Genomic DNA, 57,671 nt, shown 5'->3' with positions numbered 1-57,671 from the left:
ATATTCAATCGTGATCTTATTGCTGCAGGTATATCAAAGTGTGATGATCGCGGCAGAACGCTTGATATTCACGCCCTGCGTCACACATTTGGCACACATCTGAGCAAAGCAGGCGTAGCCCCCCGTGTTGCCCATGCCGCAATGAGACATTCATCAATTGATTTAACGATGAATATTTACACCGACCCGACCCTTCTTGATGTTGCAGGTGCTATCAACTCCCTGCCAAAGTTTACAGTTTCTCAATCAAACAGTGCCAAGATAGCGTAAGCAAACATCTACCCGGAACTGTTTCAATCCACGCTCCCGTGAAGGGAGCGACATATCTGTTACGCCTGCCAAAATGGCCGTGGTGACGTTTCAATCCACGCTCCCGTGAAGGGAGCGACAGTCGCGTTAGTTGTTAGTGTAATCTGATTCGGAGTTTCAATCCACGCTCCCGTGAAGGGAGCGACCCACGGAGTAGCTATGTTTGTCGGGTCGGCGCTTGTTTCAATCCACGCTCCCGTGAAGGGAGCGACATTGGTTTTAATCTGCACAAACGGTTAATCGAAGTTTCAATCCACGCTCCCGTGAAGGGAGCGACATAAAGCGTGTTATTAAAAATATTATTATTGATTGTTTCAATCCACGCTCCCGTGAAGGGAGCGACATGGTGATTGGTAATGTTTTGGATGCTGACAAAAGTTTCAATCCACGCTCCCGTGAAGGGAGCGACTCGGGCGACGCCGCGTTCCTTGCTTCGCTGGCCAAAGTTTCAATCCACGCTCCCGTGAAGGGAGCGACCTAAGAGCCGTATTTATGGCTCTTGAGGGCAAAGGTTTCAATCCACGCTCCCGTGAAGGGAGCGACGCTCGAAGGGTGGGCGGCTTTAAAGTAAATCGGAGTTTCAATCCACGCTCCCGTGAAGGGAGCGACGATTCTATGACAACCGCGATAGACACAACCAGAACGTTTCAATCCACGCTCCCGTGAAGGGAGCGACGTCGCAGTTGAATCTTTGTCGCAGGCTTCATATTGTTTCAATCCACGCTCCCGTGAAGGGAGCGACCTAAGACCCTCGGCGATGATTACAAGGACATCGGGTTTCAATCCACGCTCCCGTGAAGGGAGCGACGTAGCAATTTTAGGAGTGCCGTTATAATTGATTAATGTTTCAATCCACGCTCCCGTGAAGGGAGCGACACAGGAACCGGCAGTCATTTAGCGATTATAAACGGTTTCAATCCACGCTCCCGTGAAGGGAGCGACGTACTTGGCGACAGATTTCAAGAATGTTTATAAAGTTTCAATCCACGCTCCCGTGAAGGGAGCGACCCACGGAGTGGCGATATTTGTAGGCGTAGCACTTGTTTCAATCCACGCTCCCGTGAAGGGAGCGACACTTTTTTTAAAGGAGAAAGATTATGCCTCTATTGTTTCAATCCACGCTCCCGTGAAGGGAGCGACCCCACGGAGTGGCGATATTTGTAGGTGTAGAACTTGTTTCAATCCACGCTCCCGTGAAGGGAGCGACATAGTGTTATAACATCTTATGGCAGAATAGCCCGTTTCAATCCACGCTCCCGTGAAGGGAGCGACACCCGCTCGAACCCGTTACTTCTTCGCCAACCTGTTTCAATCCACGCTCCCGTGAAGGGAGCGACATAACGACCCCGCTGTGCCGGTAATTATATTATCGTGTTTCAATCCACGCTCCCGTGAAGGGAGCGACCAGGACTGCTCGGTGCTTCTTCTACGTTATTAAGGTTTCAATCCACGCTCCCGTGAAGGGAGCGACTTCCACGGAGTGGTGATATTTGTAGGCGTAGAACTTGTTTCAATCCACGCTCCCGTGAAGGGAGCGACCTTCTTCTACGTTATTAAGAAAATGGCATAACCAGTTTCAATCCACGCTCCCGTGAAGGGAGCGACCGAGGACAACAAACAAAAATCGATTCCGCTACCGGTTTCAATCCACGCTCCCGTGAAGGGAGCGACCCTTTTTCTGGCAATCTAAAAGGTATTGATTCGGGTTTCAATCCACGCTCCCGTGAAGGGAGCGACACTATTAACGTCCGAGGTCAAGTCTGCCGGTCTTGTTTCAATCCACGCTCCCGTGAAGGGAGCGACATGGGTTACAAATGGTTTATACAGGACTATCGAGTTTCAATCCACGCTCCCGTGAAGGGAGCGACAGCGGTGATGATGGTAAGTTTGCAAATATGCCGAGTTTCAATCCACGCTCCCGTGAAGGGAGCGACGTACAGGCTTGTCGTGCACGTCGGGCGGAGTTGGTTTCAATCCACGCTCCCGTGAAGGGAGCGACGGTGATATTTATATACACGATAATATAATTACCGGTTTCAATCCACGCTCCCGTGAAGGGAGCGACTTTGTGCCTCGGTTGCGATTTTCTTGCATAAGCGGTTTCAATCCACGCTCCCGTGAAGGGAGCGACCCAACTAAACCTGCCGGGGCTGCCGCGGTAAAACAGTTTCAATCCACGCTCCCGTGAAGGGAGCGACAATCTTGATTTGTATGTTATTCGGTACAAAGACGAGTTTCAATCCACGCTCCCGTGAAGGGAGCGACTCTGGGCCATTTAATTATTTCCGTACCATTGATTGTTTCAATCCACGCTCCCGTGAAGGGAGCGACGTTAGTATTTTAACATTATATAATTAAAGAACTTAAAAAGCAATATCCGCCAACCTGTTGTTTTTGCAATCAAAATCGAACTTTAAATTAAGTGGATAGTTCATAATTAACTTGTAAAGGAGCAGTTATAAAAATCGCGAACCATCTACAAAAAGTGACATCACTTTAGGTTCGCGAATCAATTTTTAGACTATTAACTCCCCTTGAGGATCATATGCCTGCTTGGCCCCAACATGCTCTATGCGTCGTTTCCAGTTACTGCCGAGAAAATAAAAACGCAAACTGTCGGTCTCAGGGTCAATAATATCAACCAGTTTTGTTCTTAGCTCGACCCATTGTGCTGGATCAACGAGACATTCAAATACAGAGTTTTGAACACGTTGGCCTCGATTTTTACAAGTTTTTGCTACGTGTCTAAGCCGTTTCCTTGAAATAGCCGTTTCGGTATTAACATCATAGGTTATAAGCACCATCATATTAGTAAATCTCCATCATCGCCATAAAAATGGCGGATAGCCTTCAAGTTCGCCTCTAAGAAATCGAGCCATTAACATTGCCTGTACATGAGGTAATAATCCAATATCTATTTTTTCCTGAAGAAATGGGTGCGTGATCTCATCTCGTTTTCGTTGCTGCCAGGCAACAAGAACCGTCTTTCGAGTTTCATCATCCATCATAACTGCTCCGGATTCCGTCTTTGTAAATCCCTTTGCCTGAACCTGCTGACGATTTATCAAGGAAAGCACAAGTCTATCTGCTAAATATCCTCTGAATTCTTCCATAAGGTCAAGGGCTAGGCTTGGCCTGCCGGGTCGATCACGATGTAAAAATCCTGCTGCCGGGTCAAGCCCCACCGCTTCCAATGCGCTTTGGCAATCGTGAACAAGTAATGTATAAATAAATGAAAGCAAAGCATTTACATTATCCAAAGGCGGCCGACGATTCCTGCTGCAAAAACTAAAATCATTTTTGTTAGTTGTTATCAAATGGTCGAAACAACTGAAATAAATATCCGCAGCCTGTCCTTCGATCCCGCGAATCTCATCAAGGTCCATACATTTACTTGCCTGTTCAATGCTTCCGCCCAGATGACCGACGGCAATATTAACATCTGCATGAAAATCATGGTCGGGTTTATCTCGCAAAACACGCTGCAAAACAACTCGGCTGTTAGCAATTTTAGCGGTAACAACAGCAGATGCAATTCGAGCGCTGGATTTCAAACAATCCGACCTGCGAAACTGCTCTTTACGCAAAAGTATATTACCATTTACGCGTCCATGAACCCTGGCAAGAAATTTGCCATTCTCCGTCAGAAATGAAACCGTAACATTATTATCCCCGCACAGCCCCATCAAAAACGGACTCGCCGTAACATTCCCGAAGCACACAATCCCGCCCAGCGTATGAATCGGAACGCGCAAAAGGCTTTGATGCTCAGCAAAGACTTCAACTGTATCGCCATTTTTTGAAAGATATGCCCCTTGAGTGGTAACAAACAAAGTATTAAGCAAGCGTTTCATTCAATCAATCCCTCATCATTTCCTGCTTTCGATAAATAATAGTCAATTTTTTTATCTACCCCTGTTGTTTTCGGCATACAAACACCCGCCAAGGAACAATTCTTACATTTCTGTTCATAATCACCCCTCGGCGTAATCCCACCATCAATCATCTCATGCACACTTTGCGAAATATCTTCCACCAGCCCGTGCAGCTGCGTCGTAAATTCCACTTCCGTCCTTCGCCTCGGCCGTTGATAATAAAATGCACCAAAGGTAATTTCTGTATTGAGCATTTCTTCAAGACACATCGCCTGCGCACAAAGCTGTACGCAGTCGCTATTATTTTTCTTCGGCTTGCCGCGTTTATACTCGACCGGAAAAGGCTGCCAGAGATTATCACTTCCCGGCAGCACAATTCCCTTATCGCTTTTATGAAATTCAACTACATCAGCCTGCCCTACCAAGCCCAGCTGAAATGAAACCAATCGAAGCCCGCGAACAATTCGCGCATCGCCTGCAAACTCGGCATTAGCCTGATGCACCTTTTCGTGAAGAACCCTTCCTTCAGCAGTCAACTGATTTTCTATCCAGATTTGTTCAAGATGAATAAGCCCACACTGCCGGTGGCAAAACAGCCAATGCTGCAATGCAGAGATAGAAATTAACTGATCTTCGAAAAACATCAAAAGCCATCAATAACTTCTGGGGACAAACCATCCAGATTGTCAAAGTCAATATTTCCATCTTTGCTCACTTTCAGACTTCTGTGTACTTTTACAGAAGCATACTGACCGCAGGGGCTGTTATGCTTCCACCAGATTACCTTCACCACTTCCATGCTTCCTTCCGGGCGGGCGGAAGAGGCGTCATTCACAAACAAGGTTTGTAGGGCCTTTTTTAGTTTTTCTGCATCAGAATCCGAAAAAATTGGTTTCTTGGCCAATTGAGTGTTGATGGCACCGTACGTTACGTAAATTCCCTTATCGACACGGTGCTTCATTCCCATCGTATCAGATGCTTTTTTATCTGGATTCTGTTCGGTTTCGAGATTAACGCTCTTGATGATTTGCAGACTTTCCGGCGTAATGGGATCAACACTGAATGCGCTCTGAATGGTTACTGGGCCTCGTATCCCAATGGATACCGCATCCGAATTTTCTCCCGTACTCTCATCAGCATCGTTTTCTATCTCTTTTGTTTTCTTGTCTTTTTTTCCTGCCTTTTTCTCCTTGAATGCAAAAACCTGGCCAAAAGCCCGAACGTCAAACCACTCTTTTGGAGCATTGCTTCTTGTATCTGTTGATTCCCGTTTTTTATCTTTTACTTCTTTTTCCCATTTCTCTAGAGCATCTTTGAAGCGAGCATTAAGAGAACGGTGTTCATCGACCCTGTTATCGTCTGATTGAACGAAGATTGACTCCCCCATATCCTGTAGGCGATTACGTATCTTACGTTTGAGACAAACGTCGGATATTTCACCATAACCATCGTAGGTTTGGCGAGGTCGGTTTCCGTTTAGTGGATCACCGTTTGGGTTTGCCCTGTTTACAGATATAATCACTGCAAAATCAATTTTGTTCGTAAGTGCTTTGTTATTAGTCATTGTCATTCTCCTTTTCGTTTATGTTGGATGATTGTTTTTTGTTACAAGCAGCCGCAACAAGGCTGTCTATATACGCTCGTTCGTGATAATACCCTATCAGATATGAACCGTTTAGCGGTAAGTCTTTTTCGTAATCGCCAGATACGAACTGTTCATTTATCGCTTGAATTTCTTGAAATTCAAATCCTCCTTTCACTTTCTGGATATATGGATTAAGACAACCATGTATCGTTTGCCACGTCCTGAATGGTCGCTGGGCAAAGGCTTGCATATACCGAATCGCTGAAGTAGGACGTTCTTTTTCTTTGTCCTTTTTGTAGAGGGCATATTCCTCCAGTTTGTCCGCAGCGCCAAGTAACCTGCCGTAAAGGTAATCGCGATCTTTTCTGTCTTTTTCAATACTCATTTTGTAGTCCTTTTTCTCAATTTGTTGATAATATATGCGTACCAACGCGCATGTTGTTGATACAACCTGTTCGAAACTATTACGGTCGAATTTCCTATTTTTTGTAATTCCCAAAGGATTGGAAGCCCGTCGAACTGCCGACACCACGTAATCCATTGGCAGGAAGGCACCATCGAAAATACAGCGAAGCAACCGTTCCCGAGCTGCTTTCTTTATTTTTGTATAGCTCTCGTCCTTCCTGCCCCGGGCTTTGCCGTGAACGGCTTCAATGATTTTGTCAACGGACGGAGCGCCGGTATAAGTGATATACTTTTCGTTTTCCTTGTCCCAAAATTTTTGATGCCATTTACACCGGTCATGCCAGTCAGCTATTTTTTCGAGATATTCGCTTCTATCCAGTTCGCGATAAAATGTAATGGACAATCGTCCTGATTTATCACTAACTGCATCTAATGCAAACACTGCCGTTTTTGAATGTTGTTCCATTGCCTTGCCGTAACCGTAACCGGCTAGTGATTTCCTAAGAGCATCCGCATAGTCAAAGCCTGTTTCAGCGTGAAGACGAATCTGCATATCGTTCTCTGTTTGTGGGATAGATTTCTGTAATATACTCCAAATACTCTTTTCTTCTATGGGAGGCGGCAACACTTTTTTCATTGAACCAATCGTAAAAGATACAATGATTTGTTCGCCACAGTAAATTTTCCGATCATTGATGAGATACCGTAAAAACTGATGCGCTTTTTGTGTGGTTTCATAGCCAATTGAAACGGCCTCAAAGGGTTCGGTGAATTTGCCGCGAAACGTGTAATTCGTTTTATCGTTACCGGAGATAAGCTTTGCATTTGCTGAAGCATTGGAAATCTTTTTCGGATGGAATGTGGCTGTTGGCTGATTAGTGCCTGTAATATAGTCCAAAGATTGAGTATCATTTTTGATGGACAAATAGTATTGGTGCCACGCATTGAAAAGAGTCTCGTCTTCCCAAACCTTCGCTTGTGGATGTTCAGGTATTTCAACCTGAAAAAGGATGTTAGTGTTATCCTTTGGTTTCATTTTTGCCAAATTTTTAGCGATTGTCCCTTCCCTAACATATTGATAAATCGCTTTGACATGTTCAGTGCTGAATTTGGATTCAGCAAAGCTTTTTAGTTGTCGAACATAAGCATCATATTTCTTACCCTCTCCTTTCAAATATCCAAATTGGTCAAAAACCGGGTATGGCAGGATAGCAGTACTGGTTCGTTTCAGGCTTTCCTCCGATGCTGGAATCGTGATAGTAACGAGTGGATTGCCTGCCTTTTTCTTGGTTGTTTTTGATTTTTTATCTATTTGATAGACATCGACAAACTTGCCATTGCTATTTATCACAATGACGACGATAGCATTGCTATTATTGGATATGGATGTAGTTGAAAGCGGATACGTCTTCTTCAACGCATCGGCGTTTCGATCATAGCTTTCTGCTAGATGCTGCCAGAATCCCATTTTAATCCTCCTTTACCAAATCCACCATGCTGAGGTCGTTTTCGACAAGCGTAAAGTTTCGATTGTTCTCAAACTCTTTTGCCGTCATTTTACGAATAAACCGTCGTAATGAAGGCTCGCAATCTTTTGGTTCCGGAAATTCGATGATGCCATCCGTCATCTTGGCCCGCCACAGGCGGACGACAAGCTCATCCTCTCCCGTTTCATCGGGATAGTCATAGCCGTGAAACATGACGCCAAAGTCCAGTTCTCCGTATTGGTCGTAAAAACCTTCTCCTTCGCCAAAAATACATTCTTCGACATATCCCTGACATTCCCTAGTACCGAGGAAGATATCCCGCCGCCCACCTTTTTTAATACTGCGTCTGGCAATATTGTGATGCTTATGTTCTTTACGATCCTCGATAAGCTTTTCGCGATGTTCATTCCATTCAAAATGGGCAAGAACCTGATATTCTAAATATTGGTCTCCACGCAAGTAGGTGTAGTACGACAATTCGTTCTTCTTTGCATTATCCATTCTTAATGGTTTGATTCCCTTGGATTCAGTTTGAATCTTTTTCATCACTCGAACAGCGTCGATATACCAAATAAACGTTGGTTTCCAGTAAACGCTTTCAAGAATGCCTTTGAGGGCCTGATAGGTCGGGACCTGATAGGAGAATTTTTCACCGCCCACCCGTGTAACGGGATCCGAAAATAAGGCATATCGGCCCGTAAGCTTGAATTCAACTGAGTTTCTTTTTCTGTCCATTTTGACACCTGCCTTTAATCATATATTCAAAAGTGAAAACATTGCCTCACGTCTCAATCCATATTCTTCTGCATCATAGTAATCCGGACTCAGTAAGTAAAATGTGTTATCAATTCTTTCGACTGCTCGTTCAATATATTCGAGTTTGCCCAACACGTCGGAATAAACGGATACTGTATATTTTTGTAATTGCTTCAAAATCCGTAATCTCTCTTTCGGACTATAATTATTCTCAAACTTGTTAATGAGTTTCAGAGCATCCCCATAGGGAACCACAACCCCGATTTGGGCACCGTCAATGACAGAAAAAGCTTCCGCCGCTGTTTGAAAGGCACACGGCAAACCTGTATAGTTCTCATTGTTCCTGTTTTGGTAAGCCGCCGTCCCTAATGGGTTGTCATTGAGCAGACTGTATACAGTGGAAGGTCCGCCGTTTATGCTATAATCCATTTTTTTCTTTTGATCGTAAAAATAATATTTATAAAACTGGTCAATCACCTTTTCGCTTAACAAGTTGCTATCCTGATTTTCATGAAATACCCTTGTCGTAATAGCTTTTCCATCTTTAATTTCCGGCAGGTACGTAAGTTTTTCATCCTTAACATTGACAACAAATACCGATTGAGGTGTTGCGTTTTCCCTATTGCGATTACAGCGTCCCGCCGCCTGTATAATGCTATCCATACCCGCCTGTGCGCGAATTACACAGTCAAACGATACGTCCACGCCAGCCTCGATAAGTTGTGTGCTTACACACAAGGTCAACTTTCTCGTTTCTGTTTTGAGATTATCCCGCAAACGCTTAAGGATACTCAGACGGTGTGCCGGACAAAGGTCCGTCGTTAAAAAAATCTTCTCACATTCAACCCCCTTGCACTGCTCATAAACCTGACGGGCGTCACCTTTGGTGTTCAGAATGACCAGCGTGTTTTTGCCCTGTTCGATTTGCTTTTTAACCAACTCCGCGATTTGCTCATGATCCATAGCAACCTGAGTTTTATCTTCAATACATACCCGCTCAAACACTTTCAGTTCGTCCGACGTAATGTTGACGATATCCGGATTTTCAGACAACCGGACCGGACGCTCCGTCTTGTGAAGATGCGGCTGAGTAGCAGTGCAAAGCAAAATAGTTGACTTGCTAAAGGTGTGCAAAAAATTGGCCACCTCATTGAACAGGTGGACACATTTTATCGGTAAAGCCTGAATTTCATCAAAAATCAGAACAGCCTCCGACATATTGTGAAATTTTCTGAGTTTTGATGCTCGATTACTGTAAACCGTTTCAAGAAACTGCACCATTGTGGTCAAGACAACCGGGCTGTCCCAACGGGAAGTCAACAGTCGATACTTATCCTCGTTATCGTCGTTGTCCGGCAATTCAATATTGGAGTGATGCTCCAATATTAATTCACCGCTATTGTCACCAAAAACATCATGCATCTTGGATGCGGTTTGGTCCAGAATGGACAGATAAGGAATAACGTAAATAATACGTTTCAGGTTGTGCTTTTGAGCATGCGCCAAGGCAAATCTCAAGCTCGACAACGTCTTTCCTCCACCCGTGGGAACGGATAGCGTATAAATTCCCTGCTGCCAGCTACCCCCTTCCTGGCATTGTTCGGAAATACTCTTTCGAACTCTGTTAATGTCGCTGTCCTCAGTAAAGATGGTCAGATAAGCATCCAACTGTTGAATCAACTTCGCCCAGTCCGGCCTCGTATCGTTGATTTCCAAACCTGCACTGTTGCATCTATCTGCATCTACTACACAGGAATAAATGGCCTTTGTCAGGAAGTGCAGCATAAAGAGTGGGTTTAAATCTTTGGACTGGCTTGTGTTGCAGAAATTCAAAATTTCTGTTTTTAGTTCCGCTTCATTGATGCTAGGGTTGAATTCCTTTCTTGCCTCCTCGTAATGGAGTTTGTTTTCGCTTTTGTCTGTTTTGCGAATCAATGTTCTTTGGCCATCGGTAATGCTATCGAACAAGCCTCCGTGATGTGTCGCGATTATATTGCAAATGATGTCAGTAATTACAGAATCATTGATCGCCTCATTTGCAAACTTTGCGCCCTGCAAGGCATGAATAACTTCACCACGAGTCACTCTTTCGCCAACCATACTTCGCTTTAGATAGTCTTGGAATGCACGCGTATATTTCCCCAAATCATGTAAAAGTCCTGCAATATATCCCCAATCCCCTGCATCGAAAGCCGAAGCAAATTCCTTTGCCAATTTCGCGGTCTCCAATAAGTGATCTTTTAATAATTGCCAGTGTCCACCTTCTTCAAGTAATTTACCATTGGGGTCACTATGAGCGTAATAAATCTTACATGCCACAGCTTTCCCCCTCTGCGCGGATATTTGAAATGAATATCCTGTAGAATTTCTGCCTCATCCTTTTGAAAATCCACTCGTAACTCATAATATAGCTTAATTCCTTTCTAAATAAATGGATACTTATCAAGAAAGGGCTTAGGAGGGAGATGGCAAAACCAGAGCTCGGTTCCACCCTTTAATTAAAATTAATATAATACTATCTATATATTGTCAAGTATTATCTAAAGCTTTATGAAATTAATATTTTGCCTACTTTTGGAATTCGTTTGCGGCTACCCAACCTTCACAACCGCCCCCACCGCCTTCTGCTGTATTTTGCCAGAACAGACGGCAATATTAATCCATCTGTTCTTCCATCCAATCAAGTGCTTCTGGAGTCGACTCCCATGCACTTTGCAATATCGCCGCACAATTAATTCCCTCTTCTTCAGTACCAAGACCATAGCTTTCCGGCAATGGAGGCAATGGTTCATCATCAAGCAGATATTTCGCTGCATATGGATTTACTTTAAGAGCATTTTTTAATTGTTTGCGAGCTGTTGCACTATCCCCTTTTTGTATAAATGTCAATAATGCTTTGCTGTAATTCCACATTGCCATGCGCGATTCTTTGTATTTCTTAAGCAATGCTTCTGCTTCTTCGATACGTTTTGTTTCCAGTAAACAAACCAGTAATAATTCACGCACCCCCTGATTATCATTCGGATTTAGGCGCAGCATTTCCTGATAATGCTCAATGGCGTTATCAAGATGTCCTGTTTCTTCGAATGTCTGTGCCAATCCCAGCCGGGCACGCATATAAGGACGTGTCTGTAGGATTCCCCAAAAGTGGCCGGCTTCTTCATTAAAAAATTGTTTTCCTAAAAGTTTCTCACCAGCAGCAACTCCTTTAGCATATAACTCACCCGCTTCTTTAGGGTCTGAACACGCCTCGGCTAAAATCACATACGCATCAACACAATCCGGACAGATTTCCAACGCTTTTTTTACGAGCTGAATTTGCTTGCGGCCCATGGCCTCAAATGCCTCATAACAGATTTCCTGCGCAAGCTCTAACGCTGTAACCGGATGCTGTGGAGGGATGAGTTTACCAACCAAATTTGTATTGAGAAATTCCTGCATTTGTTCGGGGCTTGAGAAATCTCGGCCTTCAATTATGCGCTGAATATCAATTTGTATCTTTTCCATTGCCCGACGGGCAGGAATTCCGCCTGTTTCGCTTTTGGGTTTCTGAACAGGTTCAAGCAAACCAGGTAACGCCAAAGTAAAAGTCTCATCGCCTCTGAAAGTGCTGACTTTTTTTTGCCATTTACCGCTATCCAGTTCAGATTCGGAAGTTATAGCAAAAGCCCTCAGTAAACCTTCCATAAACGCCAATATGTCTGGCTGAGGGCGATAATGTTTGCCATTGGGTTCAAAACGCATTGCAAGCGGATACGCTTGCGTGGATGCTACAGGCAAATTATAATCTTCCCAGAGATCGGCATCCCCAAATGGTAGTTCTTCGATGCCTCCGAAAAATAGTGTCCAGTACAATCTGTTTTTTATTAAATCCATTCCCTTGCCTTCGGTGAACTGCTCAAAAAGCTTGGCCGAATCGTAAAAAGCTATACCATAAGTCATACCGCCATTGCCCAAGATGCTTGCATATCGCAACAGCGGATCAACAAATGGCGACTCAATCATCACAAGATCAGCATCACATAAATATCGCCATGGTTTAGCAGCATAAAACTGAGCCGCTGCATCTGCAAAGCTCCGCATCATATCCATGGTAACACGCTTTGCAGACAGCGCATCCGGTAGGAGAACACCGCCGTGCATATGTTTAGCAAGATCGGCGAATATTTTATCAAACCCGAGAAGGCAGTCGCTACACACAATAGTAATACCTGTGTCTGCCAGTTGCTCCTGCAAATATTCTGCAAGAGCAGCATCTTTAACCTCGATTTTACCCGGACGATATCCTGCTAATTCTTTATCACATGCAAATTTTATAAGGCTATCCAAGGCAATTGTAACGTTCTTATGCTCAAATGGTTCTATGCCCGGCTTACTAATTTTATGTGTCGAAATATTCGCCCAAAGTGAAGTCCAAGGTCGATAGAGTTTTTGTTCTTCATTAGGCACCCATGCTGGCATACGAAAAATACCGCCTTGCCATCGCATCTGAGATTGCAGTGGCAACTTTTTTAATCGTTCAACCTGAAAAATCATCTTGCATACTCCTGTGCTGTATTTGCAAAAAATTTAAGCATATTAGATAACAAAATACAACCTAAAGATATGTCTAACAAACTCTCCATTATTTTGAACCAGTTTAACTGTCACATTTAGATTGCGGTTCATCTGACTTATTGTTCCTTTGTCCAATCAATCAACTTTTGCTTTAGTTCGACTTTTGATGGCAAATAAAGTTGATACTCTGAAGCACGGATATTGGCATTTTTGGGAAGGGTTATTTCAACCAACGCATCTTTTTTCTTTCTACAAAGAATAATTCCGACGGTTGCATTCTCATGGGGCTGTTTGACGTAGCGGTCAAAATAATTGACATACATCTGCATTTGACCAATATCCTGATGTGTAAGCTTGCCGATCTTCAAATCAAATAGGACGTAACAACGCAATATCCGATTGTAAAAAACCAGGTCTACAAAAAAGTGTTCTTCATCAAAAGTAAAACGTTTCTGACGTGATTCAAAAAGAAACCCCTTGCCCAACTCCAAAAGAAAATGCTCCAATTTGTCGATTATGGCGTTTTCGAGATCTGTTTCAGAATATTGCGACTTTTCATCAAGTCCCAAAAACTCAAGCACATAAGGATTCTTCAGCAAATCCTGTGGTTTTTCAATCACTTGGCCTTTACGGGAAAGCTTCCTTATGCCTTTCTTGTCTCGGCTTAATGCCAGCCTCTCATAAAGGCCAGAACTAAATTGCCTTTTCAGCTCACGCAATGACCAGCCCATCTCTAAGGATTCTATTTCATAGAAACGGCGCTCATCAACGTTATGTATATTCATTAAAAAAATATAGTGTGACCAGCTTAGTGTAAATTGCACAGGCACTGTCTGCATATTTTGATGCATGGTTAATTTCCGAGACACTGTTTCGGAAATCTGTAATTTACCAGATACCGCAATGTTTTCCCCAGGTGAAGTCAATTTCCGAGATGCCGTTTCGGAAATTTGCTTTTGGTTGCGGTACACCAGATAGAATTTACGCATATTAGAAAGATTATCTTCGGAAAATCCCCGACCAAACTCAACGGTCAGCTTTTTCGATAACTCCTTTAAAATTGCTTTACCGTATGCCGCCCGTTTAGTTCCGTGTTGTTCGTGCTCAACAATTCGATGTCCGATTTCATAATTGGTCAAAACCTGAACAGTATCTATACTTTTGGCCGCGAATTTTCGTGCCGATAAAATTATTTGTCTAATTTCATGTATAAGGTCGACAGTAGAGCCAGCTTTAGAAGTTTTATTTTTTTGTGTTCGCATCTTTATTTCCAGTCATTTATGAGAGAAGTATGACAGTTTCTTACACCAACATTCTGATATTACTTCCAATCTTATCAATTGCGGCTATCAATTTACAGCAACTGAAAATGCCATTATAATAATCCAAATGACATAAATAGCAAGCTCAGTTCACGGGCGTTATCCTGCTCCACTTTTAATTGAGAATGCTGTTTCCTTATTATCCCACCCTCACAATCGCCTCCAGCGGTTTCTACTGATCCAATTCCGCATAATACCTCCGTAATTGCCACTATCCGAAAAATCTTTTTTTGTGAAAATGCCCACCCTCACCATTTTCATAACTCCTACTAAGTACATTATTTTCAAGATGTTGTATACTTATGAACTTATTGATTTTGTAAGAAAAAACACCTAATTTTTCTTACAAGTGCAGTTGAAATTTTGAGCTTGATTTTATCCCACCCTCACAATCGCTTCCATAGCCTTCGCTTGATCCATCTCGCATAAACTTCGGTAATCGCCGCCCGACCTGTGCCCCAATATTATCCTAGCCGTATGGAAACGTGATATCACAGAATTGCACACGTCGCCGCACGTTGAAAAGAAAATCCAGGAACCAAGAATGTCCCAACTCAGCACAGCAATCGAACGTTGCCAAACGTGGCGGCCAAACTGCGCTTGCAGTGGCGCTTGCAGTTAAAACATACCGCTTTAGACTTTTGCTGTCATTTGCAGTCAATCTGGGGAAACAAGATATACCTAAGACGTTCAGTCTCACTCGTCGTAAGCCTTTGAACGTGGCAAGCTTAGACAACCATTGGCAGGTGTTGTCACTGCCAGTCAAAAAGCGGGCGAAGAGATTCGAACTCTCGACTTTCAGCTTGGGAAGCTGACATTCTACCGCTGAATTACGCCCGCATTCTTCGTATCTCGCCTTTCGTGAAGTGTGAAGCGAAATAAACTTCACGAGATATACTCCAGATTATATCCCTATCGGCCTGTTTGGCAAGGCGATATTTTTACTTGCAATAGAGCTGTTGAGTCTGTAAATTATCGTTTTTCCGTCCGGATTGGCCGGATGGGCTGACGGGTAGGTAGCTCAGTTGGTAGAGCAACGGACTGAAAATCCGTGTGTCGGCGGTTCAACTCCGCCCCTGCCCATTGCAAATAGTACTTTCCGGCAGAACCAGCATGCGTGCTAAAATAATCATATCCATCTGCATTGTCGTCACAATATTTATCGCTTACGAGCCTTTGCGCCACAACGGCTTTGTCATATACGACGACCAAAATTACATTACCGAAAATCCTCACATTACAGGCGGCATAACACAAGATTCGATCATTTGGGCATTTACAAAATCGCACGCGGCCAACTGGCATCCCCTTACATGGCTGGGCCATATTATCGACTACCAGATTTTCGGCCTTAATCCGCTCGGATACCACCTTGTCAGTTTGCTTCTGCACATAGCCAATTCGCTGCTCGTTTTTTGGCTCTTTAGCCGGATGACAGGTGCAGTATGGGCAAGTACCTTCATAGCCGCGGTATTTGCGCTGCATCCGCTTCAGGTCGAATCGGTTGCATGGGCGGCTGAGCAAAAGACCGTACTTAGCGGGCTATTGTGGTCTTTGACTATCGCCGCGTATTTCCGATACACAAAATCCCCGGGATTTGGGCGATATGTCCCCGTGTTTCTGGTATATTGTCTTTGTATCTTAACCAAACCAATCGTCGTAACAGTTCCTCTGACCCTGCTTCTGCTGGATTACTGGCCCCTGGGCCGGGTCAACTTTCAGCAAAAGGAATCGACCGTAAAATTAATAATTGAGAAAATCCCCCTGTTCATTTTGTCGGCATTTCTAAGCGTGATGACCCTCGCCGCACAAAAACAAGGAGGAGCAGTCGCCACTTTAGAGAACATTCCGCTGAACGACAGAATCGGCAATATGTTTATTTCCTATATGAGATACATCGGCAAGCTCGTATGGCCGAGCAAGCTGGCTGTTTTTTATCCGCCTCTGCCTGAAAACCTTCCAAAAATCATCGCGATAACCTGTGCGTTATCGTTCGTTATTATCCTCGTACTTTGTATTTATATCATCCCCCGCAGAAAATACATAACGACGGGCTGGTTATGGTACATTGGAACTCTTTTCCCGACGATAGGACTTGTTCAGGCCGGCGCCCAATCGATGGCGAATCGTTATATGTATATTCCAATGCTGGGTCTTCTGATTATTTTTGTATGGACCGTCAAAGATTTTGCCGCCAAACGACCCCGATTATCCGCGGTATTGGCTATGGCCGTGCTGCTGCCGATGATTTTACTTACCCAGGCGCAGGTAAAATACTGGCAGAATGGAACAACGCTGTTCGATTACACATTGAAAGTAACTGAAAATAATCCGATAGCGGAGAACTGCTATGGAATCGCACTGTTCGATGCAGGCCGAGGCGATGAAGCTGTACAACGACTAAGCAGGCTGGTGAATGAGTTTCCGTTATATTCCGATGCACGTAACAATCTCAGTCAGTTTCTTTTAAAGCAGGGAAAACCTGACCGGGCCATCGAGTGCTTCAATGAACTTATAAAGCAAAAACAGGATTCCGCACAAGTGTACTATAATCTGGCGGCGGCATTGAGTATGCAAAAAAAATACGACGATGCCGTTAACAATCTTGCCAAATCGTTAAAGCTTGAACCTGAATATCCGGGCGTTCAAAGGCAAATGGGCTTTGCCCTTCTTGCGTCAGGAAAAGCTGACCAGGCCGTTTCACATCTTAACCAGGCACTGCGGACGGAACCGAACAATCCGGATATATATGTAAATCTCGGCACTGCATATACGCAGCTCGGCCAATACAGGCCGGCAGTTCAAAACTGGTCCCGGGCACTCGAAATCCAGCCCGACAGCAGCGATGTTCTCAATAATCTGGCCTGGGTTTTGGCGGTCTCAGGGGACAGCTCAATCAGGAACGGCGGCAAGGCTGTCGAATTGGCTGAACGTGCCTGTGAGCTTACAAAATACAATAATGCCGGGTTCCTGGATACCCTTGCAGTCGCTTATGCCGCAGCGGGCAGGTTTAGCGATGCAATAACAACAGCTCAAAGAGCAATCAACCTCGCCAAAACGCACGGTCAGGACAATATGGCTGGTGAAATTCAGACGAGATTGGAACTATACAAGGCAAATCAGGCATATATCCAAAAATAATAATACGGAGTGTGCTTTTTTACCCCACTAATGTTAATTAGCAGGTTCGCATATCCACAGAACATCCAGGCCATAAGGGCCGACTATGCGGTGAATGGGATTTGCAAGGTTGAATTCGCCCGGCCGGACGATAAAAAGAGCCCTGCCCGGTGGAGTTCTCTGCCGCAGGCTCATTAAAGCGGGCATAAACGAATCGTTGTACATAAAGTACATTTTTCCATAATGGGTATAATGCTCCCATTCTCCATCGGAGTAAAAATCACGTTTGTCTTCAAACCACTGTTTCGGGTCGTAGCCGAGCGTTACTAAAGAAATAGCGTAAGGCATATTCAGTGAGCTTGTCGTAAAGAATACTCCGTCATAATCCTTAAGACGGGGCTTGAGCCATTGGCAGGCCTCGACCAGGTCGGTATGGTAAGCGTGGTAAATATCAGGGTCGCGGTTATATTTTACATAAAAATTGTTAAAAAATACGGCATTTAATATAACCGCAGCGACAGCAAAGATCGAGACAGTTGTCACTGCCGATTGGCGGTTCTGCTTCCAAAGCCACCGGCCGCTGAAAACGGCACCGACTGCACCTAACAAAATAAGGCTGCACATTCCCGGTGCGCTGCGAAGCGAATGTATGCCGGCTGTGCTGTATATTATATCGCCAACAGGATAGGCGATGATAAAAGCAAGCAGTGTCCGAACTGAAGGTGAGGATTTAAAGTATCGCAAAATGTAAACCAATCCGAGAATCATAAGCGGAAGCATATACCCGTGAAACTGACCGAAGCCCGGCGGCGACTGAATAATATAATGGTCGCCGTGAATAAAAAGAAAGTCCGGACCAAAGTGATGAATGTATCTATTCAAAACATTCTTGATGGTAATCCAGATTGATTCATCACTTAGTGAAAATCCAACTTTTTCAAGCGCCATACTGCGTTGGGAAATACCTTCAGGATGGAAAATATGCTGCCACGCAAGAGGGCCGAAAGTAATTAGAAAACCGAAGACAAATGCCGCAATAGACACAATACCTTTGCGCGTTTTTATAAATCGCCACCATCCCGGAAGTGTTAATAATACCATTAGCGACAGAAAAACAGGTATGAATATGCGCACAGCCTGATAGCCATAGCAGCAAATGCCAGCTGCTATACCTGCAAATACCGCCAGGAACGGTCTGGAGGAATTGTTTTTATCATTATAAATCGGCATACGAGCCCAAAGCAGCATGGCAAGCGGTGTAATACCGAGCAAAGCGCATAAAGTCGCCTCGTGCCCCCAGCGGCCTTGCTGAATCTGCCAGGGATTTAACGCCAATAAAAAAGCGGCCATAAGACCGACCTGCCGGTCGAATAAGCGTTTGCCTGCCAAATAAATAACAAAAACAGTAAATATCCCGGCCGCAGCCCCGGGAAGACGAGTTGTAAATATATTCAGCCCTCCAATGGCTTGAAACGGTATCATAAAGTAAATAAAAAGGGTGCTGCTGTTACCGCCAAGACATCGCATATAAAAAACAGGCCAGGACACGCCAGTCTGGTCCGTGCCGGTCTTGAGCAGACAATAAGCGTTCCAGGCATTGGTTGCCTCGTCCTGATTCAGGCCGGGAGGAGACTTGCCTAAATTGTATAGCCGTAAAAACCCCGCTAACATTAATATAAAAATTAAAAGTACTGTTGTACTTCGCCAGAATGGTGCCTTCTGTGTATCCTGTATTGAAGCTTGAGCAGATTGAGTCATATAGCAAATAAGGTAACTTCAACACCATATTTGCGTCAAGAACAAAAGAAAGGGATTATTTACAAAAAAATCATTAAATATCTATTGACAAGAAAAAATTTGCGTGTATTGAGATAATAAGTATAAAAACGTTGGGATATGTGGATTATCCCGACAGCTTAACCCGCGCAAGGCGGGTATCCTTTTTTATGAGAAAGAAGAATATGTTTGATACAGATGAGTCGTCAACTCCCTCAGTCGAGAGTCAGGATTCAGAACCTCCGAGTAGGCTTCGGCCTGCATGTCCCCCCCATAATTTCAACAATTCAAACCTGCCGGACTTTGCTGACCCCGGCGACTGGAAATGGCAGATAAAAAACCGCATCCGGAGTCTCGATCAGTTCGAAAAATACTTTCCCGGCTCCAATTCTCAGCAAATGAATGAGGTTAGCCGGAAATTTCCAATGGCGATAACGCCATACTACGCCTCTTTGATTCGCCGGCCTGACATTAGCGACCCCGTTTTCGCAATGGCCGTGCCCCAGCCTCGCGAGCTTATCGACCCGTTGTTCCTAAGCGACGACCCCCTGTCCGAGGACGAGGACATGCCTGTACCGGGGATGGTACACCGCTACCGCGACAGGGTGCTGCTTATCGCGACGACAATGTGCTCGATGTACTGCCGACACTGCACCCGCAAACGAATAGCCGGGGCACGTGAAAGCTCAATTTCCGCTCAACGGATAAGGCAGGTAACAGAATACCTCATGGCCCATCCGGAAGTCAGCGATGTAATCGTGTCCGGCGGAGACCCCCTGACAATGAACGACGGCTCAATCGAAATGGTGCTCTCGTCTCTGCGTTCGGTGCCGAGCGTACAGGTCATTCGTATCGGAACCCGTGTTCCGGTGGTGCTGCCGATGAGAATCACGGACGGACTGGTAAATATACTTAAAAAGTATCATCCATTGTGGATTAATACACACTTTAATCACCCCAACGAAATTACGCCGCAGGCTAAAGAGGCCTGTGCGAAACTGGCCGATGCCGGAATCCCGCTCGGCAACCAGACGGTACTGCTGGCGGGCGTAAATGACGATGCCAAGATTATAGAGCAGCTTTGCCGAGGGCTGATTCAGACGCGGGTAAGGCCGTATTATCTTTATCAGTGCGACCTTGTTCGAGGCGTGGAGCATTTCCGAACATCTATCCGCAAAGGTATGGAGATTATGGAATACCTTCGCGGCAGAGTCGGCGGAATCGCAATTCCTACATTCGTAGTCGATGCCCCTCACGGTGGCGGCAAAATCCCCGTTCTGCCAAATTATATCGTCTCGATGAGCCCTTCACATACGGTACTGCGAAATTACGAAGGCCTCTTTGTCAATTATCCCGAACCGTCGGCAAAGCCGGCAGTTGATAACACAACATCAACCGGCAAAATAGGCGTGTGGGAACTGGCCAGCGGAAAAACATCCGTAATAGCTCCGGCGAAAAACCATCATATCAAACGACGTGAAAGGTACGCCGGCCAAAATAAAACCGCCTACCTGTTCGAGCCTTAAAGTATTATGGCAAAGCCGCTGGTAGGATTTGTTTACGATTTACGCAAGGATTATCTTGCCGAGGGTTACTCCGAACAGGATGTTGCAGAATTTGACTCTGAAGAGACGATAAACGCTATTCAGAAAACGATAGAATCACTCGGATATCGTGTTGAGCGAATCGGCAGCGGCAAGTCTTTATGCAAAATGTTGGCCGCCGGCAAACGCTGGGATATGGTTTTCAATATTGCCGAGGGAATCGGCGGACGATGCAGAGAATCATACGTGCCGGCAATTCTCGAAATGCATAAAATACCATATACTTTTTCCGACCCGCTGGTCTGCGCGACGACACTCGACAAGGCTATAGCCAAACAACTCGTCGCTCAAGGCGGATTTGCGACAGCGGCCTTTGCAGTCGTTGAAAAAGCGGAAGATTTGAACGACATAAAACTCAATTATCCCCTCTTCGCAAAACCGCTGGCAGAAGGAACAGGCAAGGGAATCGATGGTAATTCGCATATCGAAAATCCAAAACAACTAAAAAAGATATGCCTGCAGTTACTTTCCGAGTATCGCCAGCCGGTGCTTGTGGAAGAATATCTGCCGGGCAGAGAGTTTACTACCGCCATTCTCGGCACAGGCACTGACTCGGCCGTTCTGGGAACAATGGAAATTGAGATGCGAAGCAAAGATGCCCCGGCGATATATTCTTATGTAAACAAGGAAGAATGCGAGTCCCGTATTTTCTATCATCCAATTTTAGACGACCCCGTGATAAAAAGGAGAGTTGAAAGTTTAGCTCTTGACTGTTATAAGGTTTTACAGTGCCGCGACGCCGGCCGGGTTGATGTTCGCCTCGATAAGACGGGCAAAGCCTGTTTTCTGGAGGTCAATCCCCTGCCGGGTCTGCATCCGAAGCATTCCGACCTGCCGATGATTGCGACGCAGGAAGGAATGAGTTACGAAAAGCTAATCGGCACAATCCTTGATAACGCCTTTAAAAGAGCAAAGAATGGATGACATACTGATTCTGCACAATACTTTCGGCCCACCGGACGACCCGCTGTACGAAAGCAGAGCGTCAGTGATGGACCAGGTCGTTATGGTCGAACAGTCCTGCCGGAAACTTGGAATAAAATATACCGTACTCGGCGTTGAAAATTTAATGCACCTGATAAGCATTCTTAAAGACCGAAAAGAAAAAATCATATTCAATCTCGTTGAGGAATTTCTCGAATCCCTTGAGCAGGCCAGTTTTGTGCCGGTAATTTGTCAGGCCTTCGGCAAAAGCTGTACGGGCAACAGCACACCCGCAAACATATTGGCACAGAATAAATGCCAGACGAAATCCGTGCTTGCCGGATGCGGAATCGCCTGCCCGCAGGGAACTGTTGTTTTGCCGGGAATGAAATTCGAAGCGGATTCACTGAAACAGGGAGCATATATTATCAAGCCGGCGTTTTGCGACGGCAGCGAAGGCATTACCGCCGATTCCGTCGTCCAATTGCCCGCTGAAACGGAAAAAACCCAAACTCTTGTCGAACAATTGCACGGCCAGTTCGGCCATCCCGTTATCGTGGAACAATTTATCGCGGCAAGGGAACTGAATATTTCTATGCTTGAGAGAAACGGCAAGGCCGATGTCCTGCCGATAGCGGAGATTGACTTCGCGGCGTTTGCAGACGGACAGCCGCGAGTTGTCGATTACAGCGCAAAATGGAAAAAGGATTCATTCGTTTATAATAATACACCCCGAAAAATTCCCGCGGATTTAAGCGATGACTTGTACGTCCGGATTGAAAAGCTGTCTATCGCCGCATGGGACGCAATAGGCTGCCGTGATTACGCCCGCGTGGAATTTCGTCTCGATGAAGATGACGAACCTTATATTCTCGAAGTGAACCCGAACCCGGATATTTCGGCCGATGCGGGCTTTGCCGCGGCATTGGCGGCCGCCGGCATCCCGTATGAACAGTTTATTCTAACATTACTCGATAACGCAAACCACCGTCTCAAAGGATTTTCATATGAAAATAAATATTCGAAAAGCCTGCCCTGCTGACCAGACCGTTGCAATGGACATTATAGTAAGGACCGGTTTCTTCCGGCCAGTCGAAGAAATAATCGCCCGTGAAGTATTCGAGGATGCGGCACTGGAAAAGGCCGGCTGCAATTATCAGTCTTATGTCGCAACGATGGAAAACAAGGTTGCCGGCTGGGTATGCTTCGGCGAAACGCCCTGCACGCTCGGTACATACGATATTTACTGGATTGCCGTCGACCCTGATTTTCAGAAACAGCATATCGGTTCGCAATTATTGGCCTTCGCCGAAAAAGAAATCTCATCTCAAAAAGGAAGACTGGCCGTAATCGAGACTTCCGGCTCTGAAAAATATAAATCGACGCAAAATTTTTATATAAAAAACGGCTATCGTCAGGCGGCCTGTGTGGACGATTTTTACGCCCCCGGCGACCCGAAATTAATCTTCACAAAGGCCCTCGGCTAACATTTCTACTTGACAAGCCTTGCGTTTTAACATAATTTAAGCGTTTTCGGGCGGTTAGCTCAGTTGGCTAGAGCGCCTGCCTTACAAGCAGGATGTCGTAGGTTCGAGTCCTATACTGCCCATTTTTCAGCCAGGGGAATTTTTTGCTATGGAAATAATTGATTTAATCAAAACCCGGCGTAGTATCAGGCGATTCAGTCAGGAAAAACTGGAAAGAAATTTTCTGATTGAGCTTGTCGAAGCCGCCCGGTCCGCACCTGCCGGCGGAAACATCCAGGCCCTCGAATATGTTATTGTCGATGAGCCGCAAACCTGCCAAAAACTTTTTGAGTGTCTGTCATGGGCCGGTCACGTCAGGCCGAAAAGAAACCCCCTGCTGAATCAAAGGCCTGTTGCTTACATTGTTGTTCTCGTCGATATCGAAGTTAAGTCCAATTCGGCTGTCGATGCGGCCGCGGCGATAGAAAATATTTTACTTGCCGCCTGGGGCAAAGGCGTCGGCTCATGCTGGCTCGGCGCGATTGACAGGATGAAAATTCTGGAAATTCTTAATGTTGACGAAAAATATCAGATTGATTCTGTCATTGCGCTCGGCAAACCCGCCGAAACCCCGATGCAGGAAGACGCCTCAGAGGATACGAAATATTATCTCGACGAAAAAGATGTTCTGCACGTCCCGAAAAGACCGCTTGAAAAAATCCTCCACATCAATAAATTTATCCGCCATAGCTTTTAGCGACGGCGGATTCCGCGGCGAATAAACAGCCTTTTTAATTTCAGCTTTCATTTTTCCCCTTTCGCCAAATTTAAAATTTATCAATAGGTGGACAATTTTCCTTTGTCCACTGACGCAACAAATCCACTCTCCGCAAATGCGCTTTGCCGAGTTTGATAGACGGTGGAGTTAAGCCTTGCGACATTAAGGCATACCAGATTGAAACAGCAAGCCCGCATAAGGCTGCCGCCTGCTCTGTGCGAAGTAAAAGCGGTTCAAATAGGAAGTGGTGAGGGGTTAGCTTTCATCGCTGTCCCCTATACTTGTACGTTTAAAGAGGACTTTTTCTACGGCTGGGTAATTAAAGTAAAATTCTTCCCCAACTTTTATAGCAGGTATTTTTTTGGCAATTGCCAGTTGGCAACTGGCTGTAATCTCCTAATTTTCAGCCTCGTAATCAGAAAAGAAACAGCTAATAGCCGGCTTTTATGCAGCTTATATAAGAGATCGAACGTATCTGGATATACTGCTATTTGATTGGAAGATACTATTGACATTTATAGACATACGTCGTAATATGTCCACAAATGTCCATAGAACGGAAATACTTTTAATGCAATTGACAGTACGAGATGTAGCCGAGTTATTTGCGGTTAGTGAAAAGACGGTATATCGCTGGCTTGACCAGCAATCTCTGCCCGGCTATCGTGTTAACAGTCAGTACCGCTTTAATCGTACAGAATTGCTCGAATGGGCGATGGCCAACCGGATTAATGTTTCGACGGAGCTATTCAAAGAGCCTGAGTCGGTAAACGCCCAGCTCGGAAGTCTAGGCGAAGCCCTCAAAATGGGAGGTATCCACTATCGCATAAGCGGGGAAGATAAAACTTCTGCCCTGCGGTCGGTAGTTGATATGATGCAGCTTCCGCCGGAAGTTGACAGAGAATTTCTGTTCAATGTGCTTCTTGCCCGCGAGGAAATCGGCTCGACCGGCATAGGCGACGGCATTGCGATTCCGCACGTTAGAAATCCAATAGTGCTGCATGTACCACAGCCAACTATCTCGCTGTGTTTTCTGGAAAAACCTATCGATTTCAAAGCAATTGATCTTCAGCCTGTGTATTGCCTTTTTACCATTGTAAGTCCAACTGCCCGGGCACATCTTCATTTGCTGTCACGCCTGTGTTTTGCATTGCGTGATGAGGAACTAAAGAATGCAATTAAAACGCGAGCTTTGCGTGAAGAAATCTTTTCCCATATCGCCCGTATCGAAGCCGAACTTGATAAACTAAAATCAGCGATGCCGGAGCACCAGGAGAAAAAATAAATGTCAGTCATATTGACTGGTATCGGTCTTATCATATTGACGGGTCTTATTTCTCTGTTTATCAGAGATGCAAAGAGCAGCACACGGTTCGGTGCTGTCGGGGTCATACTCGGTTCAGTCATAAGTATCGTTCCTGCCATAAAAGTATTATGCAGCGGCAATGCTATTTCATTAAAAGTTCCCTGGCAGGTACCTTACGGTTCATTTTATGTCGAACTTGACAGTATTTCGGCCCTGTTTCTAATTCCTGTTCTCCTGATATGCTCGATTGCCGCGGTTTACGGCTGCGGGTATATGCTTGCGTATAAAAATCGCCGGCTGGGCATACCGACATTTTTCTTTAATATTCTCGCTGCGAGTATGGCAATGGTTGTAATGGCTCGCAACAGCATATTATTCCTCGCAGCATGGGAAGTTATGTCTTTGACGTCATATTTTCTCGTAACCTTCGACGATGAGCATGAATCCGTTCGACAGGCAGGCTGGATTTATCTTGTCGCTACCCATATCGGCACAGCGTTTCTTCTGGCATTTTTCATCGTACTTGGCAAATACAGCGGCTCGCTGGATTTCGACAGTTCGAGCATGCTCAAAACCATCGCTCCGGCGGCATCATCTGGATTGTTCCTGCTGGCCCTGGTCGGATTCGGAACAAAGGCCGGCATTATGCCTCTGCATGTCTGGCTGCCGGAAGCGCATCCTGCTGCGCCGAGCCATGTTTCAGCAGTGATGTCGGGCGTGATGATAAAGATGGGCATTTACGGCATTATTCGTACGCTTTCCATTCTGCCCAATATCGAGCTCTGGTGGGGATGGCTCTTAATCGGCCTGGGCATTGTGTCAGGGTTGTTGGGAATTCTATTCGCTCTTGCGCAGCACGACATCAAACGAATGCTCGCTTATTCGAGCGTGGAAAATATCGGAATTATTTTAATCGGACTTGGCCAGGGCCTGGTCGGTATTGCCAGCGGCTTAGAGATACTCGTAGTTTTCGGTTTCGCCGGGGCTTTATTGCATATAATCAACCATTCGATTTTTAAAAGTCTGTTGTTTATGGGTGCAGGCTCAATCCTGCATTCAACAGGTACACGATATATGGATTTATTGGGCGGTCTCATCAAACGTATGCCTCAAACCGCCGCGGCATTTGTCATAGGCGCAATCGCAATATGCGGGCTGCCGCCGCTTAACGGATTTATCGGCGAGTTCCTTTTATATTACGGCTCATTCAGTGCGGCTCTTTCCGACGGTGTGCGGCTGGTCGTGCCGACCGCAGGTGCTATTGCGGCTCTTGCTGTAATCGGCGGTTTTGCACTGGCTGCCTTTACAAAAGTTTTCGGTATTGTTTTCCTCGGTCAGCCGCGTACATCACAGGCGGCAAACGCACACAAGGCAAACGCGGAAATGCAAATCGCGATGTGGATAGCGGCGGGACTTTGCGTCATTATCGGCCTGGCAGCTCCGCTGATACTTCCGGCAATTATCCCGGTTATTTCTCAAATTGCGCCTGTGGTATCTGAAACAACTGCGGCATATATCAGTCAAGCCAATAAGATGCTTTTAACCATCGTGGCAGCTTCAATAGTATTTATGATTCTCGCCGCGGTTCTTGTAATGTTTCGATACAGACTTTTGCGTAATAAAACTGCTGCACAGTCTCCGACGTGGGACTGCGGTTATGCCGCCCCGACGCCTCGTATGCAATATACTTCGTCCTCGTTCTCACAGCCGATAGTGGATATGTTTAAGAGTGTGCTGTACAGCCGCAGCAAAACTGTGAAAATAAAAGAACTGTTTCCGGAGCAGGCACAATTCGAATCTCATACGCCCGATGTAAGCAGCGAATATCTTTATCGCCCGATATTCGAGCGGGTCGATTGGGTAATAAGTAAAATGCGGTGGGTACAGTATGGCGTCGTGCAAATGTACGTACTCTATATTGCCATTACACTGATAATTCTTCTCGTATGGAAACTCAAATGACGAACATAGCAATAATGATAATCCAACCTGTTATTGCGATGCTGCTTGCACCAATGCTTTTGGGTGTAATCAATAGGGTCAAGGCATTTTTCGCAGGCAGACGCGGCCAGCCATTGCTTCAGCCGTACTACGACCTTTGGCGTCTGCTTCACAAAGGCGTCGTTTACAGCACGACAACATCGTGGGTATTCAAAATAGCCCCGGTTATCTGTCTTACGGCAATTATACTGACAGCATTTATCGTTCCTCTCGGCGGTGGCCGCAGTTTGTTAAGCTTTAACGGCGATTTAATTTTCGCGGCTTATTTACTTGGACTGATGAGATTTTTCATTGTCATCGGTGCGCTGGATACCGGCTCAAGTTTCGAGGGAATGGGTGCAAGCCGTGAAGTGCAGTTTTCCGCACTGGCAGAACCGGCTTTATTTATCGCATTGGCGGCTATGGCAAGGCAGACTTCAAGCGTTTCTCTTTCCGGTATTTTCTCTGCTGTTACACCGCAGATGTGGACGAGCAATTGCGCGACACCGCTGCTGACGGCAGCGGCGATGATTATTGTTCTTCTTACGGAGAACGCACGCATTCCGGTAGACGACCCGAATACTCATCTTGAGCTGACAATGATTCACGAGGTGATGGTACTCGATAACAGCGGGCCTGATTTTGCATTTATTTTATACGGTTCCGCACTGAAGCTGTGGATATTTGCCGCGATATTAGTAGGAATGCTTTTGCCGATGAATCAAATGCCGTTATGGATTTCGATACCGGCTGCCGTCGCGGCGGTATTTGCCGTATCGGTTTTCATAGGAATTGTTGAATCATGTATGGCACGGTTTAGGCTGATAAGTGTGCCAAACCTGCTGTTTACGTCTATCTCACTTGCGATACTGTCGCTTGTTTTTGCCTTAAGGAATTAAGCTGTGCGGACAGATATTATAATGGTATTGCTGATACTTACGAACATGGTTGTTCTGGGAAGCAGCAGACTTCGCGCCTGTATTCATGTTGTGGCCGCTCAGGGAGTAGCTCTCGGCATACTGCCGCTGATTATCCACAGTTTTGAGCCGCAACTGCTTATATTTGCCGTACTAAGTGTCCTTCTTAAAGGCGTCATCTTTCCATTGATGCTCTGGCGGACGCTTAGGCAGCTAAATGTCTGGCGTGAAGACGACCCGTATGTCGGATATGGTCTGTCGCTCCTGATGGGACCGATTGCACTTGCGTTTTCGTATTGGATAAGCACGCGACTGCCTATGCCGTTTAGTGTTCATTCACCAATGCTTATTCCAGTAGCGATGTTTACGCTGATTGTTGGATTGTTTATTATCATCAGCCGCAAAAAGGCGCTAACGCAGGTATTGGGATACCTGGTGCTTGAAAATGGTATTTACGCCTTTGGTATGGCTATTGCCAGTCAGCAGCCTATGCTAATCGAACTGGGAATTCTGCTCGATGTATTCGTAGGCGTATTTGTAATGGGCATCGCAATTTTCCATATCAGCAGACAATTCGACCATATCAATACCGACCAATTGAGTACGCTAAAGGACTAAAATGATTTGGGCATTATTATTGATACCATTTACTGCCGCTCTGCTGAGCCTGCTTATCCGCAGCGATAAGCTGCGGCGGAGTATTCTTGTTGTCGCGGCCTTTAGCCACGCTGCGATTATGGCGGCAAGCTGGATTCATACGCCTGCTCCGATATTAAACGGCTGGTTTGAAATAGACCCTATAGCGCAATTGTTTATGAGTATTACCGATGTTTTATTCCTTATGGCTTCGCTGTACGCCATAGGCTATCTCAAGGCTGAGCGACGCAGCCAAAAGAAGGATTTCGAGGAAGGCGAATTCTTTGCCAATGCCCCTGAAACCATTTTTACCGGCTGCCTCCTGATGTTCCTGACGACAATGACAATAGTTATTACCAGTCAAAACTTCGGAATGCTCTGGGTTGCTATGGAAGCAACGACACTGGTAACGGCACCACTGATTTATTTTCACCGTCATCACCGTTCGCTCGAAGCAACGTGGAAATATCTTTTAATTTGCTCGGTAGGTATCGCGGTATCTCTGTTGGGCAATTTCTTTCTTGCCATTGCCGCATCGGCGCATAACGGAGTATCAATACCTCTGATGCGCAGTGACCTTATCGCCAATGCTTCGCAATTATGGGAACCATGGGTTAAGGCGGCCTTTATATTTTTTCTGGTAGGCTACGGCACAAAAATGGGTCTTGCCCCTCTTCATACATGGCTGCCGGATGCGCATTCTGAAGCGCCATCGCTTGTATCGGCACTTCTTTCAGGTGCGCTGCTTAACTGTGCGTTTGTCGGCATTTTAAGGGCGTTTGAAGTAACCACTGCCGCAGGACATATAGCCTTTGCGCAGGACCTTCTGATGTTTTTCGGGCTTGTCTCGATGACATTCGCGGCCGTGTTCGTTATCGGCCAGGCAGATTATAAACGTATGCTTGCTTATTCGAGCGTCGAGCATATCGGCATCCTCGCTATGGGTGTCGGACTGGGCGGCGCGGCCGTATTCGGTTCGATGCTGCACGCAGTCAACCATTCGCTCACTAAGGCGGCTCTGTTTTTGGTTGCTGGAAATATCCTTGCCGCATATAAAACCAAAACCGCAGGCGATGTACGGGGCGTGCTCTCGGCAATACCGGCATCGGGACTATTGTGGACAGCGGGAATACTGGCGATTACAGGCTTTCCGCCTTTTGGAATATTTCTAAGTGAATTTTTGATTCTTAAAGCGAGTATCGACCAGGGACGCTATGCCGTCGCCGTAACGTATCTGGTGCTTCTGGCGATTATTTTCATCGGCATATCCGCTATCGCATTGCGAATGACGCAGGGCCGAAACGTGAAACCTGTCAGTGTAGAGGGTGAGCGAACTCTTTCGATTGTGCCGCCTGCAATATTATTATTGGGAACGCTTGTACTCGGAGTTTATGTTCCGCCGCATCTAAGCAGCCTCCTGCATCATATCGCCAATCTGCTGGGAGGTTATTAATGAGCCGCCAAATACTTAGCCTTTACAATTGTAAGACAGCCGATATAGGCGAATTGCCATTTTTGACAAATGAGGATTTTAGAGATACCGTTATAAATGAGGTTAATAGCGGCGGACACATCGCCGCATTTTTCGGTGTTTCGCAGGATAACGACATAGTAAAATTGGTTATTGTTCTCGCCGATGACCACCATGGCATATTGCGATTGGCAACGACGAGCGTAAAGGAAAGCTATCCATCATTGACGCCGGATTGTCCGCAGGCACATTGGTTCGAGCGCGAGATTGCCGAGCAGTTCGGGATTCGTCCCGACGGTCATCCCTGGCTAAAGCCGATACGTTTTCATCGATCCTATACACAGCATAATTTGTGGAATGGTTCTGGGCCGGGCATAACAGATTTTTTCCGCGTCGAGGGCAGTGAAATACACGAAGTCGCCGTCGGCCCTGTTCACGCAGGCATCATCGAGCCGGGACACTTTCGTTTCCAATGCAATGGAGAAAATGTTCTGCATCTGGAAATATCATTGGGCTATCAGCATCGCGGCATAGAACAGCGAATGACAGGTTCGCCGCATAACAAGTCGATTCATTACATCGAAACCACTGCCGGCGATACCACGATAGGCCATACGCTGGCACACTGCCATGTTCTTGAGGCATTGAGTTCCTGCTCGGCACCGATTCGGGCGCATTCGCTTCGCGGCATCGCTCTCGAACTTGAACGGCTCGCCAATCATACCGGCGACCTCGGAGCGCTGGCCGGCGATATCGGGTATCTGCCCACCTCGTCGTTTTGCGGACGTATTCGCGGAGATTTTCTTAATATGACGGCGATGCTCTGCGGCAATCGTTTCGGCCGCAATTTAATTCGGCCGGGAGGAATGGCTTTCGATATTGAAAAACAACACATCGATGAACTTCGTCGGCGTTTGGTGGCGGCACTAAAAGATGTTACTAATGCGGCCAATTGTTTATGGACGACTCCATCGGTACTTAGCCGATTAGAAGACACCGGCATATTGTCAAAACAAACGGCCACAGACCTGGGTCTTGTTGGTCCGGCAGCCCGTGCCTGCGGTCTCGAACGCGACTGTCGTTATAATTTCGCCGGCGGAGTTTTTCAGTTCAATCAGATTCCAGTTGCAACGTGGAATACCGGAGACGTTTTCGCCCGCGCTTATGTTCGATGGCTCGAAATCCAGCATTCCACTGCGTTCATTAACAACCTTCTCGATACGATGCCTGCGGGTAAGATACAGGTTAATACATCATCCGCGGCGCCGAACAAAATCGCCGTATCGCTCGTCGAAGGCTGGCGAGGCGAAATATGCCATGTTGCTATAACTGATGAATCAGGGAAATTGGCCCGTTATAAAATTATTGATCCTTCGTTCCATAATTGGATGGGTTTGGCTGTTGCGATGAGAAATCAGCAGATATCCGATTTCCCGCTGTGCAATAAAAGTTTCAATCTCTCTTACTGTGGACACGACCTGTGAGATTATTATGATAAAAGCATTAATAGCACGTATAAAACAGGGTTATCACACATATCCGTTTCCGGCAAAGCCGCCGGTTATGCCCGAGCGGTTCAAAGGCAGACCGATTCTGCACCACGACAAATGCAATCAATGCAAGGCCTGCGAAAAAATCTGTCCGACAGGTGCGATAATTTTGAAAGATAATAAGATTTGTATCGATATGGGCAAATGTATTTTCTGCGGAAGCTGCGCTGAAATATGTTCAGCCGGAGCGATTGAATTTTCCGGCGATTATCGCCTTGCCGCAACTTGTCGCGATGACCTGCTGGTTTCGGATAAGGAAGTAAAACTGGCGCAAATGCTCAATGAGCAAAGCCGCAGAATATTCGGTCGCTCTCTCAAACTCCGTCAGGTCAGCGCCGGCGGCTGCAATGCCTGTGAAGCCGACACTAATGTGCTAACGACACTTACATTTGATCTTGCCAGATTCGGAATTCAATTTGTCGCTTCGCCGCGGCATTCCGATGGAATACTCGTAACAGGCCCCGTGACAGGGAATATGCGATTAGCGTTGGAAAAAACTTACGATGCAATCCCGGCCCCGAAATTTGTAATCGCCGTTGGCGCTTGCGCAATTTCCGGGGGTATCTATTGCGGCCATCAGGAGACTAACAACGGAATCGGTGATATTGTGCCGGTCGATTTGTACATACCCGGCTGTCCACCTCACCCTTATACTATTCTTGATGGACTTATAACATTTCTTGGCCATCATTGAGATCCCTGACTTGGTTTTTCACGAGTCAACAATCTTTGGATTATGTAACAAGATGTTTGCGAGATTGTTATATACTTTAACTACCCGGGCATCCGTGTAGTCGGATATTGCAGTAATACTCGTTCATGCTGGCAGTAGCAAACAGTGTCGGAGTGAATGTTTACTTTGTCTCAAATATGTCTCCATCAATTAACGCTTTTCATATAAATGACAAAAAAGGCACCGCATTTTTGAGCAAATACTCAAATTTTTAAAATTATTTTTTAAAAAATAGGATATATCAGGCGATTCCGTCAGGAAAAACTGGAAAGAAATTTTCTGATTGAGCTTGTCGAAGCCGCCGAAACCCCGATGCAGGAAGACGCCTTAGAGGATATGAGATATTATCTCGACGAAAAAGATGTTTTACACGTCCCGAAAAGACCACTTGAAAATATCCTCCACATCAACAAATTTATCCGCCATAGCTTTTAGCGACGGCGGATTCCGCGGCAAATAAAAACCATTCAGGATTTGTATTTATTGTTTTGGAAGTTTCAAAACCTATACTAAAATATAAATATTGTCAAATAATATCGGAATTGTATAATCATTTGTTTCAGGAGTTAATTTATGTCCGGAGTCGATGGGAAATGTTTTATGCGAGTTAAGCTGCCTATTATCGCAGGTATGGTTTTGCTGGCGGTTTTAAACTGTGCGGCAGAAGCGAAAAGCAAATCACCCGACCCGTATAATCAAAATAAACATCTTGGCAAAGGAATAAATCTCGGCAATGCTCTCGAAGCGCCAAATGAAGGCGAATGGGGTGTCACCCTGAAAGGCGAATATTTTAAAATCATAAAAGACGCCGGCTTCGATTCCGTTCGTATTCCGATTCGCTGGTCGAGCCACGCTTTAGAGCAGCCGCCATATACAATCGACCCCAATTTTTTCAAACGCATAGACTGGGCCGTGAAAAACGCGTTGCAGCAAAATCTCTATGTTATGGTAAATATGCATCATTATATGGAATTGATGAACGAACCTAACACCCACAGTGAACGATTTGTTGCCTTATGGAAACAAATTGCCGAGCATTACAAAAATTATCCTGATTCAGTTTTATTCGAGCCGCTGAACGAACCGCACAACGCATTAACCGCGAAACTTTGGAACGGTATTCTCAGTAAAACCATCGATGTTATTCGCCGGTCGAATCCATATCGAACAATCGTTGTTAACCCTGCCAATTATGCCACTGACATTGACAATCTTCAGTTACCCGAAAGTGACCGCAATATCATTGTTTCATGTCATTATTATTTGCCGATTAAATTTACACATCAGGGCGCCGAGTGGAGCGCCGAAGGAAAAGACAGTCTCGGCATAACATGGAAAGCCACCGCCCAAGAACAAAAGGCAATTAACGATGATTTCGATAAAGGTGCCGACTGGGGCAAAAAAAATAACAGGCCGATGAATCTTGGCGAATTCGGCGCATACTACAAGGCCGACAAATCCGACAGGATTCGCTGGACTTCTTTCATTGCCGATTCGGCCGTAAAACGCGGCTTCAGTTATATCTATTGGGAATTATGCTCCGGTTTCGGGATTTACGACTCGCAGAAAAACCAGTGGGACTCGGATTTGCTAAATGCCGTCATCCCACGGAAAAAATAATCTTCCGAATCTTCCCTTCTTGCCAAACAAACAGGATATTGTATAATTTCGTTTTATCGATATGAAAGGATATCTTTAAATGGCAAAATCATCAAATAAAGTCGTTCTCGCCTATAGCGGCGGACTCGATACCAGTGTAATTCTGCCGTGGCTAAAGGAAAACTACGGCTATGACGTTATAGCGTTCGCCGCCGACCTCGGTCAGGCCGAAGAACTCGACGGAATTAAGAAAAAAGCACTCGCTTCCGGCGCGGTAAAGTGTATCGTTAAAGACCTGCGGAAAGAATTTGTTACCGAATATCTCTGGCCGATGCTCAAAAGCGGAGCGATTTACGAAAACGGCTATCTTCTCGGCACAAGTATCGCCCGGCCGCTAATTGCCAAACATCAGGTTATGGTCGCTCAGCAGGAAGGCGCTATCGGCGTCGCTCACGGAGCTACCGGCAAAGGCAACGACCAGGTACGTTTCGAGCTTACATATATGGCTCTCGACCCGAAACTGAAAATTATCGCACCGTGGAAAGACCCGAAATTCGAACTGACCAGCCGGGAAGCAGCGATTGAATACGCCAAAAAGCATAAAGTTCCGATTGAACAGAGCGTAAAGAAAATTTATTCCCGCGACCGGAACCTCTGGCACATAAGCCACGAAGGCGCTGAGCTTGAAGACCCGGCAAACGAACCATTGGATCGCCTGTTCGTCCTTTCGAATCCCGTTTCCAAGGCCCCGAACAAAGCGGAGTATGTTGTAATCGGTTTTGAAAAAGGTGTGCCTGTCGCAATTAACGGCAAAAAGACAGACCCTGTAAAGATTATCGAGCAATTGAATAAAATCGGCGGCAAACACGCTGTCGGTCAGGCTGATGTCGTTGAGAATCGTCTCGTCGGCATTAAATCCCGCGGCGTTTATGAAACGCCCGGCGGAACTATACTTGTCGAAGCTCACAAGGCACTGGAAACTCTGACGCTCGACCGCGAAACTCTGCACTACAAACAGCAGGTCGCGCTAAAATACGCCGACCTTGTCTATAACGGCCAGTGGTTCTGCCAGCTTCGTCACGCGCTCGATGCGTTTGTCGATGTAACGCAGCAGAATGTTACCGGCTCGGTAAAAATGAAACTATATAAAGGCCGCTGCACACCGGCGGGAATCAAGAGTCCAAAAAGTCTTTACAGTACGAAGATGGCAAGCTTCACGATGGGCGATGAATACAATCCGACAGACGCGACAGGATTTATACGCCTGTTCGGTCTGCAAATGAAAGTTGCCGGCATAGTTAACAAACAAAAATAAGGAATAATATTTGGCAGGATGCATTGTTATACCGGATGGATTGCTGATTACATTTATCTTCGCGCTCGGCGCCTCTGTCGGCAGTTTTCTAAATGTCGTGATTTATCGGCTTCCGAGAGATTTATCGCTTGTTCGGCCCGGCTCGGCCTGCCCTGTTTGCAAAACGCCGATAGCTTTTTACGATAATATTCCGATTCTTTCATGGCTGCTCCTGATGGGCAAATGCCGCAAATGCAAAACCAAAATCACGCCGCGGTATTTCATCATCGAATTGCTGACCGCCCTGCTTTTTGTCGCTCTTTACTGGATTTATTTCCAGACAGCTTTCAGAAAAGGAATCGGCGGATTTTTCGAAGGCGGTTTTTCGCTGTACCTTGTTCATATTATTATGCTCTCCTGTTTCATCGCGGCCTCGGCAATCGATTTGGAATTATATATCATCCCTATTTCCATCTGCTGGCTTGTAACAGCGGCAGGTATTATCGCTGCCGGAGCGGGAACTTTTTTCTATGATTCCGCTATTATCAGAAGTTACGACCTCTTTCCGCTGGCATCCGCAAAGGTCGCTATTTTAGCCGCTGGAGCTTTAGTTGGTCTGGTAACATCTCTTTTGTTACTTTTCACCGGAATTATTAAGACAAGTTATCCCTCGGAAAAATCAGATACTATAGACTCTCAAACCGAACAAAAACAAACAGAAAACTATAATCATCGTCTTGAAATGTTAAAAGAGGTAATCTTTCTATTGCCGATAGTTGTTGGTGCCTTTGCGGCATTTGAAATTTTTAAAAACGTACCACGATTTTCAGATTGGTGGATAGATTTTTCGCAAATACCTGTTATTGCTGGACTTTTAGGCGGTTTATGGGGTTATTTCATAGGTTGCGGCATAGTCTGGATAACACGTATTTTAGGTACTTTCGCCTTCGGCAAAGAGGCAATGGGGCTTGGCGATGTCCATCTTATGGGTGCCGCCGGTGCCGTACTGGGGCCATGGCCCGTTGTGGTGGCTTTCTTCATTGCCCCCTTCTTTGGACTTGCCTGGACTGTCTTTTCCATGTTTTTTAAAAAAATACGTCAAATTCCGTACGGTCCCTTCTTGTCAATGGGGGTCTTTGTGGTTATGATTTTACACGATGCGGTTGTGAACTGGCTGCAGTTCATAATTTACCGTTAAATAAAAAGGAATGAATTTTTTAAAATAAAGGAGATGGATAATGTTTGCTCTGAGAAAAAAAGTGTTGTTGCTGGCTGTTATAATGGTCTCTTATAGTCTCATCACCGGCTGTGAAAACTATAAGAAAAAATATAACTCTCTGAATGTCGAGCATCAGAACCTCAAGGGTTTGTACGATAACTGCAAATCCACTCTCGAGGGCAGTGCCTCCGAAAAGCAGGAACTTGCCGGCAGACTTGCTGAAAGTCAGCAGGCACTGGAAGATATGAAAAAGCAAATGGAAGGCGGCAAATCCGGCGGCGATGCCACAGGCTTCGGTGATTACGATGTCGATGTAGACGCAAAGGCCGGAACGATTACCGTTACCCTGCCTGAAATGATTTTGTTCGATTCAGGCAAGGCCGTTCTAAAAACAAGTGCCAAGGGCAATCTCGACGGCATTGTTTCGGTTTTGAAGGACAAATACAGCGGCAGATTAATAGATGTCGTCGGCCATACAGATACCGACCCGATAAAGAAATCAAGCTGGAAGGATAACTGGGAGTTGTCTTCACAAAGAGCTCTTTCAGTTCTCAGGCAGTTAAATTCCACCGGCATTCCGGATGACAGAATCAGAGCCATCGGCTGCGGTTCGAGCAGACCGGTAGCGCCAAATTCCGGCAGCGGCAAGGCAAAGAACAGAAGAGTTGAAATCGTTGTGCACATGAGATAAATGCCGTTTAAAGAACGGAATTAATAAACGGTTTTACGGTCCCGGTTTTTTGCCGGGGCCGTTTTTTTATAAAGAATTATTACTGGTTTTCAGGGAGTAAAAATTGTCGAACCTTTATATTGACCCGAAGTACAAATCGCCACTGTCGCTTAGAGAAACTGAAAAAGCCATAAAGGAATTAAAGGATTTTTTTGAACAGGCTCTCGCCTGGAATTTGAGTCTGCAGCGCGTTTCGGCGCCGCTGTTTGTCCGTAAGGGTTCGGGCATTAACGATGACCTTAACGGCATTGAGCGCAAGGTAACGTTCCAGGTAAGAGACGATAACGACGCCGACGCGGAGGTGGTATTTTCGCTGGCCAAGTGGAAACGAATGGTGCTTGCCGATTACGGCTTTCAGCCCGGCGAAGGTCTTTATACGGATATGAACGCGATAAGGCCCGACGAAGAATCGCTCGATAATCTTCATTCGATTTACGTGGACCAGTGGGACTGGGAAAGAACTATCAAGCCGCAGGAGAGAAACCTCGATTTTCTCAAAAGTATTGTCAGGACAATCTATAACGCCATTCGTGAAACTGAAAATCACGTCCGCACTCTATACCCGCAGATAACGCCGATACTGCCGAAAGATATTAAATTTATTCACACCGAAGAACTCCTCGAAATGTATCCCGACCTTCCTCCGAGACAGCGGGAAGATAAAATCACAAAAGAACACGGCGCCGTTTTTGTAATCGGTATCGGCGGCGAACTTAAAGACGGTACCCTTCACGACGGCAGAGCGCCGGACTATGACGACTGGGTTACGCCGACAGGCAGCGACAGAAAAGGCCTTAACGGCGATATCCTTTTGTGGTATCCGATACTGAACAGGGCCTTTGAAATAAGCTCGATGGGCATCCGTGTTGATAAAGACGCAATGCTGAAACAACTCGAAATACGAAACTCTCTTAACAGAACCGAGTTCGCCTGGCACAAAAGACTGCTCAACGGTGAACTGCCGTTATCGATTGGCGGCGGTATCGGACAATCAAGATTATGTATGTTCCTGCTGCGGAAAATTCATGTCGGCGAAGTGCACGCAAGTATCTGGCCGCAGGATATGCTCGATAAATGCGGACAAGCCGGCATTAAATTACTTTAATTAATGGATAAAAAGAAAAGGCGGCCTTTAATGCTCTAAAGGCCGCCACAGTCTATTTGAACCTAGGAGGAGGCAAAGAAGAATTATGTTATTTACTTTTTCCAATATTACATACGCCGGCCTATAAGGCTTTGTTCAGGAAATTTAACAAATTTTATAACAGGACTATTTTTTACCTGAAAGATGTGTTACCGGCCAGAAAACAGCATCGCCCTCAGAATTCCACATATACGGTTTGCCTTCTTTGCTAACCCCCATTTTCCCTCCATCATCATCCCTGTCTTCGCTGAAACTATACAATATGAAACCAGTGTCAGTTTTTCGATATGTTAATGGCCCATTTCGATATACATCGAAAGGCATTTTGACCATAAAACCTTTTTCTACTAATTCCTCAGCCGTCGGGGTATTTGCCGGTCTGTTTTTTGTATCTCATAACCGCCAAAGTTGTGATAAGACCGTCTCTTTGAGTTTTGAAACGCCATGAAAGTTTGCCAAGATTTTTTAATGCCGGAAAAGAAATTTGTAAAAGCATCGGAGCATCACTTACTTCCTGATTGAATTTTATTTCTGCACTTTCAAAATTCGAACTTTCAAATAATTGCCTATACGCATCATATACATTGTCAACCTGTTCAATTACTTTTTTTCTGTCCGGCAGATTAAATATCAATATATTGAAAATTATCTGAACTGTGTTTTTGCCGGCAAAACCAGTACCCTGGCGAACAGGTCTGCCGCCACCTTTTCCATCATCAGCAAAGTTTCGTTGAATAAAGTCGTATAAGATTACTTTCTCTGCTTCAATGTTAATTACATCGCCGCCCCGTTCCTGCTGAAAGAAACTTTGCAAATCTTCTAATTGCCGAACTGATACATCATTTTTGCTTATGACGTCATATGTAGTTGCAAATCCTACCGCCTCAATCGCTATTCCGACAAGCTGCTCGACAAGCAATCCGGTACCCTGCATATTATGACCGAATTTACATAAATCTATCACGTCGTTTACCGCAGTTTGTGTTTCGTTTCTGTATGCCGAGTATCGCACCTGCCAATCCATTATCCTTGCCATCCAGCGATATTTTGAAAGCTCTTTCATCGGATAATCCAATACTTCATTCATCCGGGTAAAATCTGATTTATTGGCGTCATAAATATTCCAATAATACGGCTTTTCAGATGCTTTCCTGAACGTTTCAATTGCCTGAGAATTTTGCAACAGCCAGTTTTCAAACTCCTTTAACTGGATTTCGTTAAAATCATCCGGCCATTTTGCCTTGCTTTCTTTTAGCCAATTAGGTTCATCTATGAAAAGGTCGGCTGTTTTTTTTATCATCGGAGCGCTGTTGAGGGATTCGTCTCTGCCCTGACGAACATAGTTATTGAGCCATTCGACATAGTTTAAAGAGATATTTGGCTTACCTGAAGAAAGATAAACACCGCAAATTACTATATAAATGATAATTATTCCAATAATCTGAAATGAATGAATCAGTACTTTTTGCCAAAGCGGGCGGCAGCGTTTTTTTGCCCGGCGTGTAAGAGTGGCGATAAGTTTTGCGTCGCCGAAATTGGCAATCAACTCCTTAGCTGTTTTTTCTTTGTCCTCGTTTGTTTTGCAGTCTTTCAGGGCATCTTCGAAATGTGAGATAAGCTCGGCCTGAACGTCTGCACGAACCTTTTTGTGCCATCGCATCTTCTTTATTACAAGCTTAATATAATCCGCAACGCAGGCAGGCAAATTGACAAAATCTGAATGTTTCATTTCCTTTTTCATATCTATCCCTCTGTGAGCTCTGTGCTCTCTGTGGCTAAAAAACTCTGTGGCAAAAATCAAATATTTGCCATGCTTGTCCCGAAAACAAGTTTCATCGCTTTGAATAAATCTGCAAGTTGTACCTTATCGGTTTCGAGACGCTGTTTGCCTTTGCTCGTAATCGAATAATACTTGCGTTCTCTGCCGGATTCGGCGGTTTCCCATTGGCCTTTAATCAGTTTTTGGGATTCGAGGTTGTAAAGCAGCGGATAAAGCGTTCCCTGGCCTAAAGTGAGAATCTTTTGACTTTTGTTTTCGATGGCCTCGCTCAGCTCGTAACCATACATCCTGCCGCGAGATAAAGTCTCGAGCACTACAACCGGAGCTATTCCTTTTAATAACTCTCGCTCAAATTTCATTTGTATACTCCTGAAAATATTGGTTTCTATTACATATTATGTATTACATAGTATGCACTGTCAAGCATAATATGTAAAAAGTTTTAATTTTATATTAATTGCGATATAATGATGACCAATGACAACTGATATTAACATAATAGATTGCGGGATAAAGGATTATAACACCGTACTTGCGATGCAGGAAAAGGCAATGCTCGCTTTGCAGACCGAGGCCGGTGAAGAAGTAATTTTTATCGTTGAGCATCCGCCTGTTATTACACTCGGCGCAAGAAACAGTGCAAACAAACTCCTCAAAGATTCTGACGCAATCGAACAGGCCGGCATTGAAATTATTCAAATCCGCCGCGGCGGAGGAAGCACAGCGCACAATCCCGGCCAAATCGTTATTTATCCGATTATAAATTTAAAGAAGCACAGTCTCGGCGTGAGCGATTATGTTCGTTTGCTCGAAAAAATCGGAATTGAATTTCTCGCCGAACTTGGCGTTAAAAGTGAAACTAAAAAAGGCTTCCCCGGCCTTTGGATTGAGAATAGAAAGATTGCCTCTATCGGCGTACAAATCAAAAAATGGATTACATTTCACGGCATAGCGATAAATATCAATAATGATTTGAGTATTTTTGACTTTATAATCCCATGCGGCCTGGATAACGTCATAATGACCAGCGCCGAAAAGGAACTCCGCCTTCGCCAGGGCTATGGCGGACAGGCCGGCAAAAAAATTGATATAGAAACCGCAAAAAACACCCTTAAAAAAATCCTGTTGAATCATTTTACTAAAAATGAATCAAAAACCAAAAGACGGCTGCCGGAGTGGCTCAAAAGGCCTCTGCCTGCAGGCGGCAGTTTTAATAATACCAGCTTAATCATCAATCAGCTCGGCATTGAGACAATTTGTACAAATGCAAATTGTCCCAATCAGGGCCAATGCTGGTCCCGCGGCACCGCTACAGTCCTCATTCTCGGCAATATCTGCACGCGAAACTGCAAATTCTGTTCAGTCGTAAAAGGTTCTCCCCTGCCGCCGGATAAAACAGAACCGCAAAGGGTTGCACAGCTTGCCAAACAATTGAAAATCAAATATCTCGTCATCACTTCCGTTACGAGAGATGATTTGCCTGACGGCGGAGCAGCACAATTCAAAGATGTTATAAATACCGTACGGCTGCAAAACAGCGGCATAAGATTCGAGCTTCTTGTGCCGGATTTTAAAAACTGTCAAAATGAAGCTCTTAAAATTCTCTCAAATGCCCTGCCGTTTGTCTTCGGCCATAATCTTGAGACTGTACCGAGACTCTACAAAATCGCAAGAAGCGGCGCAGATTATCAGGCCTCTCTGAAACTTCTTGAAATCGCAAAAAAACTTCTGCCCGATACTACAACAAAATCTTCAATTATGCTCGGCCTCGGCGAGAGGGACGATGAAATCGAACAGGTTCTAAAAGACCTGCGAAACGTAAACTGTAACCGTCTGGCAATAGGTCAGTATCTTAAACCTTCTAAACAATCGCTTGAGGTCGCCGAATACATCAGGCCGGAGAAATTCGACTACTGGGCCGAGCGGGCAAAACAGCTTGGCTTCGATTGGGTTATGTCTTCGCCGTTTACGCGAAGCAGTTATTACGCCGAAACATAGGACAAAAAGAAGATAGCCGAGCTTTACTTTTGCCTTTTATTTTTCCCTCTTTTCTTCTATAATGCCCCCGAAAAATGAAAAACATTGACGAACATAAAAATCAAAAAGCCAAAGCGGACGAACAGTACCTGTTGCGTCGTTATGTCGCCGGAGACAAGGACGCCTTTCAGGAAATCGTAACGCGATACAAAAACCCGCTTTACGCGTTTTTAAGGAGGTTCCTCAACCAGTCTCAGCTTGTGGAAGACGCCTTTCAGGAGACGTTTCTGCAGCTCTACAGGAGCAGAAAAACCTTCGAAAAAGACAAGCCCCTGCGGCCATGGCTTTTCACAATCGCAGCGAATAAAGCAAGGGATACCCTGCGAAAACAGCAAAGACAGGACACTGTTTCTATAGGTGCTATGGCCGAACCTTCAGACCTCAATGTTGACGATGTTGTAAATTCCCTAAAGTCTTACGAAATAACACCTTACGATGAAGCCGCCAGGACAGAACAGGCCGAAAAAGTCCGCCGGATTATAGAAAGTATGCCTGGAAATCTTCGCGAAATTCTCCTTTTAGCCTATTTTGAACAATTTTCTTACAAACAAATGGCTGACATTTTGAGTATACCAATAGGGACGGTGAAAAGCCGGCTGCATACAGCCATAGTGCATTTTACCAAAAAATGGAAATCGACTACAACAGACGGAATGATTTGATGGATACGCTTAACAAAGAACAGCGGGATATACTGCTCGATTATTATTTCGAATGTGCAGACCAGCAGGAAACCGACATAGCAAAAGAGCTTCTGCAAAAACATCAGGGTGCGATAGAGTTTTACAACAGGCTTCATCATTCGCTTTCTCCCCTTGAGCATCTCGACCACCAAACCTGCGTAAGCTGTCCCGATTATCTCGTTGAAAAAACTCTTCAGCAGCTCTATTCGCATCATAATGCTTCAACTGGCCCGGAAGGTCTCGAAAAATTACTGCAGGCTGAAAACGAAAAGTTAGTCACAAAACGGCCGAGCTTCTGGCGAAGCCTTGCCGATGCCGCCGCAATTGCCGCAGGCATACTAATATTCTCCGGTTTATTCGTACCGGTATCAAGGTCTATGCGGGCGCAGGCCTGGCAGACTGCCTGTGAAGCAAATCTTTCTAAAGTCGCTCAGGGCGTAACACAATACGCCGGCGAACATCAGAATTTTCTTCCTGCCGTTACCACAAAGGCCGGTAATCCATGGTGGAAGGTCGGCTCAACCGGATCGGAAAATCAGTCAAATACAAGGCACGTCTGGCTGCTCGTAAAACAGAACTACCTCCAGCCGGAAGTGTTTACCTGCCCCGGAGGCAGTAATAAAAAACAAATTAAACTGGACCGGGCACAAATCGCAGGTCTTTCTGATTTTCCAAACAGGCGATATATCACTTACAGTTTCAGACTCATCTGCGAGCCGAACAAGGCCGTCTATCCGAAAAGTTCAACACCGTTGATGTCCGATACGAACCCCATTTTCGAAGCCTGTCTTAAAAATCCAAATTGCCTCTCTAAATCTGAATTTGACCCTGTTACGTTAAGCGAAAAACTGTTAAGAATCAACAGCAGCAGTCATCGCAGCAGAGGCCAAAACGTTATGTTCAGCGATGGATCGGTCAAATTCCTCTCCGGCAGAGTCGTCGGCCAAGACGATGATATCTTCACGGTAAAAGACCTTAACACATATCGCGGCACAGAAAGGCCTGCCTGTGCAACAGATGTTTTCCTGGTGCCGTAACAGTACCGGTTCTATCTCTTCTTAGCCCTGTTTTTTTTGTCGGCCCACATCCCAAATCTGTCTTCTTTTGCCAGTTTCTCCAAAGTATAAAAATACTTCATAAATTGGAACGGCTCGTATATATAGTTATAAGCGTAACCTTCCCTGATGAGTTTTGCATTGATGAAAGTACCATCTTTCAGGAAAACATATCTTAAAATTCTGCCGTACTTATCCCGGTCCGACTGCATCGGGTCGGGTATCAGATAGACAAGCTTGTTTTCAATAAGCTGTTTAGTATATTGAGCCGCTTCAGTGCCGAAATACTCCTGACCGGTATTCTGAGAATTCGCTATTTCGGGAGTATCTATTCCAATCAGCCTTACGGTTTCAGTTTCTCCTCCAATATCGACCTTGATAGTATCGCCGTCAATTATTGCCGCAACCATGCAAAGAACCGGGTCTTTTTTAACAGATGAACTCTTAAGAGATAAAATTCTGATTTGACAGGGGTCAGCCAGAATAATCTCCGGCCGGCTCTGATAAGATTTTATCAGGCCGGTGATTTCCACAATTTTTTGTTCGTATTGTTTCGGATCGGGAAATTTAGACGCGTCTGAACCGAAAATTACCGCACCAAACGGGCAGATTTGATAGTCGGGGCAGAAATTCAGAAATGTAACGCCCTTCTGCGAAGTGTAAACATGGTCTATTTTTCCTGTTACGCAGGCATATTCTCCCACATGATTCGGAGCCTTGGTATAATCTATGCTGTTGGCACAATGCGGCTGTTCTTCAGTTTTGTTAACTTCCTGCGGTTCGGCAGTTTCCAATAACTGCAGCGGCCTCGACTGAATATAAGTTTCGCTCTGCGGGCCGAGCGTCCCCGACCTGTTTGACTCCCAAATTGAGCCGGCGATAATAAACGCCGCAAAAATTATAGTTATGTGTATTTTATTCTTTTCTAAAAAAGCTTTCATATAATTCTCTCGCTAACTAATCCTCCCATACACAGGCAATTCTAACAGCAAAGAGACATAAAAAAAGCAAAAAAAGAATAAAAATCAGACTGAAAAATATGAGAATCTTTCCGCCGTTTACCTGGATTCTCGCAATTTTTTGCCATCGAGTCCCTTGAAATGCCAGAAAAGAGTATCCGGCGAAGGTCTGGTCTGGAGTACTGTTCTGCGCAACTGATTGAGTTGAGCCGTATCGGTTTTTGCGAATTGTTTATCGCTAACATTAATCTCCATACTTACACCGCCGCAAGCCATAGGAAAAAGTACATACTGATAAACAAATGCCCCCTGATTAAACTGCTCTTCGACCTGCTTGAAATTGGCCAGCCCCGGCAGAGAATCCGGCATAGGATAATCCGCCTGACAGACGTATTCCTTCAGATAAAAACGAAGATTGAGATTCGCCCGGCCAGCGGCATCATAAAATCGCATAGCCTGAAGAATCGCATTAAGCCTGAAAATATTCTCCAAATCGGCGTATTCCGGCACCTGCATAGCCGCCTGCTGAAAATTCTCGGACAACTGCTGAGCGAAAATACCCGCCTGCAGGTCGTCCTGATTATAATCGTCGCTTAACGTTCCATCGGCGGCCATTCTTTGCTTCTCGGTTAAAACCACAACCGAACATTTCTCCAGACATACTATTTCATCGGCCTGCTGATAGGCAGGCTCATCGTTGCCGATATGAAACCAAAATCGCGACATGGACATACCGAGAGCAGGAACCTGCCCTGTACTATGTATACCTTTTTTGGCATCATCAATTACAATATCAAGACAGGAACTAATTGGAGGAATCTCAATCAGGCCCTGCGAAAGTTTTTTCATATGATAATCGGCATCAATCATTATATGCGCATGGCGGGAATTCCGGGGAACGCCGCCAACGACAACAGTTTGAGGCCCCCAGGCATCCTGAAGCTTTTTAAAAAATTCGTGCATTTGCTCTACGCTTGTTATAGCCCCCGAGCCGGAAGCAAGATGGTTGAGATTCATTATATCCTGCGGACGGGGATCCAGCGAACAATAAGGATAAGAGTCTCTCTGCCATATATTCCGTATGCTGACAGCTAAATCGTCCAAACGAAGTGCCGGCCAATTCGGGACAGACCGCCCGATGAGAATTATGTCGTGATTATTCGAGTCAATCACGAATCCTTCCAGCCAGCCTATACCGGCAAGTTTCATAACCTTATCGCTCAACGGTTTTTTTTCGGCCTCAATCGACAAAACACGCATCGAAAGACAAATTTTCTCTTTGCTGCCTGAAGGATGAATCCGTGCCGGCCCTTCCGCAAAGGTAAACGCTGAAAAAGAAAAAAAACAGACCAGTATTAATAAAAGATTAGTGTAAATCTTGTAAGTTGCATTCATAACCCATTTCTCTCCTTTGCACTATAGGGATTTAAAACATCTGAAAATTGTAATATACTGGTTTCGTACCGTCAAACCTTAAAAACTAACCCAAAAAATAATTAGCGGAAATAATCCTTTTTTGTTAGAATCACCCTTTTAAATCTTTACGGCTAAATGGTATAAATACACAATTGGACTATAGTTATGGCAGAAGAATTATCAAAGATATATGAACCGAATCAAATCGAACGTCTCTCCGAGCAAATTTGGGAGAAAGGCAATTACTTTCATACCGAGCCGCCGGCCAAAGGCGGCAGGAAAGGGCTCGCTTATACAATCGTAATCCCCCCGCCGAATGTTACCGGCGCTCTGCACCTCGGCCACGCAATCGACAACACGCTTCAGGACGTCCTTATTCGTTTCAAACGTATGCAGGGCTTCAATACCCTCTGGCTGCCCGGCACTGACCACGCCGGTATCGCGACGCAATCGGTCGTTGAAAAAAATCTCAAGGCCCAAACAGGCCGGACACGCCACGATATCGGACGCGAAAAACTCGTCGAAATGATTTGGGAATGGAAAAAACAATACGGCAATAAAATACTCGAACAATTAAAAAGAATCGGAGCAAGCTGCGACTGGGAAAGAACACGCTTTACGCTTGACGATATGTGCGCAAAGGCCGTTCGGCACACTTTCGTAAATCTCTTTAAAAAAGGATTGATTTACCGCGGCAAAAGACTCGTCAACTGGGACGCTGTTCTGCAAACGGCTGTTTCAGACGATGAAGTAGTTCACAAAACAATTCAGGGAAATTTCTGGTATATACATTATCCGCTTGTCGATGGAGGCGGTTTCGTAACGGTTGCGACAACCCGGCCGGAAACGATGCTCGGCGATACAGCCGTTGCGGTAAATCCGAAGGATAAACGGGCAAAGCAATTCGTCGGCAAAATGGTACATCTGCCGCTCACCGACAGGCAGATTCCTGTTATCGCTGACGATTACGTCAAGCTCGGCGAAGGCACAGGCTTTTTGAAGGTAACCCCCGCCCACGACCCGAACGACTACGAAATCGGACAGCGAAACAAGCTTGAAATGATAAACATATTGACGCCTGACGGCAACATAAACGAAAACGGCGGAAAATATGCCGGCCTCGACAGATTCAAGGCTCGAAAAGTTATCGTCGAGGACTTAAAGGCTCAGGGTCTGCTCGAAAAAGTCGAGCCGCACGAGCACGAAGTCGGCCATTCTGACCGCAGCGGCGATATAATTGAGCCTTATCTTTCCGATCAGTGGTTCGTGAGCGTCAAGCCCCTGGCCAAAGAAGCGATTAAAGCGGTCGAGAGCGGCAAAATTAAATTTCATCCGGAACGGTTCGGCAGAAGTTATCTCGATTGGCTCTACGGCATCCGCGACTGGTGCATCAGCAGGCAGCTTTGGTGGGGACATCGCATTCCAATCTGGTACTGCCAGAATTGCGGACATAACAATACCGGCATCGAAGACCCGACACAATGCGAAAAATGCAAATCGAAAGATTTACAGCAGGACGGAGATGTTCTCGATACATGGTTCAGTTCTGCGCTTTGGCCGCACAGCACGCTCGGCTGGCCGGAGCAGACGGAAGAACTGAAATTCTACTACCCGACAAATACGCTTGTTACCGCCCGCGATATTATCACGCTTTGGGTTTCGCGTATGGTTATGATGGGTCTGGAAAATATGGGCGAGGTTCCGTTCAACGACGTCTTTATTCATCCGACAATTCTCGACGGCAACGGCGAAAGAATGAGCAAGAGCAAAGGCAACGGCATAGACCCTATCGATATTATCGAAACTTACGGCGCCGATGCCATGAGGTTCAGCCTTTGCCAGATGACGACCGAAAGCCAGGATTTGAAACTGCCGGTAACAAAAGACGCCCAGGGCAAAAACATCAGCGAAAAATTCGATATCGGCAGGAACTTCTGCAATAAACTCTGGAACGCATCGAGATTCGCTATGATGAATCTTGAAGGCATCGATTTCGATGCTTTCGACAAAAATAAAATGACAATCACGGATAAATGGATTCTGTCCAGACTGGCCGCGACTGTAAAAGAAGTCACGGCTATGCTCGACGATTTCAAGGTAAGCGAGCCGCTGATGTCGATTTACCGTTTTTTCTGGAACGACTTGTGCGACTGGTATCTCGAATGGTCCAAGGCACGAATGAGAGACGAAACCGGCAAAGCCGCCGCACAGAATATTCTCGCCTTTGTGCTTGATATGACGCTTCGGCTGCTTCATCCGTTTGTGCCGTTTATAACGGAAGGCATATTCCAGAAGCTTAACGAAATCGCGCCGAAAAGAGGGCTTAAAGGTCTTATAGAACTTAAAGCGGCAGATGCGCTGATTATCGCCGACTGGCCGAAGGATTTAGATGATTTTATTGAGCCGGAAATTGAAAGCCGAATAACGACTGTGCAGGATATTGTTCGGGCGATACGTGAAATCAGGAATAAATACACTGTACCGCCGAGTAAAAAACTGACAGCATCGGCAAACGCACCGGCTGAAATTTCAAAAATCATCAATGACAACGCCGATTTAATCTGCGACCGGGCAGGTCTCGATAAATTCACAGCGTCGCCGAACGAAGCGAAGCCGGACAATGCCGCCGCCGCGGTCGTCGAACAGATTCAGATATTTGTTCAGGGTCTGATTGACGCTGAAGCGGAAAGAAAAAGACTTGAAAAGCAGAAAGCCGAAATCCTTGCCGGCGTGAAATCGAACCAGGCGAAATTAGGCAATGAAAACTTTATATCGAGAGCAAAGCCGGAAGTTGTCGAACAGACAAAACAGAGACTTGCCGAATTGCAGCAGCAGCTCGATGCGATAGAGAAAAATTTAGCGGAACTGAAGTAGCCACAGAGCTCACAGAGAACACAGAGATATAAATAATATTTAGCCACAGAGCTCACAGAGGACACAGAGGGTATATATATGAGTGATGAACTAACGGCAAAAATTATTGGGGCCGCAATAGAGGTGCACGATATACTTGGGCCGGGATTGCTCGAATCCATTTATGAAGAAGCCTTGTGCTTTGAATTTGGCCTGAGGGGCATAAAATATAGGAAACAGGTTGAATGCGACCTCTTTTATAAAGGGCATATTCTCAAGGGCCAAAAACTTGACCTGCTTGTAGAAAATGAAGTCGTTGTAGAAATAAAATCTCTGTCAAAAATGCCGGAAGTGGCTTTGGCTCAGACTCTTTCATATCTCAAAGCAACAAGCCTTAAAAGAGGATTGATTATTAACTTCGGAGAAAAGAGATTGATTGATGGCGTAAAAAGGGTCTCCCTATGACAGCCACAGAGAACACAGAGACAAGTAAAAAAATAATAGTTTTATTAAAAAAATTATTGGAGAATAGATATGGATGAAAAAGAAAGTCCGATTAAACGATCAGGAACATTTATGCTGGCTGCTCAGTTAGAAGGTTTTTGTATCGGGCTAAGGCAGATTGTTTCAATCGGTATAACACCAGGAAAGCTCTCTGTTGATTTATTGAAAAAACTCTTTAAAGATTTTACACAAACAACCCACGGCAAACCTGTAGAAAATTTTCCGGAAATTATAGATTCGACCCCTGGGGCAGATTTGTTAATCCTTGCCGAAACACTACGTTCAACAATGATGGCTTTTTTAACCCCAGATGAAACAGAGGAACATAATAAGTCTTTTGGGTTTGGAAAAGATAGAAATATTGATTAATTAATTTCTAAATTCTCTGTGAACTCTGTGTTCTCTGTGGCTATAATAATTTTCTCTGTGGGCTCTGTGAGCTCTGTGGCTAAAAATAAAAGGAAAAAACTCTGTGGCTGAAATTAAAGTAGAATTGTCCCGGATAATTATTGACGAGACCTGCGAGCAGCAGGTTATTGTCCTCAAGGAAAAAAATGGTACACGCACCCTGCCGATAGTAATCGGCATTGTTGAAATAATGGCTATCGACCGAAGGCTGAAAGGCATAACGACCATCAGGCCTTTAACGCACGATTTGCTGGGCAATGTAATTGAATCGCTGGGCGCCAATATCGAGAAGGTCGTGGTAAGCGACCTGAAAAACCATACCTATTACGCGACAATTCATCTTAGCGTCAACGGCAAAAAAGTGGAAGTTGATTCACGCCCCAGCGATGCTATCGCTATAGCCGCCGCCTCGGATGTGCCGCTCTATGTGGCCGAACATGTATTCGAGAAAATGTAGGGTTTAGGCGGCAGAATCAGAATTTGTGACATCTGTTTGCGGTTTGGGGGTAAAAATTGTCGTCAGGATTAAAAAAAATACCGCTATTGTAAGCATCGAATCGGCAATATTAAACGCAGGGAAATGCCATTCGCCGTAATAAAAATCCAAAAAGTCGCGCACGCTGCCGTCGTTGAAAATTCTGTCGTATAAATTGCCGCAGATACCTGCCGCGAATAAACCCAGCGCAAGAACAACAAGCATCTGCAGTTTTCTGCCGAACAGGAAAATAGAAAATACCACTACAATCGCTGTAACTGAAAGAACTATCAGCGTCATAGTTTTGCCGGCGGCTATTCCCCACGCGGCGCCGCGGTTCTCAACGAGTACAAGCTGAAAAAAACCTTTAATAATATCATAACGCTGGGGAGCGAGAGAACTGAGCCAGTTGAAGATTGCAGATTTGGTCCATAAATCCGCGGCAAGACCGATTATAAAAACGGGCCAGAAAAGTAAATGCGCCGAAGGAACGCTTAATTCCCTGCTTAAGATGCAGGATCGGCTGCATTTGTCAGAAATTCCGGCCAAACCGTACCTCTATTTTACGTATTTTCTGTATAATTTCAGGAGATTATCCTGCGAAGGATTTAAATCAAGCGATTTGCTCCAGTGAGCAAGCGCCTTCTGTTTATAATCGTTCGCGTCGGGATTATCGAAACTTTTCATTACTCTGTATTTCATCATATAGGCAACGCCGATTCCCTTATGTGCCCGCCAGTCGCCGGGACTTATCTCAACGGCTTTTTCATATTGCTGCGCAGCAAGATCAATTTCCCTCAGCTTAAGATATACATAGCCGAGATGTCTGAAGGCAAGAGCGTTGTTCGGCTGCATCGTAACAACTGTTTCGAGCAGTTTCCTCGCTTCATCGAGTCTTGATGTCTGTATATACGCCGCGGCAAGAGAAAACATTATATTCGGGTCGTTGGCATCGAGATCGAGAGCCTTTTTGTACGATTCGACAGCCATTTCGTTGTCTTTGCGAGCGGTGTATATATCGCCCATCAGTTTTTCGATTTCGCTGTCGGTCGGGTCGAGGTCCTTGGCGGATTTGCCGAACTGAAGCGCAGATTCGTAATCGCCGATTTTGTAATAAGCACCCGCCGCACTGCACAGGGCCGAAGTATTCTGCGAGTCAAGAGAACAGGCCTTTGAGTAAGCCTGTGCCGCGGAGGTGTAATCTTCCATCAGCCGATACGCCCTGCCAAGATTGCAGAAATCGTCGAACGACCATGGATTAAGCTCTGTGGCTATTTGATATGCCTCCGCGCCTTCCGGATACATATTCTGCTGAAGGTAAATATTTCCCATAAGCGAATAGGCAAGGGCAAATTTGGGATTCTCCGCCACCGCCTGCTGTAATTTGACTATCGCCTGGTCAGGTTCGTTTGTCTCACTGAGTGTTATCGCATCGACATAAAGGGCGACCGATTTGTCATCTTTTTTCTGCGCTTCCTGGCAGCCTGAAAAAATAACGGCGCAAATTCCCCAAAAAAATAGCCTTATAGCGATAAACTTGAGCTTTTCAGGCATGAATAAATCCTTTCATAAGCTACTTATCCTGTCAAAATTAAATCCCATGCGGGAATTATACCAAAGTAAGAGTCGCTGTCAAAAGGTTTTAAGAAAACTTGCAGGCTAAAGTTTATCTTGCAAAACGCGCCTTTTAAGGATATAAATTTGTTTAATAACAAGCAGTTACGTTAAACTGGAGAAAATTGAAGAATCAGGGAAAAACATGAGATACAGCAAGACTTTAATCCCGACCGTTAAAGAAGTTCCATCAGATGCCGAGATTTCGAGCCATCAGTTGATGCTTCGCGCAGGTTTGATGCGGAAACTCGCCAGCGGAACATATACCTATCTGCCGATAGGCTGGCGGACATTGAAAAAGGTTATAAATATCGTCCGTAAGGAAATGGACAAAAGCGGCGCTCAGGAAATCCTGATGCCCTCCGTCCAGCCGATGGAACTGTGGCAGCAGACCGGCAGAAACATCGACTACGGCCCGACAATGGCGCACTTTACCGACCGCCACGGCAGGGAAAACGTCCTTGCCCCCACCGCCGAAGAAGTCGTTACGAGCCTTGCCGCAGGAGAAATAAATTCCTATAAACAGATGCCGGTCAATCTCTATCAAATCAGCTTCAAGTTCAGAGATGAGTTCAGGCCGCGGTTCGGCGTATTGCGAAGCCGTGAATTTATAATGAAAGACGCTTATAGTTTTCACTTTGATAATGAAAGTCTCGACGAAACTTATAAAGTGATGTACGAAACATATAAAAGAATATTCTCACGATGCGGCCTCAAGTATGTAATTGTCGAGGCCGAGTCCGGCGAAATGGGCGGCAGCGGCTCTCATCAGTTCACAATCCCCTGCGATTCCGGCGAAGACATTATCGTCCAGACCGAAGACGGCAGCTACGCGGCGAATATCGAAAAAGCACCGGTTGACCCCCTGCCCGCGAAAACAGAAAATAAAAATCACAAACCTGTCGAGGAAATTCACACTCCAAACCGGAAAACCATAGATGAAATCTGCGCGTTTTTAAAAGCAGACGCCAAAGACCTTATCAAGACGCTCGTTTACAAATCGGGAACCGAATTAATTCTTGCCCTTGTCAGGGGAGATTTTGAAATCAATCCTGAAAAATTGCGTTGCGCCGTCGGCAAATCCATCGAACTTGCGGATGAAGAGACTATTAAAAATCTTACCGGCGCCGAAGTCGGCTTCGCCGGCCCTGTCGGCATTACTCAAAAAATTAACAGACTTATTATAGACCATTCAGTTCTTACAATCGAAGCCGGCATAACGGGCGCCAATAAAACAGACTATCATATAAGAAATGTCGTGCCCGGCCGGGATTTCCCGCTCGAAGGTAAAAACGTAATAATCGCCGACATACGAAACGCAGTCGAAAGCGATACATACAAAGGCAAAAAATTAATCTTTAAAAGAGGTATCGAAGTCGGACAGGTATTCAAGCTCGGCATCAAATACAGCGCAAAGCTCGGAGCAAAATTCCTCGATAAGGACAGCACCGAAAAGCCCTGCATAATGGGCTGTTACGGCATCGGTATAAACAGAATCGTCGCTTCCGCCATTGAAATATCTCACGACAGTGACGGCATTATCTGGCCTATAAGCATCGCGCCTTTCGAGGTCATTATCACACCGGCCGGCAACGCCGAAGAAATTTCCGCTGCCGCTGAAAAAATTTATAACGAACTTACTGACGCCGGCGTTGATGTGCTGCTCGACGACAGGGACGCCCGCGGCGGAGTCAAATTCAAGGACGCCGACCTTATCGGGATACCGGTTCGAATAACAATCGGCGCCAAATCCCTCGCTGAAAATAATGCCGAAATTAAACTCCGCAGCGAAAAAGAAATTACAAAAGTCCCCCTTGGACAGGTAAAAGAAAAAATATCACAATTGATTGAGAAACTTAAAGCCGAACTAAATGTGGACGCTTAAAAAACCTGACCCGGTTAAACTGATTATCGGCATACTCGGCTGCGATGTCGATGCCGTTGATGCCGCCGTTGATATGATTAAGGCCCGGTTCGGCCCCTGCGACCTCGAAAGTCCCGCATGGCCTTTCAGGCACACGGAATATTACGCCAATGAGATGGGTAAAGAGATTGTAAAAAAGTTTATAACGGTCGAAAAGCTGATTGCTCCGGATAAGCTGGCTGCAATCAAGCATACGATGAATAAAATGGAAGCGAAACTTGCCGATGTGCTGGATATTGATTTGAGCCGGCCTGTCAATCTCGACCCCGGTTATATCGAACCATCGAAGCTGGTCCTCGCCAGTACGAAAAATTTTTCGCATCGGATTTATATCGGCAAAAAAATATGGGCCGAAGTAACGCTTATTTTCAGTAAAGGTCGGTGGACGTCGTTTGAATATACCTTTCCCGACCATAAGGAAGACAGATATCATGACTTTTTCAGTCAGGTCAGGGATAAACTTGTTCAGCAATTAAGGAAGTAATCTTATGGAAGAATCGCTTGGAGTATTTTCCATACTTTGTTTTCTGGCGGCGTTTGTCACATCTATATTGTTGACGCTTGCCGCGAAAAGGATTGCCGTCAGGATTGGGCTGCTGGCTCATCCTAAAAGCGACCGTTTCAACAAAAAAATCATTCCGATGGGCGGCGGTATCAGCATATTTCTTACGGTTACGCTTGCCTGCCTGACTATACTTACACTTATTAAAATACTTGTCTCCGATGGAACAACCGAGGTCTTCGGCAGGGATTTCGAGCCTTACATTCAGGGCTTCGCGAATAAATCGATGCAGTTATGGATAACTATCGCCTGTGCAGCTGTATTATTTTTGCTCGGCCTGTGGGACGATATGAAAAATCTCAAACCTCTGCCTAAACTGCTGGTGGAATTCGCCGCTGCTTTTGCCGCGGCATATTGGGGAGACGTCAGGGTTGAGCTTTTTATCGAAAGCAAAATAATCACATCTATTTTAAGCTCTTTCTGGATTGTGCTTCTTATCAATGTCTTCAACTTTCTCGATAATATGGACGGTGCCAGCGCGGGCATCGCTTTAATTATCTCTCTGTTTCTGTTTGTCATTGCGACTCTTTCAAATCAGGCCTTCGTCGCAGGCCTTGCAATAATTTTCGCCGGCACACTGGTAGGTTTTCTCGTATTCAATTTTCATCCGGCCTCGATATTTATGGGTGACGCCGGTTCGCTGGTTGTAGGTTTTTTCATAGCTTTTCTTACGCTCAAAACAACATACTATCACCAGTCAGACGATAATCAGTGGTACACCGTTCTGGCGCCACTTGTCATAACGGCGATTCCTCTTTACGATTTTATCAGTGTAACCGTTCTGCGAATCAGCCAGGGCAAAAGCCCATTCATCGGCGATACTCAGCACTTCTCCCACAGGCTTAAGAAACTCGGCCTGAGTGAGTTTCAGACCGTCCTGACGCTTTATCTTGCCACCATCGCCACAGGGCTCGGTGCCATAGTGCTTACCAGGGCCGTATGGCCTTTTGGGCTGCTCGTCTTTCTGCAGACCATAATGGTTCTTGAAATCATTATTCTTCTCGAATCCACGGGTAAAAATGATAAAAAATACACAAATTAAAAAAGACCTCGCCTCAGGGGTACTTTTTATTATTTTTCTCTGCATAATTGCCTTGCGATTGAGTTTCACTGAAAATTCCGCTATAGAATCTTTCAGCCTTGAAGGCATTTTTTATGACAATTTCCTGAGTATATGTATTTCCTGCATTCTGCTTTTATCATCTGTTATATGGTTTGTCGTTTTATTACGCCGCCGCAATCACAGTTATAAACATACCGGCATTGAGTACGGAGTGTTTTTGTTTGTCATCGCCGCGGCCGTAAGTACATACTTTGCCTCGAACCGAAGAGCCGCGATGAACGATTCGCTCACACTTCTGGCCGTCATCATTTCGGCAATCGCCATGGTCCAGCTTCTTGACCGACAAACGAGAAGAAGTACTCTGCTTTTTGTTATTATCGCTATAGGCGTTGCGAATGTTTATCAGTGCCTCGACCAGTTTATCAGCGGCAATAAAATGATGATTGATCAATATAAGAACGAACCTGAATATCAGCTCCAAAGACTCGGTATAGAGTCCGGTTCGTTCCAGCAGATGCTTTACGAGCACAGGCTCTATTCCAGTGATACAAAAGGTTATTTCTCCACCAGCAACAGCGCAGGATGTTTCTTTAATCTGGCCATATTTTCCGCCCTCGCAGTCTTCGGTCCGGGTTTAAAACAGTTCAGGAAGAAACCGTTAAAAACATTTGTCCTGCCGATAGTAATACTGCTTGTCCTCTTTTTCGGCCTTCTGCTCACCGCCAGCAAAGGAGCTTTACTGGCATTTATCCTCGCTTCTTTTGTTTTGCTGATTTCGAGCCTGTTCGCGAAATTTCTCAAAGCTCATAAATTTTCCATCTTTTCCGCCGCAGTCGCCGCTTCCATCGCGGCGGTTCTCGTTATAATCTCTTACGGCCTTAAACATAACACACTTCCCGGCGGCAATTCGATGCTCGTCAGGTGGCAGTACTGGGTTGCCTCGGCCGCGATGATTACCGACCATTTTTTCACTGGAGTAGGCGGCAGCAATTTCGGCTCCTTCTATACACATTACAAAATTCCTGAAGCGCTCGAAACCGTCCGCGACCCTCACTGTTTCGTGTTAAGTATCATGAGCAGTTACGGCATAATCGGTCTTACGGGATTTTGCTGCGCTCTTTTTGTGCCGATTATCAGGGCACTGAAAAGCCCTGAGATTAAACCGCTTACAGACAAAGATGACATTTCCGCGACAGTACGCATCTGCGGCGTATCTGCTGTTCTGGTTCTTCTTTTTCTGCGGCCCCTTGCCGTCAGAACAGAACTTGCCGATGAGATTGCTGTCACCGTTTATATTTTTGCCGTGATGTACGCCGCACCTGCATTTCTCTTCGGCACAACCTTATGGCTCTGCGTAAGAAGCAGGAAAAGTTACGATGATTTTTCAACATGGACCGCGCCTTTGCTTTGCGGAATATTCGCGGTACTGATTCACAACCTCATCGACTTCGCGATTTTCGAGCCCGGCATTATGACCGCCTTTTGGGCAGCTCTGGCGGTAATAATTTCGCAATCGTTGAATTCTCAAACTGTTGAAATTAAAAATCCTTCGCGGCTGAAAACTACGGCTTTGGTAGTTTTTGCTGCGGCTTTGGCTGCCGCTTTGCTGTGGTTTTACATAATACCTGTTGGAAAAACCGCCGTAAAAATGGAAAACGCCAAGACGATTTCATCCTATGGCCGGCTCAGGGAAGCTTCCGCGATACTTGACTCGGCCATTACTGATGACCGGTTCAATCCTGCACCGCCGACCCTAAAAGGTATGATGTCTTTGTACAATTTCAAGGTCGACCCA

General features: G+C 45.4%; 47 protein-coding genes, 3 tRNA genes and 1 CRISPR repeat array (2 of these 51 running past the window's edge). Of the genes, 32 read left to right on the top strand and 18 right to left on the bottom strand.

Annotation, left to right across the window (positions count from 1 at the left end):
- A protein-coding gene (locus WC496_02620; GenBank protein ID MFA5291907.1) for a site-specific integrase crosses the window boundary here: on the top strand, nucleotides 1-270 show its final stretch. The gene continues 1,191 nt to the left of window position 1, outside the view; the window shows 270 of its 1,461 coding nt (coding positions 1,192-1,461); the start codon falls outside the window, past its left edge; its stop codon occupies nucleotides 268-270.
- Between the two features lie 20 nt (nucleotides 271-290).
- A CRISPR array of direct repeats spans nucleotides 291-2,640; the repeat unit is 32 nt; unit sequence GTTTCAATCCACGCTCCCGTGAAGGGAGCGAC.
- A 185-nt stretch (nucleotides 2,641-2,825) separates the two neighbouring features.
- On the opposite strand, the gene cas2 is transcribed toward WC496_02620, so the two are convergent.
- From cas2 to WC496_02570, 10 genes are all read right to left on the bottom strand, one after another.
- Nucleotides 2,826-3,116 (bottom strand): CRISPR-associated endonuclease Cas2, encoded by a 291-nt coding sequence (gene cas2, locus WC496_02615; GenBank protein ID MFA5291906.1) that lies wholly within the window; start codon nucleotides 3,114-3,116, stop codon nucleotides 2,826-2,828.
- 15 nt (nucleotides 3,117-3,131) lie between these two features.
- Nucleotides 3,132-4,163: a type I-C CRISPR-associated endonuclease Cas1c gene (gene cas1c, locus WC496_02610; GenBank protein MFA5291905.1), complete on the bottom strand. Its 1,032-nt coding sequence runs from the start codon at nucleotides 4,161-4,163 to the stop codon at nucleotides 3,132-3,134.
- Nucleotides 4,160-4,828 carry a CRISPR-associated protein Cas4 gene (cas4, locus tag WC496_02605; GenBank protein ID MFA5291904.1) on the bottom strand — a complete coding sequence of 223 codons (669 nt, stop codon included), beginning with the start codon at nucleotides 4,826-4,828 and terminating at the stop codon, nucleotides 4,160-4,162. The genes cas1c and cas4 overlap by 4 nt, the downstream gene beginning before the upstream one ends.
- Nucleotides 4,828-5,748, bottom strand: a complete 921-nt coding sequence (cas7c, locus tag WC496_02600; GenBank protein MFA5291903.1) for a type I-C CRISPR-associated protein Cas7/Csd2 — start codon at nucleotides 5,746-5,748, stop codon at nucleotides 4,828-4,830. The genes cas4 and cas7c overlap by 1 nt, the downstream gene beginning before the upstream one ends.
- Nucleotides 5,741-7,642: a type I-C CRISPR-associated protein Cas8c/Csd1 gene (gene cas8c, locus WC496_02595; GenBank protein MFA5291902.1), complete on the bottom strand. Its 1,902-nt coding sequence runs from the start codon at nucleotides 7,640-7,642 to the stop codon at nucleotides 5,741-5,743. Before cas8c ends, cas7c begins: the two co-directional genes overlap by 8 nt.
- A gap of 1 nt (nucleotide 7,643) precedes the next feature.
- On the bottom strand, nucleotides 7,644-8,396 hold the full coding sequence (cas5c, locus tag WC496_02590) for a type I-C CRISPR-associated protein Cas5c (GenBank protein MFA5291901.1): 753 nt from the start codon (nucleotides 8,394-8,396) through the stop codon (nucleotides 7,644-7,646).
- An 18-nt stretch (nucleotides 8,397-8,414) separates the two neighbouring features.
- Entirely contained in the window at nucleotides 8,415-10,736 is a 2,322-nt protein-coding gene (cas3, locus tag WC496_02585) for a CRISPR-associated helicase Cas3' (GenBank protein ID MFA5291900.1), read from the bottom strand.
- A gap of 336 nt (nucleotides 10,737-11,072) precedes the next feature.
- Nucleotides 11,073-12,953, bottom strand: a complete 1,881-nt coding sequence (locus tag WC496_02580) for a tetratricopeptide repeat protein (protein MFA5291899.1) — start codon at nucleotides 12,951-12,953, stop codon at nucleotides 11,073-11,075.
- Between the two features lie 137 nt (nucleotides 12,954-13,090).
- Nucleotides 13,091-14,236, bottom strand: a complete 1,146-nt coding sequence (locus WC496_02575) for a PDDEXK nuclease domain-containing protein (GenBank protein MFA5291898.1) — start codon at nucleotides 14,234-14,236, stop codon at nucleotides 13,091-13,093.
- 828 nt (nucleotides 14,237-15,064) lie between these two features.
- Nucleotides 15,065-15,136, bottom strand: a tRNA-Gly gene (locus WC496_02570).
- A gap of 170 nt (nucleotides 15,137-15,306) precedes the next feature.
- On the opposite strand from WC496_02570, the gene WC496_02565 reads away from it, so the two are divergent.
- Both WC496_02565 and WC496_02560 read left to right on the top strand, forming a co-directional pair.
- Nucleotides 15,307-15,379 (top strand) — tRNA-Phe (locus WC496_02565).
- Between the two features lie 30 nt (nucleotides 15,380-15,409).
- Complete coding sequence (locus tag WC496_02560) at nucleotides 15,410-17,437, top strand: tetratricopeptide repeat protein (GenBank protein MFA5291897.1); 2,028 nt, start codon at nucleotides 15,410-15,412, stop codon at nucleotides 17,435-17,437.
- A gap of 33 nt (nucleotides 17,438-17,470) precedes the next feature.
- Here the strand turns inward: WC496_02560 and WC496_02555 are convergent, their stop codons facing one another.
- Complete coding sequence (locus WC496_02555; protein MFA5291896.1) at nucleotides 17,471-19,174, bottom strand: glycosyltransferase family 39 protein; 1,704 nt, start codon at nucleotides 19,172-19,174, stop codon at nucleotides 17,471-17,473.
- A gap of 188 nt (nucleotides 19,175-19,362) precedes the next feature.
- Here WC496_02555 and WC496_02550 point away from each other — a divergent pair, with 188 nt between their 5' ends.
- From WC496_02550 to asnA, 18 genes are all read left to right on the top strand, one after another.
- The gene (locus WC496_02550; GenBank protein ID MFA5291895.1) at nucleotides 19,363-20,718 is read left to right on the top strand and encodes a KamA family radical SAM protein; all 1,356 of its coding nucleotides are present in this window, start codon (nucleotides 19,363-19,365) and stop codon (nucleotides 20,716-20,718) included.
- Between the two features lie 6 nt (nucleotides 20,719-20,724).
- Complete coding sequence (locus tag WC496_02545; protein MFA5291894.1) at nucleotides 20,725-21,720, top strand: D-alanine--D-alanine ligase; 996 nt, start codon at nucleotides 20,725-20,727, stop codon at nucleotides 21,718-21,720.
- Complete coding sequence (locus tag WC496_02540; protein MFA5291893.1) at nucleotides 21,713-22,762, top strand: ATP-grasp domain-containing protein; 1,050 nt, start codon at nucleotides 21,713-21,715, stop codon at nucleotides 22,760-22,762. Before WC496_02545 ends, WC496_02540 begins: the two co-directional genes overlap by 8 nt.
- A complete protein-coding gene (locus WC496_02535; GenBank protein MFA5291892.1) occupies nucleotides 22,728-23,207 on the top strand; it encodes a GNAT family N-acetyltransferase in 480 nt (159 codons plus the stop codon). Before WC496_02540 ends, WC496_02535 begins: the two co-directional genes overlap by 35 nt.
- 48 nt (nucleotides 23,208-23,255) lie before the next feature.
- A tRNA-Val gene (locus tag WC496_02530) sits at nucleotides 23,256-23,329 on the top strand.
- A 26-nt stretch (nucleotides 23,330-23,355) separates the two neighbouring features.
- Complete coding sequence (locus WC496_02525; protein MFA5291891.1) at nucleotides 23,356-23,943, top strand: nitroreductase family protein; 588 nt, start codon at nucleotides 23,356-23,358, stop codon at nucleotides 23,941-23,943.
- Between the two features lie 592 nt (nucleotides 23,944-24,535).
- Nucleotides 24,536-25,249 carry a PTS sugar transporter subunit IIA gene (locus WC496_02520; GenBank protein ID MFA5291890.1) on the top strand — a complete coding sequence of 238 codons (714 nt, stop codon included), beginning with the start codon at nucleotides 24,536-24,538 and terminating at the stop codon, nucleotides 25,247-25,249.
- Complete coding sequence (locus WC496_02515; GenBank protein ID MFA5291889.1) at nucleotides 25,250-27,232, top strand: proton-conducting transporter membrane subunit; 1,983 nt, start codon at nucleotides 25,250-25,252, stop codon at nucleotides 27,230-27,232.
- Nucleotides 27,229-28,149 (top strand): NADH-quinone oxidoreductase subunit H, encoded by a 921-nt coding sequence (locus WC496_02510; protein ID MFA5291888.1) that lies wholly within the window; start codon nucleotides 27,229-27,231, stop codon nucleotides 28,147-28,149. Before WC496_02515 ends, WC496_02510 begins: the two co-directional genes overlap by 4 nt.
- A 3-nt stretch (nucleotides 28,150-28,152) precedes the next feature.
- A complete protein-coding gene (locus tag WC496_02505) occupies nucleotides 28,153-28,785 on the top strand; it encodes a hydrogenase (GenBank protein MFA5291887.1) in 633 nt (210 codons plus the stop codon).
- A 1-nt stretch (nucleotide 28,786) separates the two neighbouring features.
- On the top strand, nucleotides 28,787-30,256 hold the full coding sequence (locus tag WC496_02500; GenBank protein ID MFA5291886.1) for a proton-conducting transporter membrane subunit: 1,470 nt from the start codon (nucleotides 28,787-28,789) through the stop codon (nucleotides 30,254-30,256).
- Nucleotides 30,256-31,758 (top strand): NADH-quinone oxidoreductase subunit C, encoded by a 1,503-nt coding sequence (locus WC496_02495; protein ID MFA5291885.1) that lies wholly within the window; start codon nucleotides 30,256-30,258, stop codon nucleotides 31,756-31,758. Before WC496_02500 ends, WC496_02495 begins: the two co-directional genes overlap by 1 nt.
- Nucleotides 31,759-31,765: 7 nt before the next feature.
- Nucleotides 31,766-32,518 carry an NADH-quinone oxidoreductase subunit NuoB gene (gene nuoB / locus WC496_02490; protein MFA5291884.1) on the top strand — a complete coding sequence of 251 codons (753 nt, stop codon included), beginning with the start codon at nucleotides 31,766-31,768 and terminating at the stop codon, nucleotides 32,516-32,518.
- Nucleotides 32,519-33,130: 612 nt separating this feature from the next.
- Nucleotides 33,131-34,177 carry a glycoside hydrolase family 5 protein gene (locus tag WC496_02485; protein ID MFA5291883.1) on the top strand — a complete coding sequence of 349 codons (1,047 nt, stop codon included), beginning with the start codon at nucleotides 33,131-33,133 and terminating at the stop codon, nucleotides 34,175-34,177.
- 79 nt (nucleotides 34,178-34,256) lie between these two features.
- Entirely contained in the window at nucleotides 34,257-35,471 is a 1,215-nt protein-coding gene (locus WC496_02480; protein MFA5291882.1) for an argininosuccinate synthase, read from the top strand.
- 10 nt (nucleotides 35,472-35,481) lie between these two features.
- Complete coding sequence (locus WC496_02475) at nucleotides 35,482-36,648, top strand: prepilin peptidase (protein ID MFA5291881.1); 1,167 nt, start codon at nucleotides 35,482-35,484, stop codon at nucleotides 36,646-36,648.
- Between the two features lie 40 nt (nucleotides 36,649-36,688).
- Nucleotides 36,689-37,360, top strand: coding sequence for an OmpA family protein (locus WC496_02470; GenBank protein ID MFA5291880.1), 672 nt, complete (start codon nucleotides 36,689-36,691; stop codon nucleotides 37,358-37,360).
- Between the two features lie 103 nt (nucleotides 37,361-37,463).
- Entirely contained in the window at nucleotides 37,464-38,504 is a 1,041-nt protein-coding gene (gene asnA, locus WC496_02465) for an aspartate--ammonia ligase (protein ID MFA5291879.1), read from the top strand.
- Nucleotides 38,505-38,669: 165 nt separating this feature from the next.
- Here the strand turns inward: asnA and WC496_02460 are convergent, their stop codons facing one another.
- Genes WC496_02460 through WC496_02450 form a run of 3 tightly spaced genes read right to left on the bottom strand, consistent with a single transcriptional unit; the run spans nucleotide 38,670 to nucleotide 40,682 of the window.
- Nucleotides 38,670-38,876 (bottom strand): hypothetical protein, encoded by a 207-nt coding sequence (locus WC496_02460; GenBank protein ID MFA5291878.1) that lies wholly within the window; start codon nucleotides 38,874-38,876, stop codon nucleotides 38,670-38,672.
- 22 nt (nucleotides 38,877-38,898) lie between these two features.
- Complete coding sequence (locus WC496_02455; protein MFA5291877.1) at nucleotides 38,899-40,284, bottom strand: hypothetical protein; 1,386 nt, start codon at nucleotides 40,282-40,284, stop codon at nucleotides 38,899-38,901.
- A gap of 56 nt (nucleotides 40,285-40,340) precedes the next feature.
- On the bottom strand, nucleotides 40,341-40,682 hold the full coding sequence (locus tag WC496_02450; protein ID MFA5291876.1) for a helix-turn-helix transcriptional regulator: 342 nt from the start codon (nucleotides 40,680-40,682) through the stop codon (nucleotides 40,341-40,343).
- A 118-nt stretch (nucleotides 40,683-40,800) separates the two neighbouring features.
- Here WC496_02450 and lipA point away from each other — a divergent pair, with 118 nt between their 5' ends.
- From lipA to WC496_02435, 3 genes are all read left to right on the top strand, one after another.
- Entirely contained in the window at nucleotides 40,801-42,321 is a 1,521-nt protein-coding gene (gene lipA / locus WC496_02445; GenBank protein ID MFA5291875.1) for a lipoyl synthase, read from the top strand.
- 74 nt (nucleotides 42,322-42,395) lie between these two features.
- Nucleotides 42,396-43,022, top strand: coding sequence for a sigma-70 family RNA polymerase sigma factor (locus tag WC496_02440; protein MFA5291874.1), 627 nt, complete (start codon nucleotides 42,396-42,398; stop codon nucleotides 43,020-43,022).
- Entirely contained in the window at nucleotides 43,022-44,080 is a 1,059-nt protein-coding gene (locus tag WC496_02435) for a hypothetical protein (GenBank protein MFA5291873.1), read from the top strand. The genes WC496_02440 and WC496_02435 overlap by 1 nt, the downstream gene beginning before the upstream one ends.
- Before the next feature lie 11 nt (nucleotides 44,081-44,091).
- Here WC496_02435 and WC496_02430 read toward each other — a convergent pair whose 3' ends face one another.
- On the bottom strand, nucleotides 44,092-45,039 hold the full coding sequence (locus WC496_02430) for a thermonuclease family protein (GenBank protein ID MFA5291872.1): 948 nt from the start codon (nucleotides 45,037-45,039) through the stop codon (nucleotides 44,092-44,094).
- A gap of 117 nt (nucleotides 45,040-45,156) precedes the next feature.
- Nucleotides 45,157-46,452 (bottom strand): DUF1598 domain-containing protein, encoded by a 1,296-nt coding sequence (locus tag WC496_02425; GenBank protein MFA5291871.1) that lies wholly within the window; start codon nucleotides 46,450-46,452, stop codon nucleotides 45,157-45,159.
- A 186-nt stretch (nucleotides 46,453-46,638) separates the two neighbouring features.
- On the opposite strand from WC496_02425, the gene WC496_02420 reads away from it, so the two are divergent.
- The 4 genes from WC496_02420 (at nucleotide 46,639) to WC496_02405 (ending at nucleotide 50,695) form a co-directional block, all read left to right on the top strand.
- On the top strand, nucleotides 46,639-49,347 hold the full coding sequence (locus tag WC496_02420) for a valine--tRNA ligase (protein MFA5291870.1): 2,709 nt from the start codon (nucleotides 46,639-46,641) through the stop codon (nucleotides 49,345-49,347).
- A 78-nt stretch (nucleotides 49,348-49,425) separates the two neighbouring features.
- Entirely contained in the window at nucleotides 49,426-49,791 is a 366-nt protein-coding gene (locus tag WC496_02415) for a GxxExxY protein (protein ID MFA5291869.1), read from the top strand.
- Nucleotides 49,792-49,860: 69 nt separating this feature from the next.
- Nucleotides 49,861-50,199, top strand: a complete 339-nt coding sequence (locus WC496_02410; GenBank protein ID MFA5291868.1) for a hypothetical protein — start codon at nucleotides 49,861-49,863, stop codon at nucleotides 50,197-50,199.
- A gap of 103 nt (nucleotides 50,200-50,302) precedes the next feature.
- Nucleotides 50,303-50,695, top strand: coding sequence for a bifunctional nuclease family protein (locus WC496_02405; GenBank protein MFA5291867.1), 393 nt, complete (start codon nucleotides 50,303-50,305; stop codon nucleotides 50,693-50,695).
- Nucleotides 50,696-50,698: 3 nt separating this feature from the next.
- On the opposite strand, the gene lspA is transcribed toward WC496_02405, so the two are convergent.
- Both lspA and WC496_02395 read right to left on the bottom strand, forming a co-directional pair.
- The gene (gene lspA / locus WC496_02400; protein MFA5291866.1) at nucleotides 50,699-51,262 is read right to left on the bottom strand and encodes a signal peptidase II; all 564 of its coding nucleotides are present in this window, start codon (nucleotides 51,260-51,262) and stop codon (nucleotides 50,699-50,701) included.
- A gap of 9 nt (nucleotides 51,263-51,271) precedes the next feature.
- A complete protein-coding gene (locus tag WC496_02395; protein ID MFA5291865.1) occupies nucleotides 51,272-52,267 on the bottom strand; it encodes a tetratricopeptide repeat protein in 996 nt (331 codons plus the stop codon).
- A 205-nt stretch (nucleotides 52,268-52,472) separates the two neighbouring features.
- Here WC496_02395 and WC496_02390 point away from each other — a divergent pair, with 205 nt between their 5' ends.
- The 4 genes in view from WC496_02390 to WC496_02375 are tightly spaced (at most 4 nt apart) and all read left to right on the top strand, a layout consistent with a single transcriptional unit that may run on beyond the window.
- Complete coding sequence (locus WC496_02390) at nucleotides 52,473-54,212, top strand: proline--tRNA ligase (GenBank protein MFA5291864.1); 1,740 nt, start codon at nucleotides 52,473-52,475, stop codon at nucleotides 54,210-54,212.
- Nucleotides 54,199-54,735, top strand: a complete 537-nt coding sequence (locus WC496_02385; GenBank protein MFA5291863.1) for a DUF4416 family protein — start codon at nucleotides 54,199-54,201, stop codon at nucleotides 54,733-54,735. Before WC496_02390 ends, WC496_02385 begins: the two co-directional genes overlap by 14 nt.
- A 4-nt stretch (nucleotides 54,736-54,739) precedes the next feature.
- The gene (locus WC496_02380) at nucleotides 54,740-55,855 is read left to right on the top strand and encodes an MraY family glycosyltransferase (GenBank protein ID MFA5291862.1); all 1,116 of its coding nucleotides are present in this window, start codon (nucleotides 54,740-54,742) and stop codon (nucleotides 55,853-55,855) included.
- On the top strand, nucleotides 55,833-57,671 hold the 5' portion of the coding sequence (locus WC496_02375) for an O-antigen ligase family protein (GenBank protein ID MFA5291861.1). 426 nt of this gene lie beyond the right edge of the window; only the first 1,839 of its 2,265 coding nucleotides appear in the window; the start codon lies at nucleotides 55,833-55,835; its stop codon lies off the right edge, out of view. Before WC496_02380 ends, WC496_02375 begins: the two co-directional genes overlap by 23 nt.

This window comes from Phycisphaerae bacterium, assembly GCA_041652575.1.
In the GTDB taxonomy this organism is placed as follows: Bacteria; Planctomycetota; Phycisphaerae; order Sedimentisphaerales; family UBA12454; genus UBA12454.
Note: the sequence above shows the minus strand (reverse complement) of the source record. Positions and strands in the feature narration are given on the sequence as shown.

Bases quoted from the DNA above. Each gene is read 5' to 3' on its own strand.
- WC496_02555 (MFA5291896.1), bottom strand. From the start codon at position 19,174: ATGACTCAATCTGCTCAAGCTTCAATACAGGATACACAGAAGGCACCA.
- WC496_02580 (MFA5291899.1), bottom strand. From the start codon at position 12,953: ATGATTTTTCAGGTTGAACGATTAAAAAAGTTGCCACTGCAATCTCAG.
- cas4 (MFA5291904.1), bottom strand. From the start codon at position 4,828: ATGTTTTTCGAAGATCAGTTAATTTCTATCTCTGCATTGCAGCATTGG.
- WC496_02545 (MFA5291894.1), top strand. From the start codon at position 20,725: ATGGCAAAGCCGCTGGTAGGATTTGTTTACGATTTACGCAAGGATTAT.
- WC496_02535 (MFA5291892.1), top strand. From the start codon at position 22,728: ATGAAAATAAATATTCGAAAAGCCTGCCCTGCTGACCAGACCGTTGCA.
- nuoB (MFA5291884.1), top strand. From the start codon at position 31,766: ATGATAAAAGCATTAATAGCACGTATAAAACAGGGTTATCACACATAT.
- WC496_02450 (MFA5291876.1), bottom strand. From the start codon at position 40,682: ATGAAATTTGAGCGAGAGTTATTAAAAGGAATAGCTCCGGTTGTAGTG.
- WC496_02560 (MFA5291897.1), top strand. From the start codon at position 15,410: ATGCGTGCTAAAATAATCATATCCATCTGCATTGTCGTCACAATATTT.
- WC496_02420 (MFA5291870.1), top strand. From the start codon at position 46,639: ATGGCAGAAGAATTATCAAAGATATATGAACCGAATCAAATCGAACGT.
- WC496_02455 (MFA5291877.1), bottom strand. From the start codon at position 40,284: ATGAAAAAGGAAATGAAACATTCAGATTTTGTCAATTTGCCTGCCTGC.
- WC496_02385 (MFA5291863.1), top strand. From the start codon at position 54,199: ATGTGGACGCTTAAAAAACCTGACCCGGTTAAACTGATTATCGGCATA.
- cas1c (MFA5291905.1), bottom strand. From the start codon at position 4,163: ATGAAACGCTTGCTTAATACTTTGTTTGTTACCACTCAAGGGGCATAT.
- WC496_02410 (MFA5291868.1), top strand. From the start codon at position 49,861: ATGGATGAAAAAGAAAGTCCGATTAAACGATCAGGAACATTTATGCTG.
- WC496_02540 (MFA5291893.1), top strand. From the start codon at position 21,713: ATGGATGACATACTGATTCTGCACAATACTTTCGGCCCACCGGACGAC.
- WC496_02460 (MFA5291878.1), bottom strand. From the start codon at position 38,876: ATGGTCAAAATGCCTTTCGATGTATATCGAAATGGGCCATTAACATAT.
- WC496_02380 (MFA5291862.1), top strand. From the start codon at position 54,740: ATGGAAGAATCGCTTGGAGTATTTTCCATACTTTGTTTTCTGGCGGCG.
- WC496_02495 (MFA5291885.1), top strand. From the start codon at position 30,256: ATGAGCCGCCAAATACTTAGCCTTTACAATTGTAAGACAGCCGATATA.
- WC496_02395 (MFA5291865.1), bottom strand. From the start codon at position 52,267: ATGCCTGAAAAGCTCAAGTTTATCGCTATAAGGCTATTTTTTTGGGGA.
- WC496_02440 (MFA5291874.1), top strand. From the start codon at position 42,396: ATGAAAAACATTGACGAACATAAAAATCAAAAAGCCAAAGCGGACGAA.
- WC496_02435 (MFA5291873.1), top strand. From the start codon at position 43,022: ATGGATACGCTTAACAAAGAACAGCGGGATATACTGCTCGATTATTAT.
- WC496_02515 (MFA5291889.1), top strand. From the start codon at position 25,250: ATGTCAGTCATATTGACTGGTATCGGTCTTATCATATTGACGGGTCTT.
- WC496_02510 (MFA5291888.1), top strand. From the start codon at position 27,229: ATGACGAACATAGCAATAATGATAATCCAACCTGTTATTGCGATGCTG.
- WC496_02430 (MFA5291872.1), bottom strand. From the start codon at position 45,039: ATGAAAGCTTTTTTAGAAAAGAATAAAATACACATAACTATAATTTTT.
- lipA (MFA5291875.1), top strand. From the start codon at position 40,801: ATGACAACTGATATTAACATAATAGATTGCGGGATAAAGGATTATAAC.
- WC496_02415 (MFA5291869.1), top strand. From the start codon at position 49,426: ATGAGTGATGAACTAACGGCAAAAATTATTGGGGCCGCAATAGAGGTG.
- WC496_02480 (MFA5291882.1), top strand. From the start codon at position 34,257: ATGGCAAAATCATCAAATAAAGTCGTTCTCGCCTATAGCGGCGGACTC.
- WC496_02575 (MFA5291898.1), bottom strand. From the start codon at position 14,236: ATGCGAACACAAAAAAATAAAACTTCTAAAGCTGGCTCTACTGTCGAC.
- WC496_02500 (MFA5291886.1), top strand. From the start codon at position 28,787: ATGATTTGGGCATTATTATTGATACCATTTACTGCCGCTCTGCTGAGC.
- WC496_02390 (MFA5291864.1), top strand. From the start codon at position 52,473: ATGAGATACAGCAAGACTTTAATCCCGACCGTTAAAGAAGTTCCATCA.
- WC496_02520 (MFA5291890.1), top strand. From the start codon at position 24,536: ATGCAATTGACAGTACGAGATGTAGCCGAGTTATTTGCGGTTAGTGAA.
- WC496_02550 (MFA5291895.1), top strand. From the start codon at position 19,363: ATGAGAAAGAAGAATATGTTTGATACAGATGAGTCGTCAACTCCCTCA.
- cas7c (MFA5291903.1), bottom strand. From the start codon at position 5,748: ATGACTAATAACAAAGCACTTACGAACAAAATTGATTTTGCAGTGATT.
- WC496_02470 (MFA5291880.1), top strand. From the start codon at position 36,689: ATGTTTGCTCTGAGAAAAAAAGTGTTGTTGCTGGCTGTTATAATGGTC.
- WC496_02485 (MFA5291883.1), top strand. From the start codon at position 33,131: ATGTCCGGAGTCGATGGGAAATGTTTTATGCGAGTTAAGCTGCCTATT.
- cas8c (MFA5291902.1), bottom strand. From the start codon at position 7,642: ATGGGATTCTGGCAGCATCTAGCAGAAAGCTATGATCGAAACGCCGAT.
- WC496_02425 (MFA5291871.1), bottom strand. From the start codon at position 46,452: ATGAATGCAACTTACAAGATTTACACTAATCTTTTATTAATACTGGTC.
- cas5c (MFA5291901.1), bottom strand. From the start codon at position 8,396: ATGGACAGAAAAAGAAACTCAGTTGAATTCAAGCTTACGGGCCGATAT.
- WC496_02525 (MFA5291891.1), top strand. From the start codon at position 23,356: ATGGAAATAATTGATTTAATCAAAACCCGGCGTAGTATCAGGCGATTC.
- cas2 (MFA5291906.1), bottom strand. From the start codon at position 3,116: ATGATGGTGCTTATAACCTATGATGTTAATACCGAAACGGCTATTTCA.